The sequence below is a fragment of the Bacillus sp. FJAT-47783 genome (genome assembly GCF_022808615.1).
In the GTDB taxonomy this organism is placed as follows: Bacteria; Bacillota; Bacilli; order Bacillales; family Aeribacillaceae; genus Bacillus_BZ.
In genome coordinates, this window is record NZ_JAKZKS010000012.1 from 1 (window position 1) to 57,671 (window position 57,671).

50 protein-coding genes, 3 pseudogenes and 1 other annotated feature are annotated in these 57,671 nt (G+C 36.6%); of the genes and pseudogenes, 14 read left to right on the forward strand and 39 right to left on the reverse strand.

Features of this window, described 5'->3' with window-relative positions:
* The first annotated feature begins 390 nt into the window (after window positions 1-390).
* The 3 genes from MLD65_RS18395 (at window position 391) to MLD65_RS10205 (ending at window position 2,552) form a co-directional block, all read left to right on the forward strand.
* Window positions 391-768: a YhjD family protein gene (locus MLD65_RS18395; RefSeq protein ID WP_481748515.1), complete on the forward strand. Its 378-nt coding sequence runs from the start codon at window positions 391-393 to the stop codon at window positions 766-768.
* Window positions 769-891: 123 nt separating this feature from the next.
* The gene (locus MLD65_RS18400) at window positions 892-1,179 is read left to right on the forward strand and encodes a DUF3238 domain-containing protein (protein WP_481748516.1); all 288 of its coding nucleotides are present in this window, start codon (window positions 892-894) and stop codon (window positions 1,177-1,179) included.
* 1,148 nt (window positions 1,180-2,327) lie between these two features.
* Window positions 2,328-2,552, forward strand: coding sequence for a hypothetical protein (locus MLD65_RS10205; RefSeq protein WP_243291768.1), 225 nt, complete (start codon window positions 2,328-2,330; stop codon window positions 2,550-2,552).
* A gap of 583 nt (window positions 2,553-3,135) precedes the next feature.
* On the opposite strand, the pseudogene MLD65_RS10210 reads toward MLD65_RS10205, so the two are convergent.
* Window positions 3,136-3,675: pseudogene (locus MLD65_RS10210) on the reverse strand (DUF1572 domain-containing protein).
* A 166-nt stretch (window positions 3,676-3,841) separates the two neighbouring features.
* On the opposite strand from MLD65_RS10210, the gene MLD65_RS10215 reads away from it, so the two are divergent.
* Entirely contained in the window at window positions 3,842-4,006 is a 165-nt protein-coding gene (locus tag MLD65_RS10215) for a hypothetical protein (protein ID WP_243291769.1), read from the forward strand.
* Between the two features lie 902 nt (window positions 4,007-4,908).
* Here MLD65_RS10215 and MLD65_RS10220 read toward each other — a convergent pair.
* Window positions 4,909-6,147 carry an MFS transporter gene (locus MLD65_RS10220; protein WP_243291770.1) on the reverse strand — a complete coding sequence of 413 codons (1,239 nt, stop codon included), beginning with the start codon at window positions 6,145-6,147 and terminating at the stop codon, window positions 4,909-4,911.
* Between the two features lie 99 nt (window positions 6,148-6,246).
* Window positions 6,247-6,499: a binding site (T-box leader), on the reverse strand.
* Between the two features lie 175 nt (window positions 6,500-6,674).
* Between MLD65_RS10220 and MLD65_RS10225 the strand changes: the two genes are divergently transcribed.
* Window positions 6,675-8,147 carry an alkaline phosphatase family protein gene (locus tag MLD65_RS10225; RefSeq protein ID WP_243291771.1) on the forward strand — a complete coding sequence of 491 codons (1,473 nt, stop codon included), beginning with the start codon at window positions 6,675-6,677 and terminating at the stop codon, window positions 8,145-8,147.
* Between the two features lie 450 nt (window positions 8,148-8,597).
* On the opposite strand, the gene MLD65_RS10230 is transcribed toward MLD65_RS10225, so the two are convergent.
* The 11 genes and pseudogenes from MLD65_RS10230 to MLD65_RS10275 all read right to left on the reverse strand — a co-directional run bounded on the left by MLD65_RS10230 (window position 8,598) and on the right by MLD65_RS10275 (window position 15,093).
* Window positions 8,598-9,128, reverse strand: coding sequence for a GNAT family N-acetyltransferase (locus tag MLD65_RS10230; protein WP_243291772.1), 531 nt, complete (start codon window positions 9,126-9,128; stop codon window positions 8,598-8,600).
* Window positions 9,129-9,565: 437 nt separating this feature from the next.
* Window positions 9,566-9,955, reverse strand: coding sequence for a hypothetical protein (locus MLD65_RS10235; protein ID WP_243291773.1), 390 nt, complete (start codon window positions 9,953-9,955; stop codon window positions 9,566-9,568).
* Window positions 9,956-9,994: 39 nt separating this feature from the next.
* Window positions 9,995-10,198, reverse strand: coding sequence for a helix-turn-helix transcriptional regulator (locus tag MLD65_RS10240; RefSeq protein WP_243291774.1), 204 nt, complete (start codon window positions 10,196-10,198; stop codon window positions 9,995-9,997).
* Window positions 10,199-10,494: 296 nt separating this feature from the next.
* On the reverse strand, window positions 10,495-10,779 hold the full coding sequence (locus MLD65_RS10245; protein WP_243291775.1) for a hypothetical protein: 285 nt from the start codon (window positions 10,777-10,779) through the stop codon (window positions 10,495-10,497).
* Window positions 10,780-11,208: 429 nt separating this feature from the next.
* Window positions 11,209-11,535, reverse strand: coding sequence for a GNAT family N-acetyltransferase (locus tag MLD65_RS10250; protein WP_243291776.1), 327 nt, complete (start codon window positions 11,533-11,535; stop codon window positions 11,209-11,211).
* Between the two features lie 36 nt (window positions 11,536-11,571).
* Window positions 11,572-11,847, reverse strand: a complete 276-nt coding sequence (locus MLD65_RS10255) for a chorismate mutase (protein WP_243291777.1) — start codon at window positions 11,845-11,847, stop codon at window positions 11,572-11,574.
* A gap of 298 nt (window positions 11,848-12,145) precedes the next feature.
* On the reverse strand, window positions 12,146-12,526 hold the full coding sequence (locus MLD65_RS10260) for an aspartyl protease family protein (protein ID WP_243291778.1): 381 nt from the start codon (window positions 12,524-12,526) through the stop codon (window positions 12,146-12,148).
* Window positions 12,523-12,771 (reverse strand): hypothetical protein, encoded by a 249-nt coding sequence (locus MLD65_RS10265; protein WP_243291779.1) that lies wholly within the window; start codon window positions 12,769-12,771, stop codon window positions 12,523-12,525. Before MLD65_RS10265 ends, MLD65_RS10260 begins: the two co-directional genes overlap by 4 nt.
* A gap of 154 nt (window positions 12,772-12,925) precedes the next feature.
* Window positions 12,926-13,743 (reverse strand): annotated as a pseudogene (locus MLD65_RS10270) (tyrosine-type recombinase/integrase).
* Window positions 13,744-14,100: 357 nt separating this feature from the next.
* Window positions 14,101-14,184, reverse strand: a pseudogene (locus MLD65_RS18405) (asparagine synthase-related protein); the annotation flags it as partial.
* A 108-nt stretch (window positions 14,185-14,292) separates the two neighbouring features.
* The gene (locus MLD65_RS10275) at window positions 14,293-15,093 is read right to left on the reverse strand and encodes an RDD family protein (RefSeq protein ID WP_243291780.1); all 801 of its coding nucleotides are present in this window, start codon (window positions 15,091-15,093) and stop codon (window positions 14,293-14,295) included.
* A gap of 93 nt (window positions 15,094-15,186) precedes the next feature.
* Between MLD65_RS10275 and MLD65_RS10280 the strand changes: the two genes are divergently transcribed.
* Entirely contained in the window at window positions 15,187-16,164 is a 978-nt protein-coding gene (locus MLD65_RS10280) for a stage II sporulation protein M (protein ID WP_243291781.1), read from the forward strand.
* Here MLD65_RS10280 and MLD65_RS10285 read toward each other — a convergent pair.
* The 8 genes from MLD65_RS10285 to MLD65_RS10320 form a co-directional block, all read right to left on the reverse strand.
* The gene (locus MLD65_RS10285) at window positions 16,142-17,500 is read right to left on the reverse strand and encodes a DUF58 domain-containing protein (protein ID WP_243291782.1); all 1,359 of its coding nucleotides are present in this window, start codon (window positions 17,498-17,500) and stop codon (window positions 16,142-16,144) included. The genes MLD65_RS10280 and MLD65_RS10285 overlap by 23 nt on opposite strands.
* Window positions 17,451-18,380, reverse strand: a complete 930-nt coding sequence (locus tag MLD65_RS10290) for an AAA family ATPase (RefSeq protein ID WP_243291783.1) — start codon at window positions 18,378-18,380, stop codon at window positions 17,451-17,453. The genes MLD65_RS10285 and MLD65_RS10290 overlap by 50 nt, the downstream gene beginning before the upstream one ends.
* Window positions 18,343-19,518 carry a DUF4350 domain-containing protein gene (locus MLD65_RS10295; RefSeq protein ID WP_243291784.1) on the reverse strand — a complete coding sequence of 392 codons (1,176 nt, stop codon included), beginning with the start codon at window positions 19,516-19,518 and terminating at the stop codon, window positions 18,343-18,345. The genes MLD65_RS10290 and MLD65_RS10295 overlap by 38 nt, the downstream gene beginning before the upstream one ends.
* Window positions 19,519-19,523: 5 nt before the next feature.
* On the reverse strand, window positions 19,524-20,177 hold the full coding sequence (locus tag MLD65_RS10300) for a DUF4129 domain-containing protein (RefSeq protein WP_243291785.1): 654 nt from the start codon (window positions 20,175-20,177) through the stop codon (window positions 19,524-19,526).
* Between the two features lie 20 nt (window positions 20,178-20,197).
* Window positions 20,198-21,130, reverse strand: a complete 933-nt coding sequence (locus MLD65_RS10305) for a hypothetical protein (RefSeq protein WP_243291786.1) — start codon at window positions 21,128-21,130, stop codon at window positions 20,198-20,200.
* A 692-nt stretch (window positions 21,131-21,822) separates the two neighbouring features.
* Window positions 21,823-22,134 (reverse strand): hypothetical protein, encoded by a 312-nt coding sequence (locus tag MLD65_RS10310; RefSeq protein WP_243291787.1) that lies wholly within the window; start codon window positions 22,132-22,134, stop codon window positions 21,823-21,825.
* Window positions 22,135-22,269: 135 nt separating this feature from the next.
* Window positions 22,270-23,553 (reverse strand): acetyl-CoA hydrolase/transferase family protein, encoded by a 1,284-nt coding sequence (locus MLD65_RS10315; RefSeq protein ID WP_243291788.1) that lies wholly within the window; start codon window positions 23,551-23,553, stop codon window positions 22,270-22,272.
* Window positions 23,554-23,878: 325 nt separating this feature from the next.
* On the reverse strand, window positions 23,879-25,354 hold the full coding sequence (locus tag MLD65_RS10320; protein WP_243291789.1) for a protein adenylyltransferase SelO: 1,476 nt from the start codon (window positions 25,352-25,354) through the stop codon (window positions 23,879-23,881).
* 710 nt (window positions 25,355-26,064) lie between these two features.
* On the opposite strand from MLD65_RS10320, the gene MLD65_RS10325 reads away from it, so the two are divergent.
* Entirely contained in the window at window positions 26,065-27,612 is a 1,548-nt protein-coding gene (locus MLD65_RS10325; RefSeq protein WP_243291790.1) for a multicopper oxidase family protein, read from the forward strand.
* Window positions 27,613-27,710: 98 nt separating this feature from the next.
* Here MLD65_RS10325 and MLD65_RS10330 read toward each other — a convergent pair whose 3' ends face one another.
* Complete coding sequence (locus MLD65_RS10330; RefSeq protein ID WP_243291791.1) at window positions 27,711-29,213, reverse strand: malate:quinone oxidoreductase; 1,503 nt, start codon at window positions 29,211-29,213, stop codon at window positions 27,711-27,713.
* A 529-nt stretch (window positions 29,214-29,742) separates the two neighbouring features.
* Here MLD65_RS10330 and MLD65_RS10335 point away from each other — a divergent pair.
* Together MLD65_RS10335 and MLD65_RS10340 are read left to right on the forward strand one after the other, a co-directional pair.
* Entirely contained in the window at window positions 29,743-30,522 is a 780-nt protein-coding gene (locus MLD65_RS10335) for an ABC transporter ATP-binding protein (protein ID WP_243291792.1), read from the forward strand.
* 2 nt (window positions 30,523-30,524) lie between these two features.
* A complete protein-coding gene (locus MLD65_RS10340; protein WP_243291793.1) occupies window positions 30,525-32,168 on the forward strand; it encodes a hypothetical protein in 1,644 nt (547 codons plus the stop codon).
* Between the two features lie 191 nt (window positions 32,169-32,359).
* Here MLD65_RS10340 and MLD65_RS10345 read toward each other — a convergent pair whose 3' ends face one another.
* Together MLD65_RS10345 and MLD65_RS10350 are read right to left on the reverse strand one after the other, a co-directional pair.
* Window positions 32,360-32,725 carry a hypothetical protein gene (locus tag MLD65_RS10345; protein ID WP_243291794.1) on the reverse strand — a complete coding sequence of 122 codons (366 nt, stop codon included), beginning with the start codon at window positions 32,723-32,725 and terminating at the stop codon, window positions 32,360-32,362.
* A 219-nt stretch (window positions 32,726-32,944) separates the two neighbouring features.
* The gene (locus tag MLD65_RS10350) at window positions 32,945-34,573 is read right to left on the reverse strand and encodes a putative polysaccharide biosynthesis protein (protein WP_243291795.1); all 1,629 of its coding nucleotides are present in this window, start codon (window positions 34,571-34,573) and stop codon (window positions 32,945-32,947) included.
* 305 nt (window positions 34,574-34,878) lie between these two features.
* On the opposite strand from MLD65_RS10350, the gene MLD65_RS18270 reads away from it, so the two are divergent.
* The 3 genes from MLD65_RS18270 to MLD65_RS18280 all read left to right on the forward strand — a co-directional run bounded on the left by MLD65_RS18270 (window position 34,879) and on the right by MLD65_RS18280 (window position 35,574).
* Window positions 34,879-35,004, forward strand: coding sequence for a hypothetical protein (locus MLD65_RS18270; protein ID WP_347709287.1), 126 nt, complete (start codon window positions 34,879-34,881; stop codon window positions 35,002-35,004).
* Entirely contained in the window at window positions 34,997-35,269 is a 273-nt protein-coding gene (locus MLD65_RS18275) for a class I SAM-dependent methyltransferase (RefSeq protein ID WP_347709290.1), read from the forward strand. Before MLD65_RS18270 ends, MLD65_RS18275 begins: the two co-directional genes overlap by 8 nt.
* A gap of 134 nt (window positions 35,270-35,403) precedes the next feature.
* A complete protein-coding gene (locus tag MLD65_RS18280; protein WP_347709288.1) occupies window positions 35,404-35,574 on the forward strand; it encodes a hypothetical protein in 171 nt (56 codons plus the stop codon).
* Window positions 35,575-35,873: 299 nt separating this feature from the next.
* On the opposite strand, the gene MLD65_RS10360 is transcribed toward MLD65_RS18280, so the two are convergent.
* From MLD65_RS10360 to MLD65_RS10390, 7 genes are all read right to left on the reverse strand, one after another.
* Window positions 35,874-37,331 carry an aldehyde dehydrogenase family protein gene (locus MLD65_RS10360; protein WP_243291796.1) on the reverse strand — a complete coding sequence of 486 codons (1,458 nt, stop codon included), beginning with the start codon at window positions 37,329-37,331 and terminating at the stop codon, window positions 35,874-35,876.
* A gap of 3 nt (window positions 37,332-37,334) precedes the next feature.
* The gene (locus MLD65_RS10365; RefSeq protein WP_243291797.1) at window positions 37,335-38,075 is read right to left on the reverse strand and encodes an SDR family NAD(P)-dependent oxidoreductase; all 741 of its coding nucleotides are present in this window, start codon (window positions 38,073-38,075) and stop codon (window positions 37,335-37,337) included.
* Between the two features lie 3 nt (window positions 38,076-38,078).
* Window positions 38,079-39,167, reverse strand: coding sequence for a tartrate dehydrogenase (locus MLD65_RS10370; protein ID WP_243291798.1), 1,089 nt, complete (start codon window positions 39,165-39,167; stop codon window positions 38,079-38,081).
* On the reverse strand, window positions 39,164-40,540 hold the full coding sequence (locus MLD65_RS10375; protein WP_243291799.1) for an FAD-binding oxidoreductase: 1,377 nt from the start codon (window positions 40,538-40,540) through the stop codon (window positions 39,164-39,166). Before MLD65_RS10375 ends, MLD65_RS10370 begins: the two co-directional genes overlap by 4 nt.
* Window positions 40,541-40,551: 11 nt before the next feature.
* Window positions 40,552-41,820 (reverse strand): TRAP transporter large permease, encoded by a 1,269-nt coding sequence (locus MLD65_RS10380; RefSeq protein WP_243291800.1) that lies wholly within the window; start codon window positions 41,818-41,820, stop codon window positions 40,552-40,554.
* A complete protein-coding gene (locus MLD65_RS10385; protein WP_243291801.1) occupies window positions 41,820-42,296 on the reverse strand; it encodes a TRAP transporter small permease in 477 nt (158 codons plus the stop codon). Before MLD65_RS10385 ends, MLD65_RS10380 begins: the two co-directional genes overlap by 1 nt.
* Before the next feature lie 78 nt (window positions 42,297-42,374).
* On the reverse strand, window positions 42,375-43,403 hold the full coding sequence (locus MLD65_RS10390; RefSeq protein ID WP_243291802.1) for a TRAP transporter substrate-binding protein: 1,029 nt from the start codon (window positions 43,401-43,403) through the stop codon (window positions 42,375-42,377).
* A gap of 268 nt (window positions 43,404-43,671) precedes the next feature.
* Between MLD65_RS10390 and MLD65_RS10395 the strand changes: the two genes are divergently transcribed.
* Entirely contained in the window at window positions 43,672-44,238 is a 567-nt protein-coding gene (locus MLD65_RS10395; protein ID WP_243291803.1) for a thioredoxin family protein, read from the forward strand.
* Between the two features lie 42 nt (window positions 44,239-44,280).
* On the opposite strand, the gene MLD65_RS10400 is transcribed toward MLD65_RS10395, so the two are convergent.
* From MLD65_RS10400 to MLD65_RS10430, 7 genes are all read right to left on the reverse strand, one after another.
* Window positions 44,281-45,696: a glycoside hydrolase family 18 protein gene (locus MLD65_RS10400; RefSeq protein ID WP_243291847.1), complete on the reverse strand. Its 1,416-nt coding sequence runs from the start codon at window positions 45,694-45,696 to the stop codon at window positions 44,281-44,283.
* A 68-nt stretch (window positions 45,697-45,764) separates the two neighbouring features.
* A complete protein-coding gene (locus tag MLD65_RS10405) occupies window positions 45,765-47,180 on the reverse strand; it encodes a glycoside hydrolase family 18 protein (protein WP_243291804.1) in 1,416 nt (471 codons plus the stop codon).
* 660 nt (window positions 47,181-47,840) lie between these two features.
* On the reverse strand, window positions 47,841-48,503 hold the full coding sequence (locus tag MLD65_RS10410; protein WP_243291848.1) for a lysozyme family protein: 663 nt from the start codon (window positions 48,501-48,503) through the stop codon (window positions 47,841-47,843).
* A gap of 368 nt (window positions 48,504-48,871) precedes the next feature.
* The gene (locus tag MLD65_RS10415; RefSeq protein ID WP_243291805.1) at window positions 48,872-50,290 is read right to left on the reverse strand and encodes an alanine/glycine:cation symporter family protein; all 1,419 of its coding nucleotides are present in this window, start codon (window positions 50,288-50,290) and stop codon (window positions 48,872-48,874) included.
* Window positions 50,291-50,479: 189 nt separating this feature from the next.
* Window positions 50,480-52,912, reverse strand: a complete 2,433-nt coding sequence (parC, locus tag MLD65_RS10420; protein ID WP_243291806.1) for a DNA topoisomerase IV subunit A — start codon at window positions 52,910-52,912, stop codon at window positions 50,480-50,482.
* Between the two features lie 3 nt (window positions 52,913-52,915).
* Window positions 52,916-54,883 (reverse strand): DNA topoisomerase IV subunit B, encoded by a 1,968-nt coding sequence (parE, locus tag MLD65_RS10425; protein ID WP_243291807.1) that lies wholly within the window; start codon window positions 54,881-54,883, stop codon window positions 52,916-52,918.
* A gap of 313 nt (window positions 54,884-55,196) precedes the next feature.
* On the reverse strand, window positions 55,197-55,613 hold the full coding sequence (locus tag MLD65_RS10430) for a CoA-binding protein (protein ID WP_243291849.1): 417 nt from the start codon (window positions 55,611-55,613) through the stop codon (window positions 55,197-55,199).
* 184 nt (window positions 55,614-55,797) lie between these two features.
* Between MLD65_RS10430 and plsY the strand changes: the two genes are divergently transcribed.
* Window positions 55,798-56,385 (forward strand): glycerol-3-phosphate 1-O-acyltransferase PlsY, encoded by a 588-nt coding sequence (gene plsY / locus MLD65_RS10435; protein WP_243291808.1) that lies wholly within the window; start codon window positions 55,798-55,800, stop codon window positions 56,383-56,385.
* A gap of 103 nt (window positions 56,386-56,488) precedes the next feature.
* On the opposite strand, the gene MLD65_RS10440 is transcribed toward plsY, so the two are convergent.
* A complete protein-coding gene (locus tag MLD65_RS10440; RefSeq protein WP_243291809.1) occupies window positions 56,489-57,643 on the reverse strand; it encodes a thiolase family protein in 1,155 nt (384 codons plus the stop codon).
* Between the last annotated feature and the right edge of the window lie 28 nt (window positions 57,644-57,671).

A 57,671-nucleotide genomic window follows, 5' to 3' on the forward strand; every position in this document is an offset into this window, starting at 1 on the left:
CTTTCCCCTGAATCCAGTCCTCCTAACTAACAGAGCCCTCTTGTGGCTTTGGACACTCCCTTCCTTTGCAGGGTTATCCGACTCTGCCAGCCAACACGGTTAGATTGTCGCCTGTTCCAGGTTTTGCCTTCAGGTCCTCCGCACACTTCCTCACGGCAATGCACTACCTGTCGGCTATACACTTCCGCCACTACGGTGTGTTCGGGACTTTCACCCGTTAGTCCGATGCGCTGCCAAGCGCACAAAAGCACAGGAAGACTTACACTCCCTGTGCCAACAGCTATCAAATCGAATTTATTCATTACAAGAACAAAAAGGGAAACTGATCCATGCAAGAAGGAGTCTTGAGATTACCTTGTATTCCTCCCTTTCATTTTTTTAAGGTTAGTATTGATCCCTCCTATTACAACGGAAGATAAAGACATAGCCGCAGACTACATTATCCTTCACTTGTTGAAAAAAACCTTAGAAAAGGACATCGAGGCAATCGAGGCGTCGACGATACGCCTCCAAAAACCTTTGATTGGACTTTATAGAACAATAATTCATCAACTAAATCTTGATATTAAGGAAACACACCGTTCCATGCAAACAAAAGGCATTAAAGTGTTCGAACGAGAAGTGATCAATGAGGACATATGGCGTTATACGTACGTTGTGCGTGGATACGAAGGTGAATTTCGATTCTGGACAGCGGCATTGAGGCGCCATATGCAAAAACGCTTCACGAACTATTTAGACGTACATAAAGAAGATGACTTTTCGTAGTCCAAAGCCCGCCAATCTACCGGATATGGGAATGCTGTTTTAAACCCACAAATTGTCTTAACAACGGGATATGATAAGAATTATAAACTTATAGACGATAGAGCACTTTATAGTGATATTCATATTCAAAATGGAGAATACGTAAGTGACTATATTTATCATCGCATGGGACTAGCTTCTAGCAATCCATTAACTACAGCGCCAGATATTGATGTTTTTTATTATGCAAAGGTATTTAAGGATGGACGTGGAGAATTCTATGGTGTACATGATAAGGCACCTTCACATGAGTTTTACATTTCAGTATATCCTGGGGATTTTTATGCACCAATTCATCAGCATACTCATAGTGGTTTTGATTATTTATGGCCATGGACTTCAAAGGAAGTATTTGAAATTAATTTTTATTAAAATAAAAATGGGGCTGTCCGAAAAGTAGTATTTACGCCCCGAAATCTAAAAAGTTTGACCCAAAGAATGTTGATTTCACAGCAATATTTGGTTCTTAATATTGGAGTACTTTATCCTAATATAGACTTTTTAGACAGCCCCTCCCTATGTTTAAATTAAAAGTAATATGATTACGACTATTTCCTCTATATTTTTAATCACCTCCCTACTTTTTATAAACGAAAAAAATAGACAAATTGTTCCGATACTATTAAAAAAATTAATAAATAATACCTATTTATCCACTATATTCTAGTAGATTATCAATAAATTATTGAATATTATATACAAATCTAGTTAACATAAGGCCAATGATGGGAAGTACTAAAAACCGCCTATCCCTTAATCCACAAGGAATCGGTGGTTTTTGGTTTTCACCCGTTTTTGCTGGATTTTATACATCGTTGATAGATTAAGGATTTTCCTCTTTTCTGAAGCGTTGAATCTTGCATAAAAAAGGGGGATTCTATGCAGTCACTTAGTTGAAAAATTTTTTCCACCATGCTTTTTTCTTGTTTTGTTGCCGCAATCTCAAATTGTTTTTCTTCTAAAGAATTTTGAAGCTCTTTAACTAAAAGTCTATCTCTTGTCTCAATAAGATTCTCTAATTTATACTCAATTGTGCAGATCGATTAACTAATGATGGTTACCAAAAACCACTGTTTTTGTAACTACTTTGTCCATCCATTAACAGTTGAATGATTGCCATTGGATTTTAATAATACCAAAAGATATGTCCAAAAGTATCACCAAATACTTTTACCACAACTTTAGAGTGCTCTTGACTACTTTACTTTGCGGTCTACAGCAAGAACCCTGTCATCAAGCCTTGTTAGAAAGAAAGATGACAATCGAGGACGAATGTATCAGTGTTACGATTATAGTTGCTGTTATTACCGTATTTTTCATTTAATATGCCTATGGATTTTAGATGTGATATATCAATTCTACTGTTTATTTATAAAGTGTCATTTTATTCGATTCCAATGCCAATAAAACATAAATTTTAAAATTCTCTTTCAAACATTTACATATCATTTAATAAATTTGGTATAATTTAACTCAAAAAGGTCACTTCAATTATTAATAGAAACCAAAAGGAGGACATTATGGTTGGATTAGTCGCCGTTGTGATGATTTTTTCGATTCCAATTATCGCAATCGTAACGGATCATTTTCAAACACAAGCAAAACTTAAACAAAAAATGATTAAAGAAGAATTGGAACTTGAAAAGCTTAAACACGAAAACTATATGCTAGAAACAGAAAAAATGAGACTTGAACTCGAACACATGATGAAAGAAGACAAAAAAGACACGACTAATTTATTGTAATATTCTAGTAATACCATTTTCACAATTAAATTCTTTTATAGATAAAGATTCTGCTAAACATCCACCTTAACATTAATCACATGCGCATTATCTTCTATTTAGCCTTTTCTACCTTTCTATAGACGAGACGAAAATCGTTCCAACCGAAAGGGGTTGTACATATTTTAACTGTGAAAGGTAGGTGATCAAAATGCGAAAAAGGAAATATCGTTCATTTGCAGCAGATAGCGGCTCCTGCACTAACTTTTGCGTCAATGTGTGTACAGCTGTATTTAGAACAGGTGTTCAGCAATGCATCAATGATTGTTTAGCTTGTGGTGGAGAAAGCGGTCCATTTATTTTTTTATCTGATTCAGATTTCTTCGACGACGATGATGACGAATGCTAGAAAAGCTTGCAAGTCTATGCGGAAAAACTTATTTTAACTTTTAGATAAATAGATTCATTTTGATAATGAATAAACTAAAAGCTAGGGATTTTTTAAAGCAACTCTCCCGTTTTGTACTTTGCAATATTGGGGAGTTGTTTTTAAACTGAGAAATATTTCTCGTTTAATTAATACTTGCTGATATGAGTAACCTTTTTATTTAAAATGCTGTTTTTTTAGCATTTGTTGTAAGAATTCTTCCGATTTTCCTTTCGGGATACTAAGACTTTCCCAATCATTATTTTTAATTTGTTTACCGATATAAACGATCTGTCCTACGTGATAAGCGTAATGAGCTACTTGCCTCTCGATTGCTTCTATCACTGAATGACGTTCGCCTCGAATATAAACATTTTTCAATAAATCTTGTTCTTTTAAACAAGTTAGTGTATTAAATAAACAATTCCATCCTTTTTCCTACATAACTAGTAATTCTTCCTTTGATTGTAAATGATCTTCAAATTCTTGGTCACGATTTCTATCAGGTTTCTCTCCATCAGAAGATAAGAAGTCAGTCCATCTAGATACCATATTTCCACTTAAATGTTTAACAATTACATAAACACTATTTGACTCCTCATTCAAACGCCAATGAATATCAGCTTCTGATAGCTGAGCAATTGTTCGTTCGCCAAGGACTTTCATACTTTTAAACCGATCCGTAACAACGTTTAAATACACATTTCCAATGCTCAACGTTTTCCCTCCTGCTTTTATTCTTTCTATTTTTTTGATCCTATACATCTGTAAACACCATTATGGTGAGTTATAATTTCTTTAAAATTAATTCTTTTTAAACTTCCTTCCATTTCTTGACAATAATAATAGTTCTGATTCTATGTGGGATGGAGTATATACAAACATGCAAATCATTGATTTTTTATGGGGAGAGGCTTTCGCTAAACTTAACTTGATAAAGCATTTGAAAGATACCAATAAACCAGTGTTTATTGGCATAGGGAAATACGACATTTTGGTTGCTCCGACTACGTTATGGTATTCAGTTGGTGGCAATTACCCCATGTAAAAAAAGTGATATTTGAATATAGTGGCCATAATCCTATGTTCGAGGACTCAAAATCATTAAATTCCATCATGGTCGATTGGATATAAAGATTAAATAAATGATTGAAACTTGAAGATAGTTTGATTTGCTAGTTAAATCAGTCTGTCTTTCTCTCCACCATTTATTCCAATACATTTTTATTCATTAAATCTTCAACTTAACAAGCTTCCAAAAAAAATTACAAATGACAAGAATATTGATAAACCTAAAGTGATCACAATAGTTATTATACTTCTAATCATCGATTTCCAATCATGAACACCTGAGAAACCAATCATTCCAAAAACAAACGTAATGGTAGTAATAATTAAGACAATTCCCAAGCGGTGAACACCTATTACGTTTGTCACAATGGTACCCGGTGAAATAATTAAATATAAAACTAGACAAATGAATGAGAAAATAAATGACCAAACGTTAATCGTTTTCTTCATGTAAAATCACTTCCCTTACTACAATTCTACAAGTTCCTCATATTTTATTGACTCAAAATTAATTTTATTATCATCAACTACTTTATCATTCTTGACTGCAGACTAACCAGTTTTCCCAAATTTCGAAAAATTCACCCGAGCTTTGAAAATAAATCCTAACTCATGTATAGTAAATACACAATAATTTCTGGCTAAACTTACAATTTCTTTTTCTTCTCTAATATCTCGGTAAAATAATCCCAATATCCAATCGCTAAATACCCAACAATCCCAAATACTGTAACAAGAACCATAACGGATAATGTTATTTTTACTCCCCCTTCTTCTTAAAATAATTCTACATCACCCTAAATATTCCTTTCCCTTCCATAAATCAACTATAAAAGCACACTCCTTATTAAAAGGCTGTGCTTTTTAAGAAATAAAATTTTAAACACTTTTACCACCCTGTGATGGAACCGTACGATAATATCCCCTCTTTGACGGATGAACATTAAATAACAATAACGTTACAGTGATTAATAACATGACAATAGCTCCACCAATAACAACCAAGCGAATGGAGAGGAATTGAGCTAAAAGGCCAATGCAGACGGCAGTCATGATGACTAGAACTGCTTCCACTAGTTCATATACACTGCCAATTCTCCCCATCATTTCAACAGGAATATGAGCTTGATAAAAGGTATGAAATCCTGTATTAGCAAAAGCTAGAGAAAAAGAAAGGACAAAGAAACCAATCGCTGCCATGAGATACCCTTCTGAAAAAGCATATAGAAGATACCCTACCGAAACAAAACATGAACCCAATCCAATTAACGAAGAAGTCGTTACTCTTTCTGAAAATATTGTATTTATGAAAGCACCGATTGCAAACCCTATGCCCGCAATACTTACGAGAATCGCATAATCATGACCAGATAATAATAAGACTTCTTTTGCAAAAGTAGCTTCCAGTGAATCAACTGCTGCTGTCATCACGATCATCCCATTAAACAAAAAATAAATGATCATCACATAAACACTGTTTCGACTAAAATTTAAGACCGCCTTCCAGTCCTCTTTTATTAAATGCATTGAGAGCTTTTGAACATGTGTAGTATTAAAAGAATCCTTTTCAACATTAGGCATCAAGAAAGTGATAACTCCCGATATAAAAAGTGAGAATGCATTGAAATATATGGCGAATGTTGGCGTACCTATCACAAAAAGCATCCCTGCAATGGCAGGCCCTAAAATAAATCCTCCTGAATCCACTAAACTGCGTAGGGAATTAAACCTTTTTCGATTTTCAGGTGGAATGAACTTCGTCATATAAGTCATCGCAGCAGGACGAAAGATAGAGCTTCCCATATTTATTAGAAAGACAATTAAATACATTAATTCTATTGAAGTAAATAAAGAAATAGATGCAATCAATATTGCACGGAATAAATCAAGAAAAATCATTAATCGTCGCTTATTTAATCTGTCAATCAAGCTTCCTGCCCAGCTATTTGTAAATATGGCAGCTAGAGGCTTCAAAATATAAAGAATCGCAACGGCAAGTGGTGATCCTGTATGATTTAGAACGATTAAATTTAGTGCAATGAGATAAATCCAATCTCCTATATTCGAGATTCCGATCGCGAATAACATCATGATTGGATACTTCCTAGCTTTCTTCATTTACCTTCCCCCATCCTTTCTTTAAGATTGACTTTTTATTACTTGAACGGAATATGAATTTTTAACCAATAAAAAAAAATCCCACCCCCAAGACTTAGTCTTAGGGACGAGATTTTCTCGTGGTGCCACCCCAGTTCGTTCACATGTCACCATATGAACCTTTTCAGGTACGACATTTCAAAAATGCTTATACCCTAGCTCGATAACGGGAGCTCCCGTCACACCATCGCTTATGAACCGTTCCGATGTGCCGCTCAGAGACTTGCTTCAATAAAAATTTCTTACTCCTTTTCAGCATCCGGAGCTCTCTGTGAAGAAAATTTTTATCTACTCTTCTCTTCATCGCATTTAATTTTTCTAAATATTAACACTTTATAAACACCATGTAAATATTTGAACAGCTATTTATTAGGCAAATTACGATACCGTTTATACATCCTTATTTTCTATTGAAATTTTGTCAATATTAATGAGAAATATAACGAAAACTAATGATAGAACTGTTTTGGTGAAAGGAAGCGTTTTTGATGACAGTAGATCCACCCGAGAAGAAAAAGGTAATTATGCTGTTCATTGATACATTAATGGATTGTACGTTACAGGAAGCGATCAAGAGCGGAAAAGCTCCTGTCTTTCAATTTTTTATTAAAAATGGGTATAAGGTTCCTAATATGGTCAGCCCCTTTCCTACCATGTCTGTTAATGTTGACAGCACATTAATTACTGGTGTTTACAGTGATCAACATAAAATTCCAGGTTTAGTCTGGTTTAATAAGAAAGAAAATCGGATTGTTAATTACGGAAGTCATGTACGAGAACTGATAAAATTAGGCTTAAAACAGTCAATGGAAGATATTTTTTACCATTTAAACCATAGCCATTTAAGTAAAAAACAAAAAACCATTCATGAACTATTGATGGAAAAAGAGATTGAAACAGCATCTATCAACACTTTACTGTATAGAGGAAGTCAACCTACACAAATAACATTTCCTTTTCTCATGTCTTTGTTTACAGGGATAAAAAGAAATAAAGTAGCGAATGCGCCTTATGTCCTTTCCTACGGGGCTATGGCAAGGTTGAATCCGACAAAAAGATACTCTTTATTTTGGCAAAAATATGGATTTAATGACAAGTTTACAGCGAAGGAATTGAAATATCTTATCGAACGAGAAATGCTTCCAGCCCTTACAATTGCTTACTTTCCTGATTTAGATCAACACATACATAAAAAAGGGCGAATGAATACAAATGGGATAAAAAAAGTAGACAAAGAGCTGCAAAAGATCCTCAATACTTATCACTCATGGGAAGAAGCATTAACGAATCATATCTGGATTATTCTAGGCGATAATGGCCAAGCATGGATTGATCAAAATCGACATGCTGCATTGATCGATCTTCGAAAACTGTTACACATGTATCAAATTCCAAAATTAAAGGATGGAATACGTCCATCAGATCAAGTCGTTCTTGGTGTGAATGAAAGAATGGCTTTCATTTATACACTGGATTCAAAAATAGTACCTTTAGAAGATTTGGCAAACGTCTTGAAAAAAGATGAGAGAATTGATGTCATTGCGTGGAAAAAAGGAAATGCCATTATTGTAATTTCCGGTATTCAAGATGGACAGCTTACTTTTCATCCCGATGGAGAGTTTAAGGATGAGTATGGACAATCTTGGAATATAGAAGGTGATATAGAACTATTGGATCTCTCCATGAATGAAAAAACAATTCGTTATAAGGATTATCCAGATGCACTAGCAAGGCTTCACACGGCGTTTTTCTCACACGAAGGTGATTATGTTGTTGTTAGTGCAAAACCAGGTCATGAGTTTATAGGTGAAGGGTCTCCAACTCATGTTGGGGGTGCTAGCCACGGTGGATTGCATGCACAAGATTCACTTGTTCCAATGATCGTAACTGGAACAAATACAAAACCAAAGAACCTGCGCATGATAGATGTTAAAGATTGGATTCTATCATTAATTTTGTAAGAAATCCGTAATTTATTAATCGATAGATATTGTTGATAATAACGGTAAATGGTCAGAATCCTTTGCTGTTTCTTAGATAACTTCTGCTTTTACAACCTTTAGTTCGGGACTAACGAAAATATAATCCAATCTAGCCCTTGGACGATTTGATGGACAGGTGTTGAATATAATGGCTTCAATTTAGCATCAATTCTTATTAAACAAACCTGCCTTAAATTGAACAATATATAGCTCAATAAGACTGGAATAATAGCCCAATGGAATAACTGAATTTCTTTTATCAGTCAGTGTAGACGAATTTTTTTATTCATTGTAACTGCTGTCAAATTGTTTCTCAAACTAATATAAAACAGTTACTTCAAAAGGACGTAAAATATGTCTTATTTTTTTGATAGGAGCCCACTACGCTCCACATGAGTAAACTTTCCACATCAAAGCTATAATTCTTACCTATTTAACCAACTTATACATCAAGACGTCGTCTACATATTCATCTTCGTTAATCTTAAACTCTTTTACTTTTCGCCCTTCCTCGACAAACCCGAGCTTATTATATAACTCTATGGCTCTTGTGTTCGAGGAGAACGTGCCTAACGAAACTTTTTCGATTACTGGATGCTGCGCTGCCCATGAAAGGATCTCTTCGATCAAAAGCTTGCCAATTCCCCTATTTCGATAGTCTTTCTGTAGCATGATAGCGATAGATCCTGTGTGGTGCATCCTTTTTCTCTCTTGTGACCGGAACACGATCCAACCTACTACTTTTCCATTCATTTCTGCAACATACATTGTTTCTCTATCATGCTCGATAATTTTTTTTATCCATTCTTGTTGCTCTTTCACGGTTTTATTAAACTCTTCTGAAACTGCTATAAAATAGTCCTTTTCTTTAATGACCTCACGTTGAATATCAAGTACTGCTTCAGCATCTTCTATTCGAACCGTCCGAATCATCGCTTTATAGTCTTGTATTGCTAACATGCTTTACCTCCTCTGTCATGTAGACTTCATATTATTCTATAGATTTCGCTGATTACTTAGATCCCACCGCAGCCTACTGCATTTTCTAAAAGTAATTCTCAAAAGCTTGTTTAAATAACAAGTCATCATCCAAAAGGAATCTAATCGGCTTCCTCATTCTCCTCAACAACAAAAAGCTCGCACATTTTTCACAGTTAGTAAAAATATCCTTTAGTTCATATCCAACATACCCATGGGTACATTCCCGATGTGATCAATTTTTAAGTTGTCAAATACACGCGCCAAGGTTTTACCCTTTTATTAGATCTTTTTAGTTATAAGCCCTTTTATTGGACACACAAATTATCCAGAAATTCCAAAAAAACTATCATACAAGGGTTTGTTCAATAAAGAAGGCTATCCCATATTAAAACACCTCACCTGCAAACACAATACTCTTAGTAACGTTTTGACAATACAACAAACGAAGAAAATACAGTTATTATTGTTAATGTTGCTAACAAACAAACCGTCTGATATCCATTTAAGTCAAGGATTTCAAATTGAAAAAGTAGCATAAGAATAATCATATACCCTAAAATAAAGAAATAACTAAAAAACATTCCTCTTTCTCGTATTCGTTTTGAACGTTCATCATTTTCTTTAAATTGCGGATATAGGTATGATAGACAAAAGGACATAACTGTCGTACCTAAAAAAACAAGTTCATGTCCGACAAAGAAAGCCCCTGTTGTAACGCTGGCAAAACCTATTAGCAGACTATAAAACAAAAATACAAAGCCACTTATTAAGAAAAACCTTCTCCCTACTTTACTGCTCATTTGCATAAAAATCCTCTCCTAATCTAAAAATATTATCTTGTTATACTATTCTTCTTCATCTTCTAAAAGGAAAACTTTTTCTACAATTGTGTTAAAACAACGTGCAATTTGAATAGCGAGAGGCAACGAAGGATTGTAACGTCCCTTTTCAATTGAAATAATTGTCTGTCGAGACACACTCAACATTTCTGCCATTTGTTCCTGAGAAATCCCATTCTCCTGCCTCAATTGTTTCATTCGATTTTTCATATAAGTAAACATCCCTCTCTATACATCATTATAATGTAAAGGACACTTTACTGTGAAGGTTACTTTACATTATAATAGCACATCTTTAAATAGTAGATGTGCCATCTGCAAACTATTATTGACTTTTTTAACTGGGCCTAAAGAGCTCAATGAAAGTTTTGTACACTAAGCTAACTTTAACCTATAATAAAGTGATCATTCCTCTCTATGTTGTTAAGAAATCGCACCCTTATTATTGAATAAAATATTTTTGCTGTTGTTATGAAAGAAAAAATGTAACTACAACACTAAGTTAATTAAGCAGCAATATTTTTAAGCCAAATCAATATACGTATCACTTGGAATGGTTCAAACCAAGCGATTAAAAACAGAACGATAAAAAAAGAAGCAAGTGATATAAGTTTTATCCTACTTTTTTCTCCTTTAGCGATAGCGATAAAACTAGATAAAGCCCCTAACAATATAACAAAAGAACCTATAAGTACGATAAATTCAAAATAACCTTCTATTATCCAATTAAATCCAAATAAAAGCAGCCCTAAAACTGTCAATGCCAATGACCATATACTGAATGGCTTCATAATCCTCCTCCTCTAAAATTGATTTTGCAAATTATAAAGCAATGATCATTATTTCTTATTTCACTAAACTGCCCTTTTCAAGCGTAACTTACAAATTTTAGATGAACTAATTTCCTTTCTCCCTCCAGAATATATTGACCAATCATAAAGAAAGACACTCTTCTTGTTAAAGAAAAGAGCCCGATTGAGAAAGATCGATGTTTGATAGTAATTTCTAAAATTAAGAAGAGCATTTAATAACACAGTGAAAACGAAGACCAATGAACACAATATGAAAGATAACTTCTTCATTTGTAGCTCCTTTTTCATTTTAAAGATTACATTATTGTTTATTATATTCACTACTTGTCTTAATTTTCCCTTCTTTCACTAATCTGTCATTAACAACAATATTAAATTCTATAGTAAGCCTAAATTCATTAAAATCTCCTAAACAAACCCTTTCATTCTAATCGCTTTTCCATTAAGGTCAAGTCCAACTTCTTGCATCCCGTTCTTCAAATAAAATTTTATATTTTGCGGGGATACTCGAAGGTGATATTCTGAAACATTTTGTTTCTGAAAAAAATTCATAGCATAATTATGTAATTCATTTCCTATTTGTTTGCCACGTTTTTCTGGGATTAGATAGTATAGGTGAACATAACCAATATTTGTATCATTATACTCACGAATGGATAATTCTAGCTGCCCAATATTCAAAAATACGAAAGAGCTGTAAAAATGGCTTTTACTAACGCGTCCAAGAAGAAACACCAAAAACTGTCATAAACGCCAGTTTCTTTACTTTAATTATTTATTTTTTGAATGTTGAACCATTTCATGTTGTATGAAACATGAAATCATTGTTCGATATATTTCTTCAATAATATTAGGATTTACATTATTTTCATTAGCTAATTTACGAACTTTTTCAATAACAGCTTCTACCCTTTTCGGAGCTTTAACATCTTCAGCATCCTTTTTGAATTTAGCAGCTTGTTCAACAAACCGGCTTCTTTCACTAATTAACTTTACGATTTGGTTATCAAGACTATCAATACCTTCTCTACTTTTACAATCTCTCATCTAACTATCTCCTCTCTGCTCAACTTTTTGAAAGTTCAATTTAATTTAAACTGTTTGTCTTACTGGCATCAATAAATAATTCAATTTTTGCATCTCATAAATTGCACCATAAGATCTTTACTAAAAGATATTCTATCCGTGTTAAACTAAAATCCAAATCAATGAGCCTTATGCCTTTAAATGGCCCGATTCACGAAAAGGCATATTCCTCAATAATCGCCCACCCTAAACTAAAATAAGCGTATCCTTGTTGAAAGATACGCTCTATAGCTAAATTGATAGGAAATGCATATTTCGATTAATAATTTTGAACTAATTCTAATTTCTCTAAGTCAATTATAAATTTACCATTCATTAAGATATCAAGTCCTATGAGACCATTGATACCCCAATCATCTAAGTTTCCAAAATCCAGCTTCATTTCTGTTATTTCATGCGCACCGAGCTTAATAAAATCAACTAGCTTTCGGAATGAATATTCCTCACCGCCAACCCCATACGCACTGACTAAAGGATCTCCATTCTCAAAATAAATACCGATGTCCTCAACTATGTCAGATGAAATAAGTGTATGAGCTGCACCAGTATCAATAACAAGCTTATCTATTATTTTCGTTTTTCCTTTATATGAAATCGTCATTTCCACTTCCAGTAATCGATTCACAAGCTCTAACTTCATAATCTCATACCTCTTAAGCCTGTTGGGGTTCTAAGTTCAATAACAATTTTATCGGAACCTGTATGATAAACAATGGTATTCCCTTTTGATTTAATCAACTCTTTTGTAGCCAATTTAGAATCTTCAATGACATTAATTAATGCTACATCTGTTACAATTTTTCTATCATCTTCTAAGTAATAATCAAGGATATTAAGTTTTACATATTGATCTGGGTATAATTTACGAACCTCTTCCCATTTCATAGTTTATCACTCCTTGTTTTGCTTCCTATCATTACCATAACATATTCCTATGACAACTTAAATAAATACCTCTGTTAGTGAATCAGAAATCCTGTATTTAGCAGATATAACTTTAATATGTGAATTACCCCTTTTGATTTTAATTAAAACCATTTCAAAAATACTTACTATAAAAATCGTGTCTCAACTTTCCACTAAACTGACCATATATTTTAGTGGTCTCACTCATTTCATGACCTAGTAAGCTCTGAATTACCTCAAGTGGTGCACCGTTATTCATCATATGTGTAGCATAGCTGTGTCGTAATTGATGAGGATGTATACTCTTTTTTATTCCAGCGCGATTCGATATTCTTTTGATTACATATCTTAAGTTATCGATACTCATACGCCTTTTCGGCCTTCTTTCCGTAATGAATAAACAAGGATCTTCATCATCTCGTTCATCAAAATATCTTTTTAACCAAATGGAGCAACGTGTATTAAAATATACTTCCCTTTCCTTATCACCAATAACCGAATTCATCTAAAAATTAATATCATCTCGATTTAATTTTTTCAACCTCCCCAATACGACATCCGGTCGAATACATAAACTCAAATAACGCATTCTCCATCGTTGTATGGCAAACTTCCCTAATATGTTCAATTTCTAATTCAGAAAGGAATTTTGGAATTCTTTTACCTAATTTCGGCTCTTTTAATTTAGCAGCTGGATTCTTCGAAATATAGCCTTCCTCATGCGTCCATAACGCACCGAACCCTGTGTCCTAAACTAGATGGCTTTAAGTGATCTCCTGCCTTTACTAGATACTCTTTTAGTTTCTCGGTTGTCAATTCACTCATATCAATATCACCGAAAAATCGTAATAGGATATTATATTGAAAACAATATGTTTTTAATGTAAGTAGTGAATATCCCTCAATTTTTTTATCTTGTTGATACTTTTCCCATACTTCGGATAGTAACATGATTATTTCACTCTCCTAATGTAAAAATCCATTAATCTAAATTCGATTATGTTCAAAGAGAGTCTTTTTCAAACCCTAGTTATTCAACAATCGCAAACTATGAGAAACAATGACACATAAGAAAATGGCACTTTCTTTACTCCTGGAAAGCGCCATTTAACAGAAGACTCGATTTAGATAATCTTAAAAGACCATTATAGATCTTCAACAATTGCACCCGTTACTTTAAAAGCGTGATCAAAAAGCCCTAAATTTCTAGAAAAATAAAAATACACCACCGTAAAAAATTGGTAAAACTAAAGTAACCCAACTCAAAAAATACCAATATGCGAGGTGCATTTTTGTTTTTTAAGCGAATTAGACACTTTTTGAATACGCTCTATGACTTCTATAGCCCAAAAATAATTGGTCCGCACATTCATCTGATAAAATAACTTTGACATTGTGCTTGGCTTCGAATTAACAGAAATGTGTATATTGTACTCATAGAAAAGCAAGGTTCCGACGTTGGGTAGATTCTAAATCATATAATTCTTGCAGGTCAACCTTCTACATCCAATCCCACTCCTCCCTTAATTTCAAGTAAAGTATGAGAAGGATGTTTTCTAATTCCGTTTGGCTTTTTCGATTTGATTCTACGCCAATTTTCGGTAATAGGATGTCGGCAATTTGTTTTGTGAACAGATTTCTTTGATGAATAGGCATCTGCAAAAAGCGTTGGCTGTATGTGTTAATAAGCTCCCACTCTTTTTGTCCGAGCTGCTTTAATTCCCATTCTCCAATCTGAAGTTTCTCATGAGAAAGTCCTCTTCTCTCTATTTCCTTTTCAAGAGGTGAGCGCTTTTTGCCTTTTTTTCTTCTTTCATGAACAACGATCGTTCCTGCTACTAAGTCACCAATTCTTTTATGCTTCGAATGAAAGAAAAGCATAATCATTCCAAGAAAATAATAAAAAGGTAAATAGTCAATAACTCGTAAAAAATTGCGAATAAAGCTGGAAAGCAATGTAATACTTTGTCCGTTGTCTTGAATGACGCGAATCCCCATCATTTTTTTCCCCGGTGTTCTCCCACCGTTAAAATATTCAAAGGCAAAAAAATAACCCCAGTTAATTAAAAATAAAACAAGAATGAATGTAGCAAACAATAAAGACGACATTTTTTCTATAAGCAAATAGAAAGGATTGTCACTATCGAATATGAAAATAAGAGCAACGAAAAGCAAAACATTACCAATCAATAAAATGATTTGATCGATAATATTGGCTGCTGCTCTACTTCCTAATCCAGCAGGACGAAATTGAAGTGATACGAATTCCGGTGTTTTAATATCTACATATTCCTGATTCATAATAATCTCCTACCTTTAAATGATACCTGTTATATGTTTCTATTTTTTGATAAACTTACTATAATGAAGTCTAGTATTAAAGTAGGTGTAACAGTGAACATCAAACAATTTGTTAAACAGCATCGAGATCATTGGGATCAATTAGAGCAAATGGTCACTATGCTACATAAAAGATCGAATAAAATGACAGGGCCCGAAATTGATCAGTTCCATCGACTCTATCAAAAAGCAGCCCAAAATCTTGCCTATAGTCAAACGTACTTTCCGAAAGAAGACATAACGCTTTACTTAAATGAACTCGTGGCTAAATCTCATAATCTTTTATATCGTGACCAATCTTCTAGCCTAAAGCAAATTCGTCACTTTTTTCGTGTAACGTTTATCGGCTTGCTTTTAGAGCAGTGGAAGTTTATTATCGCTGCCATGTTGTTATTTACTATCGGAGGAATCGGCGGCTACCTTTCCGTGTTGCATGACCCCCTCCACTTTTATTCCGTTCTTCCCGAGAGTATTACAAATGGGGTCGATCCTGAACAATTAGGAATGAGCGACGGAATGATTGACTCCCCGCTTATGTCGGCTAGTATTATGACGAATAATATCCAAGTTGCCATATTAGCCTTTGCTGGAGGGGTCACCTTTGGGATTTTAACGACCTATTTATTACTTTATAATGGAATGATTATTGGCGCTCTAGCGGCACTTTTCTGGCATTATGGAAAAACGTATGAATTTTGGGCTTATATTGTTCCGCATGGAATGATTGAGTTAACTGCTATTTTTATCGCGGGTGGTGCAGGGTTACTAATGGGTTTTAAACTCATCGTTCCAGGAAATGTTTCAAGAGGCTACCAATTAAAACAACAAGCAAAACGCTCTGTTCAGTTGCTTCTTGGTACCCTCCCTCTTTTTGTTATTGCTGGAGTTATTGAAGGCTATATTACCCCTGCAGCCATCTCGCTTGAAGCGAAATATATGGTTGCATTTTTAACAGTCATTGGACTCATCGTATATATGGTGATCGGAAAGCTATTCCTTGATCGAAACTTTAAACCAACCCACGATTCATAGTGTCTATATAATACGTAACGGCTGTTGCCGCTAATTTTTCCTCACGCGCCTCCAACATTTGGAGGCCTTGCTTTTCCCATTTAAGTTTCTCCCGCTTTTTCATTAGCCATTGCTGCTGAGCCATACTTTTAACCATCGCTGTTTGCACATTTACAGGTTCATCTTTGATTCTTTTTAATAAAACTTCATCTTCTATTCCAATCACGAAAAATTTATGGCGCTTTTGTAGCCGTTTCAAATAAGTAAGGGCCGCTTCTTCGTGAAGAAAGGTATGAACATCACTGAATAACAAAAGCATGCTTCGCTTCTTTTGAACCGTTTGAACGTAATGAAATACGGCTCCATAATTGGACTCGCTTGCATCCACTTGAATATGATAAATCGATTGAAGAATCGTTTTTAAATGATTCATCCCTTTTGCAGGTGGGACGAATACGTTAACATCTCTTGAAAAAGCTAAAACGGATACATAATCTCCATTCCGTAATGCTGCAGCTGCAACCGTTATGGCCGCTTCAATGGACTTCTCTAACCGATTACAGTGAGTTAATTCTGCTCCCATCACCCGCCCGCAATCGATCAAAATGGTCACATACTTCCCGTGCTCAGGCTCATGCTCATTCACCATCACGTCGCGAAGTTTGGCTGTTTGCCGCCAATTAATTTTGCGCGGATCATCTCCTACAGCATAACGGCGAATTTTCGCAAACTCTCCAACGCCACTTTTTTGCTTTCGAATCTTTTGCCCCTCAAAAAGCAAATATTGTTGTGGACTTTCCAATAACTGTTTCGTCTCGCTTAAGTCTGGAATAACCTTAATGATACCTGGTAAATGAACGATTCGTTGCTTTTCCCAAAAGCCAAGCAAACTTTTATAGCGAATGTAAAGTTTATTCACCTCATATTCACCACGGACAGAAGCCTTCGTTTCATAAGTTACAACGGTTTTGGATTCTTTTTGCATCTCTCCAGATAACGGAAAGGGTCTAGCAAATGATTGTGGAATCCCATCTATCACTTGAAAACGAAGGGGATAGTTAGAAAGATTCGTGATTTCGATATCAATTTGATAAGGTCTCGCTCTTTCCATCTCTTCTGGAAATGTCCGTTTAAATGTTAACTCACTTCTTTTCGCTGAAATTGTCAAATCAAGTAAGCTCACAAAAATAATTAGTAGATTGACCGTTATTACGAATTTCCATGATACTCCCCAAATGGTTCCAATCAGAAGGAGAAGCGAAAGGAAGACAAAGACGAGTAAGAATCGAGATGTTGGGATAATCCCATTACCTCGGAACAGAAACTGACCCAACCAGCTCATCAATCGTTTGATCAACGGTCGTTCCCTCCAATTCTATGTGTGGAGATAGTTGAATACGGTGTCGTAATGCTGGCTTTGCAACCATTTTAATATCGTCAGGCGTCACATAATCTCTCCCTGATAGAAAAGCCCAAGCTTGAGAAGCTTTCCCAATCGCAATCCCCGCTCTTGTACTAGCACCATAAAGAATCGAGTCAGATTCTCTCGTCTTTCTAACAATTTGCATCATATAATCAAGAACGTCTTCACTTATGGTTACCTTCTGTATCGCTCTTCTCGTTTGCAAAAAAGTCTCCATATCAAGTATAGGCTGCAAATCATCCTCTTCATAACGCCCTTCAAAAACTTGTCTTAACACCATTTTCTCTTCTTCAAATGATGGGAAGTCAATATGCAGTTTAAATAAGAATCGATCTTGCTGAGCTTCTGGTAGTGGATAGGTTCCTTCAAATTCAATCGGATTTTGTGTTGCCACAACAAAAAAGACATCTGGTAATCGGTATGTCTCTCCTTGAATAGTAACTTGTTTTTCCTCCATCGCTTCTAATAAGGCCGCTTGTGTTTTGGCCGGAGTACGGTTAATCTCATCAGCAAGTAAAATATTCGTAAAAACAGGACCTTTGACCGTCTCAAATGTGCTTTCATTCATATTGTAAATGGTGCTTCCTGTAATATCACTCGGCAATAAGTCTGGGGTAAATTGGATTCGCTGAAAAGTACCACCGAGAAGACTCGCAAGCGTTCGAACCATTTGCGTCTTCCCTGTTCCAGGAACACCTTCAAGCAACACATGTCCACCTGCTAAAATAGCAGAGAAAAGAAGCTTTAAGTTTTTAGTTTGCCCTAAAATTCGTTCCTCATATTTTTCGAGTACGGTTGTTAACTCTTGATTCATTTCTTTCAACCTCTTTTCTGAATCGATCTAATTTCTTTGACCATAACAAATATTCTTGCTTACTAATATGTTTTTTCGCTAACACATCGGTTAAGCCTACTAAAAATTGCTCAATCTCTCGCCTTGTCATCGAGTGACATTTACTCTCAAGCTCATCTAATTTCTCTCTCCATTCTTTTTTAGATGGAATTCCCCATTTTTCTTGCATCAATAGATTCATATAATCAGCTTGGATCGATAACGAGTCTTGATATCGTCGGCATCTTTGATACCATGCGGCTAATGCTCTAATTTTTTCATCACTGAAGCGAACACTTTCTTCCCTCGGCACGAAAATAGGGCCAAATCTTTTCCCTTTTCGCATAAGCCACAATACAACAAGTATTGCTCCCTGTAACAGGATGAGTAAATACCATTTTGGAAATAAGGTTAGAAAATTTGAAGCATGTTCTTCTCCATGTATGTAATCATCAAATAAAATAGTGTCAGGGCGTTCCTTATTAATGAAAGAGATAACAAGGGAAAGATGATCTTCCTCTAATATCATTTCATTTGTCAGCCATTGTGGAGAATTAACGACGATCAAACGTCCTTTTCCGTAAGGTTTTTCATAAGCAATGACTCCAACATCATCATAAAGTAGTACTTGATCCTGCTTATTCACCTGAAAGCGTTCCGGAGTGTTGACGTATCCTCTATGTTTAACCCCAGTTTGATCATAAACGATCGAAACATCATTCGAATCTTCTTTTGTATATTCGAATTCACTCTTCGCATCGAACATTCCATTAGGATTTTCTGTAAATAAGAATATCGTATTTCCTGCTTCCATAAAGTTTTGATAAGCATCCAATTCTTCTTGCTCTGGAATAAAAGAAGGTTCTACCATGATAAGCAGTTGATTATCATTCTGATTTGGTAGAAACTGTGGCTGATGCGTCCATATTTTCACAGAATCTGTTTCATTTTCTAACAATGTATAGAAAGCTTTTACACCTGTTGGAGAAGGAGAGTGAGCTAAATAAGCAGGGTAATCTTTCGGCTCTGGTGACACTAGAAAATAGTTAATAGTGATAAAGATAAGAATAGTTATCATGAGCCAAATACTCGTTCGTCTACTAGAAGTTTGTTTTCGCAAATTCCTCACCCTCCCTCTATTCGGCTAGAATTTTGCTCTTGTTCGGGCATTAACCATTTCATGACACGTTTTCGATACTCTACATATTCTCCTTTATCAATGCTTTTTTCTCCATACGTTACTTCATCAAAAATGAGAGCAAGATCGAAAAAATGATCCGCTCCCGTTTGATCCACTCTCCTTAACTCATCGTAGTAATCCCAGTTTGTTTTCCAAATTTTCGCTTCCAACCATTCTTTCTCGTGAAAGTGCAGAAGAAGTGCTAAAAACATATGGCGAATCGACAAAGAATAGTTTTCTAATTGCTCTTGCCTATGCGCTTCTGTTAAATGCTGTTTGGATGACCATTGGATTTCATTCAACGATTGCAAAGGCTTATTCATACTGTGTTGAAAACTATGACGCATGCGACGAGCTACGAAAAATAAGATGACAAGAAAGATTACGATGATAGTCATTAATAAGCCGATCGTAACTATACTTGCCGTACTACTTGTTGGTGACAAATCAGGAAGCCACTTTTCTAATTGATCGAAGACCCAATCGTTGAAATCATTCCACCAACTATCAATCATACTGTCGTTTCGATCGTAAACGGTATATTCCTTTTTATGAAGGATATGTTCTAGTTCACCTCTCGCTTTATCAGCATCGATCATTCACAATCACCAACCTCTAACTAATTCCCGTTTAAGGAATGAACCTCGGAATACTCTTCAACCATCTCTTTTAAATCGTCTGCATCATTTCTCGTTTTTAAATCAAAAAACATAACGGCAAACCCAACTGTATAAATCATCGTCGTGAGCATTGTTACTAGATTCGAAATCAAGGTATACAATACGCTGTTTCCTAAAAGGAACACAAGCGTAACTTCAATTACGATACTAATACAAGTAATAATGAGTAATAAAACAACATACAACCCCATTAATATCCAACCACGACCTTTTGTTAAAATCCAACTTCTTCCGATTCCAGGAGCTTTATTATCAATGACAACAGAGCCAAAATAAAAACTCCACCGCGTTAATAAATAACCGATTCCAATGGCAAACCCAAGAAATAAGATAATCGCGGACAAAACCCCAAAGAGTGGATCAATTATTAAGCCAAGGACGGCTATTAATATAATCATGATCACAGGTACTAACATCAATACAATTGCCATAAACCCGTACAACACACTGCTGACAAAAGTCTGCCAAAATCGAGAAAAGGCTTGTTTAATAACCGACCCAACCGTAAACGTTTCATTTTTACGAATACGGTCTATTGCAAAAAATATCGCAGCCCCTACAATTGGATAAAAAATTAGACTAATAAATCCCAATAATACAAATCCTATGTCAGCTACTAGATTACTTGAATAATCTGTTACATTCGTATCATCAAAACTTGTGAAAACTTGTTCAAGCCACATATCTCCTTCACCTACTTCCCGGAAAAAGCTCGTTCCAGAAAGCATATCAAAAATGGCTTGAAGAAAATAAATAGGACCGAAAAAAATCAAAAAGATGAAAAAGAATGGAACAAAATACGTTTTACTTAAACGAAACGTATGATCCAAAATTTCTCCAAAAGTTTTCGGCTTACTAAACTTTACATCCATCTTATATCCTCCCACATCAAAAAGCTTCACGAAAAGTGTCAACACATTGCTTATTTTATCATTATTTAGCAAAGAATCGAATATTTTCCTTTCTAATTCCTTAAGTTATAAGCTGAAAAACGCATTAAAAAGAAAGAGGTAACGAGAATAACTAATAAGAGAATTGTCTATATTTAATCATTTATAGTCTCCTCCAAAGAAAAAACCACTACCCGTTTAAAAAGTTTTAAATTGAGGTGTGGTTTGTAAAGATTCCTACTGCGTGACCAAGGTAATGATAAAGTCGGAAAAAAACATATTTTGGTGTTAATCGTTTATTGACCTAATATCTCCAAATAATTGTTGATTCGTCAAACATAGAGTACGAACTTCATCTTAATAGATATTACTTTGATGTTCATAAACGTTTTCTAACTCATTTCTACCAATTTGTCCTTCCGCTATTCTAATTGATTTACACACGAACTATTTGGGTATCGTAAGCAAAGTCTACATTCATATCAGAACCTTTTAATTTCACTTCTAATTCTTTCAGTTCGCTAAAACTTAATCCATTAAGCTCTATATTCTCATTGGCACCCAGACCATGTAATGGGTAGGAGAATTATCGAACAAACTTGGAGATATTGAGTAGTGCAAAAACACAGACCTCTATTTGAGGTCTGTGCAGTGTATTAATTCGAAACTACAAGTTAGTTTTTAGTCTTAAACAGAAATAAAACCCACCATACTAATAAGAACAAATAACCAATAATTGAGATAATAGACCAAATAGCCCCCTGTTGTAATTGACTCACTAAATGTTCAAGTTCATGCATTCCTTCTGGTCTTCCGATGCTATTTATCAGGCTAATTATTGGAATGGTTACAGTGAATGCAATGGCTACTATGGACAAAATATTCCGTTTCTTCTTTATAAAACTAAATATGGCAGTTCCTAATGTTGTAAACAAAAACAAGTAATATATTGCCCAAAACCAATTAGGTAGAGTTTCCCAATACATTTTTCCGCTCCTGAATGTTTAAAATTCCCATTCTCAACAACTATAAACATAGAAAGATTTCTTTTTTTTTACAAAATAACCTCTCATTAATTTCTATCAACCTATAAATCATGTGGATTGATCATTTTTAAGGATTTAGAGAAGATATCCCATCTCTTTCGCTTTAAATTTAAGCTCTTCTCTAAATTTTGGATGAGCAATACGGATAAGCTCTTTTGTACGTTCGCGGATCGCTTTTCCACGAAGTTTTGCAACACCGTACTCTGTAACAACATAGTCGATATCGTTCTTTGATGTCGAGACGGGTGTTCCAGCTGCTAAAGTTGGGACAATTTTAGAAATTTCATCATTTTTCGCGGTAGAATGTAAACAAATAATGCTTCTTCCCTCTTTGGCAAGGCGCGCACCTATCCCAAAATCTGATTGCCCACCTGTTGAGGACCAATATAGGTTACCGACTTTTTCTGAATTGCATTGACCAAGAAAATCGACTTCTACCGTTGCGTTAATGGCAACGATTTTCTCGTCATGTGCAATTTCTGTAATATGGTTACTTTTATGGACAGGAAGCATGTAAATGTCTTTATTTTCATGTAAGTAATCATAAAGACGTTTTGTACCAAACGCAAAAGTACCTGTCGTCTTCCCTTGATATTTTTTTCTCGAAAGATTGCTAATCGCACCGCTTTCAATCAGATCAACAATTTTATTTGGAATCATTTCCGTAGCAATACTTAAGTTTCGATGGTTTTTCAAAAAATCCATTACCGCATTTGGAATCGCACCAAAACCAATTTGAATGATGTCACCGTTATTAATTAATTGTGCAATATAGCTTCCGATCTTTTCATCCTTTTCTGTAATAACAGGATCAGCGATTTCAGGAAGAGGCTGATTATTTTCAACAATCGCTGTTATGTCATCAATGTGGATTTGGTTCTCCCCATATGTACGCGGCATCTGCTCATTTACTTCTAGTAATATCGTCTTGGCCGTCTCCAACATCGGAGCGGTGTAATCACAGTTCGTGCCAAGTGAAAAATACCCTTGATCATCCATCGGTGACACCGTTGCAAGAATTGCCGGTTCATTCGTAATTTCACTTAAAATTATTGGAACATCCGAAAAGTGGTTTGGCAGCAAATCGATTTGCCCAGCTTGAAACGCTCTTCTTTCATCTTTTCCTAGAAACATTGAGATGATTTTCAACCGATTTTCTTCAATTTCCATGACAGGTTTAGATGATAACATTTGAAACAAACGATTATTACGAAGACCTTCATGATGAGGAAGGGCTTCCATTAATGCTGGAGGTTCTCCTGTAATAATAGGGGTAATAATATCTTGACCTGGTTTAATCATTTCTACAGCTTGTGCAGCTTTCATCAATTTTTGTTCATATTTTCTTTGTAACGTCATCTTACTCCACTCCCTTGTTTGCTTATCTTAGAAAATTTGCTGTTTCAATCCCCCCATATGCTTGATTCAGCACTTACATCTCATTTTCCTGCTTTTCCTCTATATAAATGATTTTCAATATCCGATATCAAATAGATGTACCCTTTCATCCCTGTTCTTTTTTTGAGTAAAAGCCAAGCATATCTCTAAACGAATTGATATTCCATACAATAAAAAAGCATTCAACCTTCGAGAAGTTGAATGCCAGAAATGATTCACAGTATTTTGTCGATAAAACATAGATAGCTGTATTTTCTTTTTTAAAAGTTTTAGATGAGTCACTTAATCATGTCCCACAATACGTTCGGTATGGACGAGATGATGGCGGAGCTGGTGTACAGTAATCAGCTTGTTCTGGTGAGTGCGCGAATGGTCTCGAAAGAACATCAAGAAGGCGCTCCATCACAATGTAGTCCCCTTGGTTCACTGCGGCTTCTAATGCTTCTTCTACCCGATGGTTTCGGGGAATTACTGCTGGATTGCTGTTTAGCATTAACTGATGCGAGTCGTCTTTCGATTCCTGCTGTCTTTCGAGTCTCGCCTGCCACCGCTCATTCCACTCTGCGAATTCTCGGGTTTTAAACAGATCCGTATCCTCTTTAAGATCAAAAGTTAATGCACGGAATGTATTCGTAAAGTCCGCACGATAATTCTTCATCATACTGAGAAGGGCTTCAATAAGGGCTTCATCTTGTTTCTCTTCATTAAATATTCCCAGTTTCGCTCTCATTCCTGCGAGCCAATGAGCATGGTATAACTTAGGATATTGTGAAATCGCATCCTGGGCTAGTTTGACTGCCTCATCCTGATCGTCATGCAATAACGGCAATAAAGTTTCGGCAAATCGTGCAAGGTTCCACCCGCCAATACTCGGTTGATTACCGTATGCATACCTACCTTGAATGTCAATGGAACTAAAAACTGTTGCCGGGTCATAAGTATCCATGAAAGCGCAAGGACCATAATCAATGGTTTCCCCACTAATCGTCATGTTGTCAGTGTTCATGACCCCATGGATAAAGCCAACGAGTTGCCACTTAGCAATTAACCTGGCTTGACGTTCGATTACTTTTTCAAGAAGCGAAAGATATCGACTTTCATCTGTTTCAATGTCTGGATAATGACGCTTTATTGTATAGTCAGCCAAAGCTTGGAGCTCTTCGGGATTGCACCAATTTGCAACATATTGAAAAGTACCAACACGTAGATGGCTAGCAGCGACACGGGTGAGAATGGCACCAGGCAGTTCGGTTTCGCGAATGATGGACTCACCCGTTGTCACTACTGCTAAGCTGCGAGTTGTAGGAATACCGAGCGCATGCATCGCTTCACTAATGATGTATTCTCGTAGCATCGGTCCAAGTGCTGCTCGTCCATCACCTCCGCGCGAGTATGGCGTTCTACCAGAACCTTTTAGTTGAATATCAACCCGCTCACCAGAGGGGGTAATTTGCTCGCCAAGAAGCAGAGCCCGTCCGTCTCCTAACATGTTAAAATGACCAAACTGATGCCCCGCGTAAGCTTGGGCAAGAGGAAAAGCTCCTTCGGGAATCCCGTTTCCAGCAAGCACCGCTACCCCTTCTTCACTTTTAAGCTCCTGAATATTTAGCCCAAGAGATGTTGCCAACGAATCATTCAAAATGATTAACTTCGGTGAACGTACAGGAGTTGGAGTAAGACTTGAAAAAAATGATTTCGGCAGGCGGGCATAACTGTTATCAAAGTTCCATCCTGTCTCTATTAACTCTTTTTTGTTTGCCATCGTATCTCCTTTCTTTTCTTGCCTTCTTTCTATGCTAACAAAAATATGTATTTATTCTCCATTTCAAGATATCGTATTCGTTATAGTTTCTACTTGATATCGACATTTTAGTCTTTTGTTTCTTTAAAAAACATTCCGTGAAGAAAAGATATACCTAAAGATAAACCTAGAGGAGTACCCAAATCATAAACATCCATTTCCGAAGATCGAAATATAGCGTTTAAAAAATATGTCGTTGCACTGAAGAAAATAAACATCGTTATAAACTGCAATATTATTTTTTTCATTTCCGTTGCATTTAATTTTCTAAAACGCTGAATAGTTAGAAAAATTAAATATAACGAAAATAAATCACATAACCCTTAACAAATAGATAAGAGAAATCATGATCAATATTGTTATACACAATAAACAACATAACGACCGTTGTTACTATAAATATCGTAAAGAGAATTAAGTTTAAGAGAATATTTTTCTTCATATTTTTCACCATTTTAAAATATTATGTTTTTGATTAATCTAGAATACAACAAATTTATTAATTGGTAAATAGTGTATTGACATTGAAATTTCCATTTTTATCTCTTTTTTGTCCAATTAAATGATTTTACAACTTGAACATATTGTTTCATTCATTATAATTATAAAAAATCAATCGTGTACATTGATGCACACTTATAAGGGGAAATATGGATGAATGGGGGCATAAAATGAAAAGAGGGGTCATGCTCGAAAAATTTGTAGATCGATTGCCGTACTTACAAACAGCTCTTCCTAAAACACGGGTTAATGGTGAGCCGTATTATGAGGTAATCATGAGAGAAAATAGGCAAAAGCTACATCGTGATTTACCACCAACAAAAATTTGGGGATATAATGGTCACTTTCCAGGGCCGACTTTTAAAGTGTGGTGTCATCAGCCCATTCGTGTTCTATGGAAAAATGAATTACCACTTCGGCACTTTCTTCCAATTGATACAACCGTTCACGGTGCTGAAAAAGATAAGCCGGAGGTACGAACGGTCGTTCATCTTCATGGTGGGGTAACCCCAGATATAAGCGATGGCTATCCTGAAGCATGGTTTACGAATGGATTTAACAAAGTAGGCCCCTACTTTACAAATCAACTTTACATTTATCCAAATCAACAAAGTGCCTCAACGCTTTGGTATCATGACCATGCAGTGGGAATTACTCGCTTAAACATTTATGCTGGGCTGGCTGGTTTTTATATTATTCATGATGAACATGAACAATCTCTCGGCCTACCAAGTGGACAATACGATATACCATTGCTCATCCAAGATCGTACTTTCCATTCAGATGGATCTCTTTTCTATCCTTCACAACCAGATCCACCAGTTTCAGGCGTTGATCCTTCCGTTCTTCCTGATTTTTTCGGCGAAGCTATACTTGTCAACGGCAAGGTTTGGCCGTTTTTAGAAGTAGAGCCAAGACGCTATCGCTTTCGGATACTAAATGGTTCTAATGCCCGTTTTTACCGACTTTCTTTAACTAATGGATTACCTTTTATACAAATTGGTTCAGACCAAGGGCTTTTACAAACTCCTATTAAGGTTCCTAAGTTATTACTCGCCCCTGCTGAACGAGCAGATGTCATTCTTGATTTTTCGTCCTTATTTGATGAAGAAATTATTATTAAAAATGATGCTGTCTCTCCTTTCCCACAAGGTGAGAGCCCAAATCCAAGTACGACAGGTAATGTCATGAAAATTCTTATTAATCAAAAGCCGAAAAGTCAAGATCAAAGCAAAATACCGGTCATTTTATCACATGTGCCAAAGCTTAAAGAAAGACATAACTATAGCAATAGAAAGCTGTTACTGAATATGAGACCAGATGAGTTTAAGCGTTCTATTCACTTATTAGATAATCGCTTATGGTCCGATCCGATTACTGAAATGCCTCGCTTGTGGAGTGTAGAAATTTGGAGTTTTATCAATGTGTCAAATGCTACTCATCCGATTCATTTACATTTAGTTCGATTTCAAATTCTTGACAGACAGCCTTTTGATGCCAAGTTGTACGAAAAAGAGGGTAAAATTGTTCCTACTGGTCTACGGAAAGCTCCGGAACTTAATGAACAAGGATGGAAGGACACTGTACGTGCAAATCCGAAAGAAATCACACGTATTATCGTTCCGTTCGGCCCTTATACTGGCTTATATGTCTGGCATTGTCACATTTTAGAACATGAAGATTATGAAATGATGCGACCTTATATGGTCATTCGATAAAAAAGGTACACTTACTCAAGAAGTGCACCCGATCGTTCAAATGTATTATGAAGAAACCTCTTGTTGCTCAAACTTTCCATATAATTTCTACGAAAAAATTAACTATAAGCCAGTTCTTTTTCGCTTAGGCAAAGCGTCTGTGCTGTTGATGTGTGAATTTCCTTGAAAAGCTCTGGGTTTTCCACTAATGAAACTCCATAAGAAGGAATCATTTCTTTTATTTTCGGTTCCCACTCTTTCATATGTTGTGGGAAGCATTTTTCTAATACTTCAAGCATCACGTGTACGGCAGTAGAAGCCCCTGGAGAAGCACCGAGCAATGCCGCTATCGAGCCATCAGCAGCACTAACAACTTCTGTTCCAAATTGAAGTGTTCCTTTGCCGCCAGTCTCTGTATCTTTTATAACTTGTACACGTTGGCCCGCTACCACGATATCCCAATCCTCACTTTTAGCATTCGGAATAAACTCGCATAATTCTTCTATGCGTTTTTCATTCGATAACATAACTTGCTGAATCAAATATTTTGTTAATGCCATCTCTTTTACGCCTGCCGCCAACATCGTAAGGACATTATTCGGTTTTACAGATCGAATTAAATCTAAATTTGAACCAGTTTTTAAGAACTTTGGTGAGAACCCTGCAAACGGTCCAAACAGCAACGATTTTTTGTTGTTAATATATCTTGTATCAAGATGCGGTACAGACATTGGAGGAGCACCAACTTTAGCTTTACCATATACTTTTGCATGATGCTGCTCTACCACTTCCGGATTGTTACATACCATAAAGAGTCCGCTTACCGGGAACCCTCCAATATGTTTTGACTCTGGGATACCGGTTTTTTGTAGTAAAGGTAAACTCCCTCCTCCAGCGCCAATAAAGACGAAGTTTGCAACATGACGCTCGACTTGACCACTATCGACATTTTTCACTTTCAACTCCCACGAGCCATCGTTAGTACGTTTAATATCCTCGACACTATGCTTGTAGTTAATCTCGACATTTTGACTCTTTAAATGGTCAAACAGCGTACGTGTTAAAGCACCAAAGTTTACATCCGTTCCTGAGTCGATTTTTGTTGCTGCTATCGGTTCATTCGATGTACGCCCTTCCATGATAAGCGGAATCCACTCCTTCAGCTTTTCAGGGTCATCGGAAAATTCCATCCCTTGAAACAGCGGATTTTTTGACAGCGCTTCAAAACGTTTTTTCAAATACGTTACATTTTTTTCCCCTTGTACAAAACTCATATGAGGTATTGGCATAATAAATTCCTGCGGATTACGAATCAGATTGCTGTTTACAAGATAAGACCAAAACTGTCTAGAAATCTGGAACTGTTCATTAATTTTAATTGCTTTACTAATCTCTATTGTTCCATCAGACTTTTCAGGTGTGTAGTTAAGCTCACACAATGCAGCATGACCCGTACCCGCGTTGTTCCATTCGTTAGAGCTTTCTTCCCCTGCGTTTGCTAGTTTTTCAAACACTTTAATTTCCCATTCGGGTACTAACTCTTTCAGTAATGATCCCAAAGTCGCACTCATAACACCAGCACCAATTAAAATAACGTCTGTTTTTTTCTGTATGTTGCTCATATTACCCTTCCTCATCCCCTATATTTGCAAAAAAGAGAGGCGCTCCTGCTTAGGAACACATCTTTTCTGTCTCAATTATAATCCTATCATATTTTATTATAATTATTTATAGTTTAAAATATCTACTATTTTCTGATTATTTCAGGCTGGTAATAAGATGAAAGGTTCTACCCTTAGCGGTAGATTCTCTATTGGGATATTTCATCCATACTACACTCATCGTATCATCAAACCCCATTCTTTTCCATTGTTTTCAAGGTGAATATCACGAGCTTATCTACAGGGAACTTTTGTTTTTGTTGTTTGATTTCATTGTTCTAAAAGGACGCATAACCAAGGCGATAAATTCAAAATACTCGTTCAAAATTTCGGGATGCCAAATATGCGACCCTTTCCCACAGGTATACAAAAAGAGAAAAAATAAAAGTGATTCACGGAATTTTTTTATTCCTTATTTAGTAAACAAAGGAGCTAATGTTACACTTGAAAAGGATTAAATGGAAATAATCTAGAAATGGGGATTAAGAAGATGGAAGAAGTTATATTAGAAATTAATGATTTGAAAAAGAATTATGGTTCCAAGTCTGTTTTGAATGGTGTATCTCTTCAAGTGAAAAGAGGAGAGATCATTGGTTATATTGGTCCAAACGGAGCAGGAAAAAGTACCACTGTGAAAATTATGCTTGGCATTGAAGATGACTATTCAGGTGAGGTCAAAATCTTCGATCATGATATTTCTGATGGGAATATAGAGTATAAAAGAAAGATCGGTTATGTGCCGGAAGTCGCCGAAATTTACGATAATTTAACTGGCCATGAATATTTAACGTTTATTGGCGAATTATATGGTCTCGATTTTAACCTCGCCGACTACAAAGCAAAAAGCCTAATGGAACTTTTCGGTATAGGTGAAGTCTATCATTCACGAATTTCCTCTTATTCTAAAGGAATGCGTCAAAAACTATTAATTATCTCGAGTTTATTGCATAATCCGGAACTTTTGTTTTTTGACGAACCAATCAATGGTTTGGATGCGAACAGTGTAATGATTTTTAAAGAAATTATGGCTCAACTTGCCGAACAAGGAAAAACGATTTTCTACTCGTCTCATATTATGGACGTGGTTGAAAAAATAAGCAGCCGCATCATTCTCCTGCATGACGGCAAAATTGCTGCAGACGGTACATTTGAAGAGTTAAAGCTGCAAAATACGAAAGGCTCACTTGAGCAGATTTTTAACCGACTTACGGGGTTTACTGAACATAAAGAACTTAGTGCAAGATTTGTTTCGATTGTAAAGGAGATGTAAGGATGCAGGATTATCGCACGCTCAAACTATTGGATCGTTTTGCGAAAATTTTTACAAGCTTTGGCGTAGATTACAAGATTATGAGAAGAATTTTACAAGTAAAGTTAACGATGGATGGACGGCGTGTGCCAACCATTTTCTCACAAAACGTTAATAAAAAAGGCAAGGAAAATAGCAATCAATACATAAAATCTTTATGGATTTACGTATTATTTGGTCTGTTTATGATTCCGATTTTACTTATGGGTGAAAATTATCTTTTCCAAATGAGTCTCTTCTATGGAATTTTCACCTTTTTTGTCATGTCTTCCATGATTTCCGATTTTTCCTCTGTTTTACTAGACATTCGGGATCGAAACATCATGTTTCCAAAACCCGTTGATCGAAAAACAATTAGCACTGCTAAAATGGTGCATGTTGTCATTTATTTATCTTTTCTTACGATAGCGCTTGTCGGAGTCCCTTTGATTGTTGGGCTTGTCAAAAATGGTCTCTTGTTTCTCCTTGTTTCAGTTGTAAACATCATCTTAATTGACCTATTGATCGTTGGGTTAACCACGCTTATCTATTTGTTTATTTTACGATTCTTTGATGGAGAAAAATTAAAAGATATCATTAACTTTGTCCAAATCGGGTTGTCACTTATGATCATGGTTGGGTATCAATTACTTATTCGCTCCTTTGAGTTAATTGACTTAACTATTTCGCTTGAACCACGTTGGTGGCAAGTATTTATCTTTCCGATGTGGTATGGAGCAAATATGGAAATGATAATGAAAGGTGCCTTTCAGCCGTTTTACGTTTTATTTTCAGCTTTAGGAATTCTAGTTCCTTTCCTATCCATTTGGATTTTTATGAAATTAAATTCTACTTTCGAGCAAAACCTGCAAAAACTTGCTTATCATGGGAAAGAAAAAGAACCGAAGCGTAGTAAATTTGGTCAATCTCTCCTTAGAATCATTTGTCGTTCACATGAGGAAAGAGCTTTTTTTCGATTTGCCAGTTCAATGATGAAAAATGAACGAGATTTTAAATTGAAGGTGTATCCATTTTTAGGTTTTTCAGTTGTTCTTCCGTTTATTTTTATTATCAATGTTTTGAATACCGACCTTGATCATCTATCCACTAGCAAAACGTATTTAACGATTTACTTTAGCTTAATCATAATCCCGACCATCATGATTCTCTTAAAGTATTCAGGAACATATAAGGGGGCGTGGATTTACAGAGTTGCCCCGATAAAACAACTAAAATGGGTGTTTAGCGGTACAATAAAGGCGTTTATTTTTAAATTATATTTACCAGTTTACTTGTTTTTAAGTGTACTATTTATTGTACTTTTTGGGGTGAAAATCCTTCCAGATCTTGTCGTTGTATTTTTTAATGCGTGTACATATGCTGTCATTTGCTTTATGATTCTAAAAAAATCCATCCCCTTTTCGGAGTCTTTTGACCAGTACAATCAAAACAGCAACGGTTCTATTGTATTCGGTTTAATGCTGCTTGTTGCATTATTTGCTGGCATACATTATTTCAGCACTTTGTATTCTTATGGAATCTATCTGTATTTAGTAATCACCATCATTTTTCTAGCTACTATTTGGAAACTAGCTTTCAATATTACTTGGGAAAAGATTCTTAAATAATTCAGTGAGAACAGATGCGATTTAAGTCCACCAATTAGTATTAAGACTCAAAACGCTGTTGAAGTAAAAATCAACAGCGTTTTCTATTGTCAATCTCTTGTGACAAAAGCCGCACATGTTTGCTTCCTCAGTATGATGGAAGTCTAGTAGGAAAATTCACGGCTAGCCCTTTTCTGGAATAGAAGGCATTATTAGAAATCAATCTGTTCTTTAATATAATCAGCATCATCTTTATTGATTTTAAAGTAGTCTACCTGGTTCCAACTCTCCCCAGAACGAATTCCAATTATGGCACCTTCATCCTCAAACCATAACCTAGAATCAATTAACCCTGTCGACTGTTTCGGACTATTTATTGAAATATGAACATCTGGTTTTCCTAACTCTTTATTTGCATCAAATATTTTTTCTTTATTTAGATAAATCATCATAAAATTATCAACTATTCCTTGGCTTTCCGTATCCGTAATTACTTTTTTTATATCAATTTGCCCAACGTTCTCATTGTCATCATATCCTATCCATATTTCTCTGGAAGCCTCATTAGAGTTTATCATGCCCGTTACGTAACCAGCCCCAAAAATGATTAGGCTTAGTGCAATAACACTTATTACTTTTAATTTGATGATAACACATCCCCTTTATATAGAAGATCTCCCCTTTATTTTTCATCTCCTATAATTGCTGAATGACATCTTCTTCAATTGTGTCGATTATGTTCCTTAAGAATTTTGTCAGCTTACCATAAAGGAATCATCCAGTCAAAAAATAAGATCCTACTTTTCATTCCTCTGATAATCCATCTTTTTTCTCCTATTTAGGACATCCTTCATTATTTGCGTTTTCATACCGATTCCTAAGTAAACGAACAGACCCGTTGTGATACACACTAACGATGTTAGTACAGCTGAATAATATTCACTTATTCTTCCTGATATGCTTGTGTCCATAAAAAAATTCATAAACAAAACTGAAAATGCCATTACTAATCCTAGTCCAACGCTTTGTAATAATGATTTAATCAAAGGGAAAAATTCATACTGAATCGTCTTCTTAATCAAAACCATATTAAATATGACTGAAACAGAAAATCCTCCATATGTTGCTAAAACAGGAGCAACTTCTTTAAAACTAGAAACAAGCACAACGTTTAAAATCATTTTTACGATTACACCTAAAGCAACTCCTATTATCACCTTCTTTTGCTCATTTATTCCTTGTAGTATTGCAGCTGTAACGGTAAATAAAGCAAACACAATAGTTGCAAGCGCATACCATTGTAAAATGGTACCACCTACTTCATCGTTATTTTTCAGTCCAAAAATCATGGTGTAGATGGGTTTCCCCAAAAGGGATAATCCAATTCCAGCCGGTAAGGTAAAAAACACTAATATTTGAATCGTTTTCGTTATTTTCCGATGAACTTCTCGTATGTTACCAGTAACAAAGGATGTTGTAATTCCAGGAATTAAAGACATGCCAAATGCTGTTGCTAATGAAACAGGAACCATGACCAATATTTGAGCAAGTCCAATCACTGAATTAATGACCTCAGCTTCATCTAGCTGATAACCAATAGATTGAAACAGTTTATTTATGGTGAATGTATCAATGTTTTGATAAATCGGGATTGTAAGGCCAACAATAACGAAGGGTATGGCATAACTTATTAACTCCTTTAACATGGGAATAACATGAATTTTTTCTTTTATTGGACTTTCATTCATTTGTTTCCGTATCAATTCTCTTCTCTTGACGTACACACTTAACAAAACGACTAAACCTGCTGCACCGCCAATAAAAGCACCAAATGTAGCAATCCCTACTGCTTTTGTAATCGTGCTATGAAAAATATGTATCGCTATAAATCCACCTAGTAAGATAAAAATGATGCGAACAATCTGTTCGATAACGGTACTTAGAGCCGATGGGCCCATCGATTGACTTCCTTGAAAATAGCCTCTTAGAAGGCTCATTGGCGGAACAATTAATAGAGCAAAACTAACCATGCGGATGACAAACGTCACATCTTGTTGCGAATTTCCAGTTACATCATGAGGATCTATTAAAATTTTTGATAAAAATGGCGCTAACGAATACAATGCTCCAAACGATAGAAACCCCGTGACCACCATTAAAATGAATCCTACCTTTAATAAGTCGAGTCCTACTCTATAATTACCTAAACCATTGTATTTCGAAACAAATTTTGAAACAGCTAAAGGAAGTCCTATTGTCGAAAGGCTAAGGATGATCGTATATGGACCATACGCATACTTGTAAAGAGCATACCCAGAAGTCCCTACTAAGGCAGTGAAAGGAATTATATAAATAAAACCTAGTATTTTTGAAATAAAGGATGCAGCAGTGAGAAAAAATGTTCCTCTAATCAAACTATTTTCCAATTATAAACATCTCCAATTTCCTTCATTGTCCATTATATTATCATAGCGATAGTCATTGTTTTTGTATAGTGTTAGAAATAATCAACATTTCATAGGAATTGGAAATAGGAGAAAGATAGTTAAAAGGCCAGTTATAGTTATACAAATTGGGGAGGTACTCCTTTTTTCCTGTCTTAGAAAGCTTGATAAATAAAACTACGTATAATGAAATTTATTTAGCTTTGAATTTTCACACTTTATTTAATATTCATTATAATCTCTATCATTTATAATTGATTTACACCGTTATATGGGGGAGATTTTATATGAATCATATACAGAGTGTGCAGGATAATTGGGATGCGAATTTATATGATAACAACCATTCATTTGTTTCAAGATTTGGACATGATATATTCGCCTTATTAGAAGAGAGGCGAAACGATCCTTGACCTTGGTTGTGGAACAGGAGATTTAGCCAATAAATTACATAACCTTGGCACCCATGTTATAGGTATTGATAAATCCGAAAATATGATACATCAAGCAAGGAGAAAGTATCCACATATAAACTTTATGATTTATGATGTTTTAGACATAGAATTTACAGACGAATTTGACGCAGTTTTCTCAAATGCAACACTTCACTGGGTTAAATCTCCCAAACAAGCACTAAATCGAATTTTTACTTTTTTAAAACCAAAGGGAGATTTGTAGCAGAATTCGGAGGTAAAGGGAACGTTCAAACAATAACGGATGAAATTATTACTCAATTCAAACAAGAAGGATATAAGTATGATTCGGATCAATTTCCGTTTTATTTTCCAACCATTGGGGAGTATTCGACACTGATGGAAGAAATAGGTTTTAACGTGACATTTGCACACCATTTTGATAGACCAACACCTTTAAGCGGCGATAACGGTTTAAAAAATTGGATTGAAATGTTCACAAGTAGTATGTTTGAAGGTATACCCGAAACTAGAAAAGAGCAAATCATAGCAAATGTAGAAAATAACTAGAAAGAAAAGTTATATAAAAATGGGTGTTGGATGGCTGATTATAAGAGAATTCGTGTAATGGAACAAAATTAACCAAAAGAGCCTATTCTCTAATATGTAAAAGGGGTGTCTCTATGCCGAATATTCGACTTGTGAGACAGCCCAATCTTATAGTGTCTTTTCTCTAAAAGCTGTAGAGAGTTAATTGTCGCCTCATTTATTCGATGAACTGACCAAACATCAATATTTATCATTTTATTCTCGTAGTACTTTTAAAAAGCTTTAACATAATAAGATTATCTATTGCAAAAATAGTCTCATCAATATTTTAAAGCAACGTTTTTCACTTGCGTATAATTCTGTATTGCCTCGAGTCCTTTTTCTCTGCCAAATCCACTCTTTTTATAGCCTCCGAATGGCTGTGTAATGCCCCCACCCGCGCCGTAATGGTTGATGAAAACTTGGCCACACTGAAGTTGGCTAGCGACTCTGTGAGCGCGGCCAGCGTTTTCGGTCCATACACCTGCAACAAGTCCGTACGGGGTACCATTTGCTATTTGAATCGCTTCTTCCTCCGATTCAAATATACTTACAGTTAAAACTGGACCAAAAATTTCTTCTTGGGCAAGATGATGAGTTGGCGGAACATTATCGAAGATCGTTGGTAGCAAGTAGTAGCCTTGTTCACAGCCCTCAACACACACACGCTCTCCACCAGTGGCAATTTGGATACCATCCTGCTTTGCAAGGTCTATAAAACCTTGGATTCTTTCAAATTGTTTCCTTGATAATACTGGACCTAGATCATGATTATCGATTCCCGGTCCAATCGAAAGCTTCTCCATTGCCTCAGCCAGTTTCTTGACGAATTCATCCTTTATCGATTGTTCAATGACGAGTCGTGATCCTGCAGAACAAGTCTGACCGGCATTTTGAATGATAGAACGCATCACCCAGTTCAATGCATTTTCCTCATTACAATCTGTAAACACGATATTAGGGGACTTGCCCCCAAGCTCAAGTGTCACAGGAACAATATTTTTTGCGGCTGCTTGCATTACGGTCTTCCCTGTCTCTACTGAACCGGTAAACGTAATGTGATTAATACCTGCATGGGCAGAGAGTGCCGCTCCTGCTTCATAGCCATAACCTGTAACAACATTTAGGATCCCCTTCGGTAATGATAATGCCTCTAATAATTCAACAAGCTTTAACGTCGATAATGGGGTGTCTTCAGCAGGTTTTAAAACGGCTGCATTACCAGTCGCAATCGACACGGATATACTCCGAGCCGCTATTTGCAACGGGTAATTCCATGGGATAATATGACCGACAATTCCAATTGGCTCCCGGACTGTGTAATCAATAATTCCATTTTCAACCGGAATCGTTTCGCCCATAATCTTATCAGCAATACCTGCGTAAAATTCAAAATATCGCGCTGCAATTTCTACATCTGTCTCAGCTTGAATGAGAGGTTTCCCAACATCCAATGTCTCTAATCTTGCCAACTCTTCCTTATTCTCTCGAATGATTTCCGCTGCTTTAAAAAGAAGTTTCCCCCGATGATACGGCTCTAGTTCCAGCCATTCTCGAGAGTGAAATGCTTTCTTCGCAGCTTTAACCGCTAAATCAATTTCTTCCTTTCCCCCTCGAGGGACAAACGCAATCACAGAACCGTCTGCTGGATTCTTTACTTCAATTAATTTCTCTTGATCTGGAACTATCCATTCACCGTCAATATAAAGGCCTTGAATCTTTACTTCGATTGCTTTCACTCTTTAAATCCCCCTTCCGCCATCAACATTTAATACGGAACCTGTTACTATGGCAGCCTCTTTTGAGCATAAATATACAAGTGAGTTGGCGATATCCATCGGTTTAATCAGCCTTCCTAGTGGAACACTCTTCTTAAAAATAGTCTCCTTGGTTGTTTTGATATCTCCATCTTTGGAAGTAAATTGACCGAGCATATTCGTATCTGCGGGACCTGGGTTTACAACATTTACGCGAATTCCGTATTCAGCAAGTTCAATAGCTAGAGCTTGTGAGAAGGAAACAGCCGCTCCTTTTGATGCGATATAGGCATTTAACCCTGGGCGAGGTCTTACCATAGAGATTGATGCAACATTCACAATAACTCCCTCACCTTGTTTTTTCATATATGAAGCTGCTTCACGACAAGTGAGAAAAAGAGAGGTTGCGTTAACACTCATAATCTTCTCCCAATCTGCCAAACTCACTTCTTCTATCGGTGTTGCCGGTTGAGCAATACCTGCAATATTCACAAGCCCATCGATGTGGCCAAATTTACAATTTGCTTCTGAAAAAACTTTTGCTACATCGTATTCCTTTGTTAAGTCCGCTGCAATCGGGTAAAACCTTTCATTGCTCTCCAATCCTTCAATATTCAAATCAACCGCTGCTACATAAGCACCTTCCTCTAAAAAACGTTTTACTGTTTCTTTCCCCATTCCACCTTTAGCTCCCGTAACAACAAACACTTTATCCCGTAATCTCATTTATTATAAACCTTCCTTCCCTATCATTATGTCTTGTACAGCTTCACAAATGGCAAAACCCATTTCGCTTGTTGTTGAAGTTCCACCGAGGTCCGGTGTCCGTACTTCGTTTTTCGTCAAGACTTGTTCAATAGATTCCACTACAACTTTCGCTAAATCTTCTCTTCCTAAGTGTTCTAGCATAAGCGCTGCTGACCAAATTTGAGCAACCGGGTTAGCAATACCTTTACCTGCAATATCAGGCGCCGATCCATGAACAGGTTCAAACATAGACGGGAATTCCCCTTCAGGATTTAAATTGGCCGATGGAGATAACCCAAGCCCTCCTACAACAGCAGAACCTAAATCACTTAAAATATCACCAAAAAGATTAGATGCCACAACCACCTCAAAATCTTTCGGCTTTGATACAAAAAAGGCCGCAAGTGCATCAATATAATAGCTTTCAAGCTTGATAGCAGGGAAATCCTCACTAACTTCTTGTACAACCTCATCCCAAAGTTTCATTGAATGGATAATAGCATTAGACTTTGTAGCACTTGTAACGGTTTCTTTTCCGTGCTTTTTTGCATAATTGAATGCGAAATTTGCTACTTTCTCCGTGCCGCTTCTTGTCATAATCGTATTTTGAACCGCTATTTCCCCTTCTAAGCCAGGATATAACCTCCCGCCACTATTGGAATATTCTCCTTCTGCGTTTTCACGAATAATAACAAAATCAATTGGTTCATCATACGCTAAAGGAGATGGTACCCCACGTAGTAATTTCACTGGACGAAAATTGATATATTGCTGAAACTGTTTTCGGATAGGCATAATAAGTTCCCAAATCGTTACCTCGTCAGGAACCCTATTATCTCCAATAGCGCCAAATAAAATGGCATCAAATTGCTTTAGCGTTTCCAATCCATTTTCAGGCATAATTTCTCCATGTTTCAAATAATACTCGCTACTCCAATCAAATGTCTCAAACTCCATTTCCAAAGAAGGATCCATTGTTTTTAGAAGCTCTAATACTTTGACTGCTTCATGAACGACCTCTTTACCAATTCCATCTCCAGGTAACACGGCTATACGATGACTTTTCGTCATTTATAAACACCTTCCATTTCCACGATTTTTCCAGGATTCAAAATATTATCAGGATCAAGCGATTTTTTAATCATTTTCATGATTGGCAGTGCTGTGCTTCGCTCTTCTTTTAAAAATTTCATTTTTCCAATCCCAATTCCATGTTCTCCTGTACATGTTCCTCTATGTTCGAGAGCAAATTTTACGACCTTTTCATTTAAGGCGTGAAATCGACTCATTTCATCTTCATCCTCCGTATCTAAACCAAAAACCGCATGAAAGTTTCCATCACCAACATGTCCTAAAAGAGCCCCATCAAGCTTGTATTCTTCTAATAATTTTCTTGTATACGCAATCGAAATCGCTAACTGTGAAATCGGTACACAAACATCTGTTGAAACTAGCTTTCGGTTCGGTTTTCTTTCTACAATTGCTAATGCAGCATGGTGACGCGCTTCCCAAAGCTGTGCACGTTTAATAGAGTCTTCTTCAAACTCAAATCGTTTCACACCGGCATCTTCTATTAATTCTTTAATTAATGAAATTCCTTGCTTTGTTGACTCCACGGTTCCGTTGTATTCCAAAAATAGAGTAGGAACCTCTTCAAATTCAGTACTTTTCGATTCATTTACAGCCCGAATCGTTGCTGAATCCACAAGCTCTATTTTTCCAATACCAACCCCTGACTGCAGGACGAGCTCTGCTGCCTTTCCTGCCTCTTCAACTGTTTCAAAGACGGCTTTTGCAACGACTGTTGCTTCTGGAATACCCGCAAGCTTAAGCGTTATTTCGGTAAAAACACCAAGTGTCCCTTCTGAACCAATCATTAGCTCTGTCAAATTATAACCAGCTGCAGACTTAATCGTTTCACCTCCAGTTGTGATGAGCGTACCATCCGCCATGACAACCTGAAGACCTAGTACATTATTCTTCATCGTTCCATATTTTACTGCATTCGTCCCACTCGCATTTGTCGCAGTCATGCCACCGATTGTCGCATCTGCCCCTGGATCTATAGGAAAAAACAACCCGTACTTTTTTAAATATTTATTTAACTGTGTTCTCGTCACACCTGGCTGAACTTTCACCACAAAATCTTCTGGGTAAACCGCAAGCACCTTATTCATTAATGTAAAATCAATGCTAATCCCACCTTTTAAAGGTACAAGGTGACCTTCAATACTGCTTCCTGCCCCAAAAGGTACGATAGGGACATGATTTTTCGCCGCATATTTGACGATTTCAACGACCTCTTTATCGTTTTTTGGAAACACGACGATATCTGGACTCTTCTTTGTGTGATAATCCATCCCTCCACTATGGTGTTTAAGCACCGTTTCATTTACACTCACACGTTCTGAATCCTTTAAGATGTTTAATAAATCTTGATACATGTTATTCACCTCTATTTATCTAATAAATACAAGCTAATGGATGGCATGAAAGTCAAAATAAGTACATCGATAATCAACATAATGAGAAACGGCGTTATCGCACGAACGATGTGCTCCAATCTAATGTTGGCAATATTCGATGCCACAAACAAATTAATACCAACTGGCGGTGTGATCATCCCAATGGCCAAACTGACTACCATAATGACACCAAAATGAACGAGATCCATTCCTGCTGCCGAAGCAATCGGAACTAAAATCGGTGCCATTATTACGATAGCCGCTGAAGTTTCCAAAAACGTCCCGACAATTAACAAAATCACATTAATTATAATGAGAAGAAGTAGCGGATTTGACGTAATGCTTAGCATGGCATTCGAGATTTGACCTGGAATTTGCTCCCTTGTCAATAAAAAGCCAAATATGGATGCACATGAAATAATAAATAAAATGACAGAAGAAGTGATAGCGGATGAAATGAATATTCCTGGAATATCCTTCCACTTAATCTCCTTATAAATTAACAAGCCCACAATTAACCCATAGACAACCGCAACGACAGAGCCTTCTGTCGGTGTAAATATTCCCCCATATATTCCCCCAAGAATAATAACGGGCATTAATAATGCTAATATAGCGTTTTTAAAAGCAATGAAAACTTCTTTATATGAGCTCTTTTCTTCCTTGCCATACCCTCTTTTACGTGATATAAAATACGCAACTAAAATAAGAGACACCCCAACAAAGATTCCCGGTACTATACCCGCGATAAATAAATCCCCGATCGATGCTCCTGCAATAACCCCGAATAAAATCAGTGGAACACTTGGCGGAATCATAACCCCTATCGTTCCGCCCGCTGCTTGTATTGCAGTTGAAAAACTTTTATCATAGCCACGTTTTACCATAGCAGGAATTAGGATGCTCCCAACTGCTGCAGTTGTCGCTGCAGCTGACCCAGAAATCGCGGCAAAAAACATACAAGTTACAATCGATACCATCGCCAGGCCTCCATGAAGGCTTCCTACTAGCGTACTTGAAAAATGGATTAATCGTTTAGAGATTCCCCCTGATTCCATCAGTTTTCCGGCTAATATAAAAAATGGAACAGCCATCAACGTAAAGGAATCGGTAGATGTAAACATTTTTTGGACAATAACCATTAATGGCACACTATCCTGGATCATCAAAACAATCATTGAGGCAAGTCCAAGTGCAACTGCTACTGGAATATTAATAAGAAAAAGAACAATTAGTAATCCGTATAATAGCCAGGCCATTATTCACTCGCCTCCTTTCTCCACTCGGATATCGTTATGTATAACACATTGATCACAAACAAAATACTTGAAATGGGAATAACCGTATAAACGTATCCCATCGGCAATTGCAAGGAAGGTGATGTTTGCATCATGCTTCGTTCAATAAATTCAAAGCTATTTGTGACAATATGCCAAAAGAAGAAAATAATTAGTGCAGATGAAACAACAATCATAATCCGTTTCACTAACTTGTTTCCTCTTTCAAATACTATTTCAATGCTCGGATGGGCTTTCACACTCATCGCATAACCTGCTCCTAAAAAGGTGATCCAAACAAGTAAATATCGGGATAATTCCTCTGTCCAAGCCAACGGTTGATCAAGGACGAAACGGAAAAGAACTTGTAGGAAAACAGCAATGACCATAATAAAAAAAAGAATAATTAATACCCACTTGATTAAATTATTTAATGAATCTACTACTTTTTTAACCACGATTCACTTCCCCTTATGACTAAAAAACTTGGTCTGTGCCGAATACAATTTCGACACTCGCCAAGTTTTCCAGATTTTTTATTTTTCATTTAAAATGGCGTCGAGTTGTTCTTTACCAAATTCAGATTCATATTTTTTATAAACAGACTGAATGGCTTCTCTGAAAGGCGTAACATCTACCTCTTCAACAACTTCTACACCTTTCTCTTTGAGAACCTGTAAAGATTTCTCATCAGACTTCTTTATAAGCTCTCGTACTTGATCTCCGGCGTTTTTCGCTTCTTCTCTTAAAATTTCTTGATAATCTGCAGGTAGTGTATCCCATACAGATTTACTGAACATAATAACAGCAGGAGAATACAAGTGACCTGTTAACGTCATATGAGTTTGGTTAGATTCATATAGCTTGTACGTATCAGCAACAATAATTGGGTTTTCCTGCGCATCAACGACTCCTTGTTGGAGAGCTGTCAATGCTTCCGTCCAAGCCATTGGAGTTGGTTTTGCTCCTAATGCCGTAAATGCATCGAGATGAATTGGATTTTCTTGTGTACGTATCTTAAGTCCTTCTAAATCTCCTGGCTTCGTGATAGGACGCTTAGCATTTGTAATATGACGGAAACCATTTTCCCCCCATGCAAGACCAACAAGTCCAACATCCTCCATCCCTTTCAAAAGCCCTTGTCCAATTTCACCATCAAGCACTTTATAGGCATGTTCCCTTGATTCAAATAAAAACGGCATATCTACAATCCCAATTTCAGGATAGAAATTGGCAATTGGTGCTGTTGAAGAAATCGACATATCTGCCGTTCCTAGCGTTAGAGCTTCCGTTAACTCCCTTTCAGCTCCAAGCTGACTAAGCGGAAACACTTCAATTTTAACCTTTCCATTTGTACGTTCCTCAACATTTTTAGCCATTTCAACCAAGCCAACGTGGTACGGATGTTCCTCTGTTAAAGAATGGCCTGCCTTAAAACTAAATGTCTGACCACTGTTTTTTTCCCCTGATTCATTCTTGCTTGTTGACTCCGAAGAGCTGCAGCCAGCAATGATTAAACTTAAAATCATTAAAGGAAAAAACCATAAAACCTTCTTTCTAAACATAATAAACTCCCCTTTTTATTTATCTGAATTACTTAAATATACCGACAATTATAACACTATTTTCGAGTTTATGCGCTAAATTTTTCGAACTTTATTAATTATCTTACTAGAAAACCTTTACCCTCACCTTTGGGTATGTGGGTTAAATAATTAGCTAGCATCAACTTGTCAAAAAAAAATTAACTAAGGTTAAAAAACAAAATATTAGCCATACAACGTGAAAATTTTTATAGTAGAAATATAAATACAAAAGTGGAGGGTCAAGTCGATGAAAAATCTTAATCAATGGTTTGAAAAAGGGATTAGTAAATACCAATACATTCATGAAATGAAAACACATAAAGAAAACCTTTTAACGATTTACAACAAATTTCGCTTAGATGATGAAGATCGATCTTTTTTGCAGACAGTACAAGAGAAAAAACTACGTGCGATTGTCTTATCAGAAGATTGGTGTGGAGATGCAATGGTAAACCTTCCAATTTTCCTGCGGATTGCAGAAGAGTCATTAATGGAAACACGTCTGTTGTATCGTGATATGAATCTTGAGTTGATGGACCAATATTTAACGAATGGTAAATCAAGATCAATTCCAATCATAATTATAATCGATGAAGCTGGTGAGGAAGTTGCAAAATGGGGGCCAAGAGCACCAAAAGTACAGGAGCTAGTTGAAAAAATGAAGTCTTCTCTTCCAGATAAGGATTCATCCGAATATGAGCAAGCATTTAAGTCCTTTATTTCAGAAGTGACAGAGCAATTTTTGACGAATGAATCGATTTGGGAAGAAGTAAAAAAAGACCTTATTCAAACGATTAGAAGGATTTCTAAATAATAAATGGAGCGGACATCAGCTATCGTCCGCTCTTTTTTGTTTTTAAAATTTTTTTATATGAAAATTATCCTTAAGCAATACCCAGTTTTGCGGAAAAGGAAATCCTAGCACCCAATAACTTACACCAAGTAAGCGATAGCTTTTGATCGTATCGAACTTTGCTTGTGTGCTTCTACCGTCTTCAAACCACACTTCATGGCCTCTTCCATGTTCATCTGTATATCGATAAAACGGAGATGCTGAAACGGGGTCATATTGAATGGTTGCTCCGTATTTTACTGCTCTGGTAATGGCTTCTTGCGGGCTAAATGTTTCCGCTTCTTGTCCTTGTACATGAGGAATGATCCAATCTCTCGCATATAACTGAAATCCCATAAGGATTTTTTGGGACGGTATGACGGATACTGCATAATCTAAAACTCGTTTAATTTCGTTTAACGGTGAAATTGCTTGAGGTGGACCCTTACGATAACCCCATTCATACGTCATAAGAACAACAAAATCAGCGATTCTGCCGTGTGCAGGATAATCGTGTGCTTCATATAACAATCCTTTTTGTTCTCCGCTTATCTTTGGTGCTAACGATGTTGAAACAAAATATCCGTCTTGATGAAGCGCATCAACAGCAAGCTGAAGAAATTCATTATATAGCTTGCGATCTTCCGGTAATACATTTTCAAAATCAATGTTTAATCCTTGATATCCTTTGTTTTTCATAGTGCTGATAATGTTTGCTAGTAATCTTTCACGGTTTTCTTTACTTGCTAATACAGCATGTGCAATATTTTCTCCAGCTTCGGTTACTGTAAAATTGGTAATGGACATCATCGGGACTGCCCCATCAGCCAACCCTGTTTGTATAGCATCCGTATCATCTTCCATATAAAGCACTAAAGATCCGTCTGGTTGAATGACATAAGCAAATGTAGCAAGATACGTTAAATCTTTTGCAACATCTCCAACAATTTTCTCTGCTTCAGCCCCTGAATGATACGTAAAAGCATTCGTTACAATCTCCAGCTTTCGTTTTGGTATGATTAGGGTTGTACCTGGGTATAAAAGATTAGGATTTTGAATTTGATTAACTTTAATAATCGATTGCACGGTTGTACCATATAGCCTAGCGATTTGCCACAGTGTTTCACCACGTTGAACTACATGCTTATAAGCAGGAATTTTTAAAACAGTGCCAGGATAAATAAGAGATGGATTCGTTATTTGATTTGCCGTAACAATATCTTCAACGGTCGTGCCATATCGGTTTGCAATCATCCATAATGCCTCTCCAGGTTTTACGGTATGATAAACATTGTATGTCGGAATGATTAAAGACTGTCCGACTACTAATTGATTAGGGTTTTCCAGTTCATTTAGTTCAACAATTTGTGAAATACTGACACGGTAACGATTAGCAATTTGCCATAGCGTATCTCCTCTTTGCACAACATAAATGATCACCATACCCTCCCCCAAATACATAGCTAAAACTCATTCAAATGACAAGATTACGATACATTCATATTCAATTAAAATTTTTGAATTCGAAAATGATCGCTAAGGACAAGCCAGTTTTGCGGGAACGGATTCCCTAATACCCAATAACTTACACCACGCAACTTTAGTTCATTGACCAAGTCATACTTCGCTTGCACACTTCGAGCGTCTTCAAACCATACGACGTGTTTTTTCCCTTGCTCATCTATATAGTTATAGAATGACGATTGTGCTTTCTCATCAAATTGAATGGAAACCCCATATTGAGCTGCACGCTCTACAGCGGCTAAAGGACTTAACGTTTTAGCCCATGGCCCACCTTCTACATAAGGCAATGTCCAGTCATACCCATATAAAGGCATACCCATCATTATTTTATGGTTTGGCATTTCAGTTAAAGCATATTGAATAACTTTCCGCACTTCACGAATCGGTGCAACGGCCATTGGAGGTCCACCAGACCAGCCCCATTCGTAAGTCATGATGACAACAAAGTCAACAATTTCTCCATGTGCCGCATAATCATGCGCTTCATATAACAGCCCTTTTTGTTCACGGGAATATTTAGGTGCTACTGCTGTGGACACGGAATAACCTAACGGATGAAGCCTGCTCACTACCCGGCGTAAAAACTCGTTATAATTCTCTTTATCTTGTTGGTATAAATACTCAAAATCAATATTTAATCCGACATATCCTTTCTCTTTCATAACTTTTATAATATTTCCTATTAACTTTTCTTGAACATCACTGTTTAAAAAAATTTCATGGGCTAAGTCTGAACTAAATTCACCTTCTCTGAAGTTCGTCAACACCATCAATGGAGACACACTTTTCGTTTTAGCAACATTCAGTAGTTCAGAATCAAAAAGATTCCTTACAGTGCCATCAGCTCTTACTTCATAGCTAAAAGGACTCATGTAAGTTAAATACTCCCCAATTTCCTTTACGATTTGCTGCCCACTTTGATCGAATCTTGTGATATAGGCATTCACTTCAATTAGTGGTTTCACTTTTTCTGGAATGATTAGCCTTTGACCTGGGTAAATTTGTGATGGATTGATAATTCGATTCACACGGACAATGTCTTGTACCGGTACTCCATATTGAATGGAAATCGCCCAAAGAGTGTCGCCAGCTTTGACGACATGAAAGTCTGTAGGAATTTTTAACCGTTGACCTGGATAGATTAAAGCTGGATTTTCAATTTTATTTTCATAAACAATGGATTCAATTGTAACTCCGTACATTTGAGCAATGCTCCATAATGCTTCTCCTGGTTGGACGATGTGATAGCGAGCTACTTCTGGTATGACTAAAGACTGTCCGACTACTAACTGATTAGGATTTGCAATTTGATTCGCTGCGATAATTTGATTCAAATTCACTCTATACGTTTGAGAAAGGCCCCATAACGTATCACCTGATCGGACGACATGGATGATCAACTTTAGCCCCCCCTCCCTTAAATACAAAGAGAAAACGTAGCTGTAATTTCATTACTTAATAACATTATGCGGGTGAAAAGCGGCTTATGAACATGTAATATGTACTGTACATAAAACAGCGCTTCGGCATGAACGAAAGCGCTGTTTATATGAGACGATCCCCCATTACCTTGTTAAAAAGGTAGCTTTTTTCTGGGGAAATATTTTTTCGCATTTTACTAATATTGAAGCATTATTTCAAATCCGTATAAAATTGAAGTTATATATACCTATAACGGGATAAAAACCGAAAAAAATCTTTTTCTAACGTGTGCTAATATTTTACGATCGCAAACGTACTCGCCTTCAACGTTGCGCATAAATCCGTTTGTACTTCAATTAATCTTCCTTCTAATAACTCTCTTCTTATCGTCGATTTTGGGATAAAAGAGATTCCTAATCCTTCTTCAATGAACCTCTTTGTAATATGAAATTGAGAAACTTTTATCGTTTTGATTGCTGGATAGAAATGAAGATTCTCCCAATACCCTAGGTGGTTAGATGTAAGGACATAATATTAGTGAAATAGCTCTTCTTCTGTAATCGGAGGAGTAAATTCAGAGTCCATTCCATCATGTGGTGCTACTAAAATAACCATATCCTCATATATGATTTCATTTGTTAATTGCGGGTTAAAGCTTTATTCAACTCATCATCTAATAAAACAACTTCCCCTTGCTTCTCGAGAAGGTTCACAACGAGTGAAAGGTTGTCCTTTACTTTAGTCGTGTACGTAAAATCTCCATAGCAAAAAGGATACCTGAAGTTATTTTTGTCTCCGCCACAATTATAGAGGTCAGGGTTTTGTTCAACTTTCAATTCCGAATATTGCTTTGCTAATTCTTCCGAGTGTTTTTTTCCATTGTTCGCAACGAAATCTATATACCCCGGTCCCATGTTATAACTTTGAATAATGGTATCTGTGTCAACACCTACTTGTTTCCCGTACTCGTACATTTTTGCGAAATGCAAAACACCTTGATGAATGCTTTTTTCAGGTGTCTTTATTTCATTTCGTTTTAAACCAGCTGATTCTGATGATTGCATAATATCGTTTCCCATTACATTACTTTCTTGAATCATAATGGCTAGTAAAAGAGGCTTCAGCTTGACAAGATTATGTTCCTCGAGCTCCTTATGGACAGCCTTTTCATAGTTTAATAGTCTCTCTTCTAAATAATTTGTTTCATTTACGGTTGTTTGTGAAGTATTAAGATTCATTGCCCAGATCAAACCAACTCCAATTAATACCGCTCCTATCATGAAAATGAATATAAACTGCATACAACCTCTTTTACGTTTCACGTTAACACCTTCCAATGCTCTCCCAAAATATAACTCTTTACATATAGTAAGACTGAATAAAATGAGATTTAGTTTCATAAAAATGGAGAATTACAAACATTTACATAAATTAACGACTAAAATTAACTTAGAAATCATTTAACAAAAGTGTTTTTATTCATTGGGGTTGTTAATATGGGGATCGTTTTGTAAATAGATAAAAGTGGGGACGTACTCCCACTTCATACAGCAACCTTTTTTCAAGCTTTCATCCCTGAATGCTTTATCAAAAAAAGATAAATTTTGATTAAAAAAAGAACGAAATCGTTCATGATTCCGTCCGCTAAAATGGATTGTTATCGTAATTTTTAAAATGATTGTTGATCTTTTTGACCTTCCCACGCTTCTGCATTCGTTAAACCTGAAATATTAGATGCTTTAAATAGTGGATCTTTTCCTTCTTTACGCTGTTTCACATAATCTTTTAGTACCTTTACGGCAATATTCGATAATAATGTAATGACTATTAAGTTTATAACTGCCATTAAGCCCATAAATAGATCTGCTAAATCCCAAACGATCTGGAACCCTGAAACACATCCGAAAATCACCATTGCTACAACAGCAACTCGGTAAAGGAAAAGCCACGTTTTGTTATCGCGAATAAATTCGATGTTCGTTTCACCGTAATAATAGTTTCCGATAATGGAACTAAAGGCAAAAAGGAAAATGGCAACGGCAATAAATATAGATGCCCAGTTACCCATATGAGATGATAAGGCTGCTTGTGTTAATTGAATGCCATTTAAGTCCTTATCAGGCGAAACATCGAATAATAAAATAATAAAAGCTGTTGCTGAACAAATGATGATCGTATCGAAAAAGACACCTAACGATTGAATAAACCCTTGCTTTGCTGGGTGAGATACATTTGCTGCAGCAGCTGCATTTGGCGCACTACCCATCCCAGCTTCATTTGAGAATAATCCGCGTTTTATACCTTGCATAAGGGTAGCACCGATTCCTCCGCCTACAATCTCTTCTAATCCGAACGCATTTTTAATAATTAACGCAATGATACTAGGAATTTCAGTCATATTCATGAGAACGACAATTAAGGCGACAAGAATATAAATTCCCGCCATAACCGGTACAATAATTTGCGTAACTTTCGCGATGCGATGAATACCACCGAAAATAATAATGGCTGTAATAACGGCTAAAATCATGGCCATCATCGTTTTATTAACAGAAAAGGCTTGTTCGAATGCCGCAGCAATCGTATTCGCTTGTACCGCATTAAAAATTAAACCGAAGCAAAGTGTAATCAAAATGGCAAAAATAATTCCTAACCAACGAGCATTTAACGCTTTTTCCATGTAATAAGCTGGCCCGCCGCGGAAATCATTTCCATCTTTCACTTTGTAAACTTGGGCAAGCGTACTTTCAACAAAGGCAGACGCCATGCCGATCATTGCGATAAGCCACATCCAAAAAACCGCTCCTGGCCCACCAAGAGCAATGGCAATGGCTACGCCTGCCAAATTCCCTGTACCAACACGAGAAGCAGCGCTTACAAAGAACGCTTGAGCAGAAGTTACCCCTTTCCCCTTTTTAGCGACACGATCTTTTTCTACTATGATACGGAACATTTCCCCGAAGTGGCGAAATTGAACAAACTTTGTTTGAATCGTAAATAAAATTCCAAGCCCAATGAGCATATAAATTAGAACATAACTCCATATAATCTTATTCCCTTGTGATACAATCCAATTTAAAAATTCCATACTATTCTCCTTTCATTCTGAGCTGCAATGAATATGTGAGGTTTTTTTACATGAACACGTTATATTATATCACAAAATAAAAATAAAATTCTAGATATTTTTCTAAGAGCTTTTTACAAAGTCCGGTTCTCATCGAACGTAATAAAAACCCCTTCTGTCCACTTTCTAAAGGACAAAGGGGTTTTTGGATTAATTGTCGACCAATTCTAACCAACAATCGATTACATTTCCTACTTCTTGTTCATCTACAAAGAAAGACCCGTTGCTATAACGTTCATTTACGCGGAGATTCTGAACGAGAATCGTTTCTACATACCCTTTTTCTGATAACAAGGATAACGACTCATTCCCTTTACACATAAACGAGCGAACGATTTTGTGTGGGTTTGTTTTTAATTCCCTCAACATGACTAAACCGCGCTTTGCCCGTGAAGAACACTCGAACTCTTTTAACGTCATTTTTTTAACTGCTCCGCGATGTGTCACAATAATCAACTCTTGAGAAGGGGTCTCCTCTCGCTTAAATACGTGGCCACTGACAACATAATCATCATCTTTTAAGTTAATCCCTTTTACTCCAGCGGCTCGTGTACCTACAATGTTTACTTCCTCTTCTAAAAACCTCAATCCATAACCATTGCGAGTTGTGATAAAGACATCTGACATGCCATCTGTCACCACAACACCCACAACTTCATCATTACCCTTTACGTTTATAGCAACGAGTGGCTTTGAATATCGCTGCGCTTTATATTGGATTAACTCTGTCTTTTTCACCATTCCACTTTTCGTGAAAAATAACAGATATTCTTTCTTCTCAAAGTCTTGAACAGGTATTGCATTGACTATAAATTCATCTTTATCAATCGAAATTAAACTAGCGACATGTTGACCTAAATCCTTCCAGCGAATATCCGGCAACTGATGGACAGGGAAATACAAGTAATTCCCTTTATTAGTAAACAGCAACAGCACATCTGTCGTATTCATTTCGATTTGACGAAGAAGTCGGTCTGTATCTTTCATACCGAAATCTTGTCCATTGGAAGCGTTATAGGATCTAACACTTGTTCGTTTTACATACCCGTCCTTCGTTACAGTTACAATGACATCCTCACTTGCAACCATTACTTCTACATTAATTTTGATTTCTTCAATTTCTTCCTCAATGACGGTACGACGCTTATCTGCGTAGGATTTTTTTATTTTTCTTAAATCCGTTTTAATCACTTGTAAAAGCTTCTTTTCATTTTCTAAAATCGAAGTCAATTCTTGAATCTTTTCTTCGAGTTCAGAAGCTTCCGCTTGTAAAGCCGTCACATCGGTATTCGTTAATCGATAGAGCTGTAAGGAAACGATCGCTTCGGCTTGTGGTTCTGTAAAGGCATATTTTGCGATTAAATTATTTTTTGCATCCCGCTTATCTTTTGATGCGCGAATCACTTGAATCACTTCATCTAAAATCGATAATGCTTTAATTAGTCCTTCCACAACATGTTGTCTTTCTTGTGCTTTTCTTAGTTCATACTTGGATCGATTTGTGACTACGTCTTTTTGATGATCAATGTATGCATCTAATATTTGCAATAAGCCCATTAGCTGTGGTCTTCGGTTGTGGATAGCAACCATATTAAAGTTGTACGGAATTTGTAAATCCGTGTTTTTGTATAAATAATTTAGAACACCTTCTGCGTCAGCATCTTTTTTTAATTCGATGACAATACGCAAACCTGTGCGATCGGTTTCATCTCGAATTTCAGAAATTCCCTCTACTTTTCGATCTAGACGTAATTCATCCATCTTTTTGACTAAATTCGCTTTATTGACTTCATACGGGATTTCGGTAATGACGATTTGCTGCCTGCCACCACGGATGGATTCAATTTCAGCTTTCCCGCGAATAATGATTTTCCCTTTTCCCGTTTCATACGCCTTTTTAATACCATCGATCCCTTGAATAATTCCACCTGTAGGGAAGTCAGGTCCTTTCAAAACCTCCATAATTTCATCTACTGTTGATGTTGGCTTATCAATTCGTTTCATGACAGCATCAATGACTTCACCTAAATGGTGTGGTGGAATATCTGTTGCATATCCAGCTGAAATTCCGGTTGAACCATTTACAAGTAAATTTGGAAACATCGCAGGTAATACAACCGGCTCATTGCTCGTATCGTCAAAGTTTGGAACAAAATCTACCGTTTCTTTCTCAATATCACGAAGCAACTCTTTTGCGATGGCTGACAGTCTTGCTTCTGTATAACGCATCGCTGCTGGCGGATCGCCGTCAATACTCCCGTTATTTCCGTGCATTTCTATTAATAAATTCCGCACTTTCCAATCTTGGCTCATCCGAACCATCGCATCATAAACGGACGAATCACCGTGCGGGTGGTAGTTCCCGATCACATTACCAACCGTTTTCGCTGATTTTCTAAATGGTTTTTCGTGTGTGTTTCCGTCTACATACATGGCATATAAAATTCTTCGTTGTACAGGCTTTAACCCATCTCGAGCATCAGGCAGTGCACGATCTTGAATAATATATTTACTATAGCGACCAAATCGGTCACCGAGCACTTCTTCTAAAGGTAATTCATGAAAACGCTCTAGTTGCGACATGTATTAGCCCTCCTCTCCGACAGATAAATTTTCGTTCTCGAGTATATTCGTTTCTTCATCTAAGCCGAATGCAACGTTTTTCTCGATCCATTTCCGGCGTGGCTCCACTTTGTCACCCATCAACGTTGTAATACGACGCTCAGCACGTGCTGCATCATCAATACGAACGCGGATTAACGTACGTGTTTCCGGATTCATTGTCGTCTCCCATAATTGGTCTGCATTCATTTCACCGAGACCTTTATATCGCTGAATCGTATAGCCTTTCCCAACTTTTTTAGTCACATCTTTTAACTCTTCATCGCTCCATGCATATTCTATCACTTCTTTTTTCCCACTACCTTTTGATACTTTATATAGCGGTGGAAGAGCGATAAATACTTTTCCGGCTTCAATCAATGGTTTCATATAACGGTAAAAGAACGTTAATAACAACACTTGAATATGAGCTCCATCCGTATCCGCATCGGTCATAATGATTATTTTATCGTAATTGACATCATCAACTGAAAAATCAGGGCCGACACCAGCACCAATTGCATGAATGATTGTATTAATTTCTTCGTTTTTAAAAATATCTTGAAGCTTCGCTTTTTCTGTATTAATAACTTTACCACGTAACGGTAATACAGCTTGAAATTTTCGATCACGTCCTTGCTTGGCAGATCCACCTGCAGAATCTCCCTCTACTAAATAAAGCTCGTTATTTTTCGGGTTACGTGATTGTGCAGGTGTCAGTTTTCCGCTTAAGGATGTATCTTTTCGCTTACGCTTTTTACCTGAACGGGCTTCTTCACGGGCTTTTCGGGCCGCTTCTCGTGCTTGAGCCGCTTTAATCGCTTTTTTAATTAATAAAGAACTCACATCTGGATTTTCTTCCAAAAAGTACGAAAGTTGCTCTGAGACAACAGAATCAACAGCAGAACGCGCTTCACTCGTTCCAAGCTTTCCTTTCGTTTGTCCTTCAAACTGCAATAGTTCCTCAGGAATACGGACAGATACAATCGCAGCTAACCCTTCACGAATATCCGAACCTTCTAAGTTTTTATCTTTTTCTTTTAAAAGGCCTACTTTGCGTGCATATTCATTAAACACTCTTGTCATCGCTGATTTCGCCCCAGCTTCATGTGTACCGCCGTCCTTTGTACGGACGTTATTTACAAATGACAAGATGTTTTCACTAAATCCGTCATTAAATTGGAAAGCAAAATCTACTTCAATTCCATTTTGCTCCCCTTCAAATGAGACGACAGGATGTAAGGAATCCTTTTCTTCATTCAAATATGTAACAAATGCTTCAATTCCATTTTCATAAAGATATGTTTCTTTTACATCATTCCGATTGTCGATGATTTCAATTTTTAATCCTTTTAATAAAAAGGCAGACTCCCTTAATCGTTCGCTCAACGTTTCGAAATTATAGGTGATCGTACTAAACATGCTTGGATCGGGCTTAAAATGAATCGTCGTTCCTGTTTCTTTCGTCTTGCCTACTTTTTCAAGCGTCGTAACGGGCTTTCCCCCGTTCTCAAAACGTTGTTCATAAATAAAACCATCGCGTTTAATCGTGACGACAAGCCATTCAGATAGGGCGTTTACGACAGAAGCACCTACTCCATGTAAACCCCCACTCGTTTTATAGCCACCTTGTCCAAACTTACCACCAGCATGGAGGACCGTTAAAATGACTTCAGGTGTAGGCTTACCCATTTTATGCATACCGGTAGGCATTCCACGACCTTTATCTTGAACAGAAACACTATTATCTTTATGTATCGTGACTTTAATATAATCTCCGTAGCCTGCGAGCACTTCGTCTACAGAGTTATCGACAATTTCATAAACAAGATGATGGAGGCCACGTGCATCTGTGCTTCCGATATACATGCCCGGACGCTTTCTAACAGCTTCTAAGCCTTCTAGTACTTGAATCGCATCATCATTGTATTCAATCTTCCTTGTATTTACCAAACGATTTTAACCCCTTTCAAAACAGTAAGAACGTATGTTCAGTATTGTACCTATAACAATTACTCTCGTCAACTATCTCATAAATACTCATGCTTTATTGTATATCTGTTTCATAAACAATTTCAAACCTTTCTGTAAAATAGAAAAACGGACAAATCCTACAACAAGCACACGTCAAGCCTGCCAAAAGGTACTTTTTACCTTTTAGATGAATTTGCTTTTCGTCTTCTCGAGCTGGACAATGAGGACTCTCATAACCTTTGAAATCTTTGTTATTATTATAAACGTAAAAATCGTAAACCCCGTGTAGGGCTTACGATTTCGTTAAAGAATGCGCTACTTTTATACATAAATCCATAATGACTGTTTTGTTTTTTTCTTTTAACAGTTCATATGCTTCTTCATTGAAAACACCTTGCTGGGCCCAAAAAACATCAGCATCAATTTCCAAAAACTCTTTTGCGACATCAACGAGGTGCTCTGACCTTCTAAATACATTTACAATATCAACATGGCCGTCAATTTCTTTTAAAGACGAGACAGCTTTAACACCGAGTACTTCATCAACCGTTGGATTAACTGGAATAATTTCATACCCGGCATCTTGCATCGCTTTTGTCACCATGTAAGACGTACGCTCAGGCTTATTAGATAAGCCAACAACAGCTATGCGTTTTGATTTTTGTAAAATTTCTTTAATCTCGCTTTGACTTGGATTTTCAAATGCCATCATTTTCTCCCTCCTTCATTTATTTCCATTATACAGTGAAATGTAATTCGACTCCAACTAATGAATACCCGTAATCCCTTTTCATGAAGAATAAAATTTAGTAATATTATAAAGCATTATACATAGAGGTTTTTTTAGAAGTTGTGTACAATAAAAAAAGAATCTGATTTAAAGGGGAAAAAACATGATTTACGCACTTATCGTATTTTTAGCTTATGTAATTGGATCCATTCCATCTGGCTTAATCGTCGGGAAAATTGGCTATGGCATTGATATTCGCGAACATGGAAGTGGAAACTTAGGTGGTACGAATACGTTTCGAACACTCGGTGTAAAGGCCGGTCTTATCGTAACGATTGCTGATATTTTAAAAGGGACATTAGCTACTGCTTTGCCTTATATTTTCGGGATCGATGCAAGTTTCCATCCTTTACTTGCCGGAATGATTGCAGCAGTTGGCCATATGTATCCAGTATTTGCAAATTTCCGTGGCGGAAAAGCAGTGGCGACCTCAGGCGGTGTACTGTTATGTTATAATCCAATTCTTTTTATTTCGTTGCTTGCTGTGTTTTTTATCATTTTATACTTTTCAAAATATGTATCATTGTCATCTATGTTAACAGGCACTTATACGATTATTTATAGTTTATTTACAAAAGATATTCCACTTATTATCGTCGTTAGCTTATTAACTATTTTTGTCATATACCGCCATCGCCCTAACATTAGGCGGATCATCAATAAGACAGAGCCGAAAATCAAATGGCTGTAAACGAAACGAGGGAAATTACTCCCTCGTTTTATCTTTAAACGGCTCCTATTATGACTTCTATTTTGAATTTCCTCAATCGAATGGATTTGTAATAATTTCTGATTTACGAATCCAACCGTTCAATGATCGTAGCATTAGCCATGCCATGGCCTTCACAAATTGCCACTAATCCGTATCGTTCTCCCGTTCGCTCTAATTCATGGGCTAACGAAACGAAAATTCTAGCACCTGTAGCGCCTAACGGATGTCCTAATGCAATGGCTCCTCCATTTCGATTTAACTTTTTCGGATCGGCACCCGTTTCCTGAATCCATGCTAATGGAACAGGAGCAAATGCTTCATTTACTTCGTAACAATCCATATCATCAATCGTTAATCCAGCTTTTTGTAATACTTTTTCTGTCGCGGCAATTGGACCTGTCAGCATTAATGTTGGATCAGATCCTACTACAGATCTTGCAACAATACGAAAACGCGGTTTTACACCAAGCTCTTCCGCTTTTTCTCTTGACATGATGAGAAGTGCAGCTGCCCCATCGCTCATTTGACTTGCATTTCCTGCATGGATGACTCCATTTTCAATAAATGAAGGTTTTAATGCGCTTAATTTCTCCAGCGACGTATCCCTTCTTGGACCTTCGTCTTCTTTGACAACGATTTTTGTTCCATCTTCTTTCGTTACTTCGATTGGATAAATCTCTTTTTCAAATTTTCCTGCTTCTTGCGCTTTAATCGCTTTTTGGTGACTTTCATAGGCGAATTCATCCAATTGAGTTCGACTAAATCCCCATTTTTCCGCAATTCTTTCAGCAGATAATCCTTGATGGATTAATTCATATTTGCTCGTTAGTTTTTCACTAAAAGGAATCTCTTGTCGATTAGAAAACATTGGAACGCGGCTCATACTTTCCACACCACCAGCGACAACGACATCCATATCTCCACTTAAAATCGCTTGTGCGGCAAAATGTACCGCTTGTTGACTTGAGCCGCATTGTCGATCGATCGTTGTTCCCGGTACTTCAATTGGATATCCTGCAGCTAAAGCCGCCAGCCTCGCAATATTTACGGACTGTTCACCGACTTGAGAAACACATCCTAAAATGACGTCTTCAATTAGAGTTGCTGAAATGTTTGCCCGATTCACAAGCTCTTGTAAAACTTCAGATGCTAAATCATCTGCACGAACATTAGCAAAAACACCTTTTCGTCTTCCAACAGGTGTCCGTACAGCTTCAACAATGACTACTTCACGCATATTATATCCTCCTCGAAACTTTTCTCTT

What these genes read in the sequence shown, in the direction of transcription:
- MLD65_RS10205 (WP_243291768.1), top strand. Translation starts at nt 2,328, where the DNA reads ATGGTTGGATTAGTCGCCGTTGTGATGATTTTTTCGATTCCAATTATC.
- MLD65_RS10215 (WP_243291769.1), top strand. Translation starts at nt 3,842, where the DNA reads ATGCAAATCATTGATTTTTTATGGGGAGAGGCTTTCGCTAAACTTAAC.
- MLD65_RS10220 (WP_243291770.1), bottom strand. Translation starts at nt 6,147, where the DNA reads ATGAAGAAAGCTAGGAAGTATCCAATCATGATGTTATTCGCGATCGGA.
- MLD65_RS10225 (WP_243291771.1), top strand. Translation starts at nt 6,675, where the DNA reads ATGACAGTAGATCCACCCGAGAAGAAAAAGGTAATTATGCTGTTCATT.
- MLD65_RS10230 (WP_243291772.1), bottom strand. Translation starts at nt 9,128, where the DNA reads ATGTTAGCAATACAAGACTATAAAGCGATGATTCGGACGGTTCGAATA.
- MLD65_RS10235 (WP_243291773.1), bottom strand. Translation starts at nt 9,955, where the DNA reads ATGCAAATGAGCAGTAAAGTAGGGAGAAGGTTTTTCTTAATAAGTGGC.
- MLD65_RS10240 (WP_243291774.1), bottom strand. Translation starts at nt 10,198, where the DNA reads ATGAAAAATCGAATGAAACAATTGAGGCAGGAGAATGGGATTTCTCAG.
- MLD65_RS10245 (WP_243291775.1), bottom strand. Translation starts at nt 10,779, where the DNA reads ATGAAGCCATTCAGTATATGGTCATTGGCATTGACAGTTTTAGGGCTG.
- MLD65_RS10255 (WP_243291777.1), bottom strand. Translation starts at nt 11,847, where the DNA reads ATGAGAGATTGTAAAAGTAGAGAAGGTATTGATAGTCTTGATAACCAA.
- MLD65_RS10260 (WP_243291778.1), bottom strand. Translation starts at nt 12,526, where the DNA reads ATGAAGTTAGAGCTTGTGAATCGATTACTGGAAGTGGAAATGACGATT.
- MLD65_RS10265 (WP_243291779.1), bottom strand. Translation starts at nt 12,771, where the DNA reads ATGAAATGGGAAGAGGTTCGTAAATTATACCCAGATCAATATGTAAAA.
- MLD65_RS10275 (WP_243291780.1), bottom strand. Translation starts at nt 15,093, where the DNA reads ATGAATCAGGAATATGTAGATATTAAAACACCGGAATTCGTATCACTT.
- MLD65_RS10290 (WP_243291783.1), bottom strand. Translation starts at nt 18,380, where the DNA reads ATGAATCAAGAGTTAACAACCGTACTCGAAAAATATGAGGAACGAATT.
- MLD65_RS10300 (WP_243291785.1), bottom strand. Translation starts at nt 20,177, where the DNA reads ATGATCGATGCTGATAAAGCGAGAGGTGAACTAGAACATATCCTTCAT.
- MLD65_RS10305 (WP_243291786.1), bottom strand. Translation starts at nt 21,130, where the DNA reads ATGGATGTAAAGTTTAGTAAGCCGAAAACTTTTGGAGAAATTTTGGAT.
- MLD65_RS10310 (WP_243291787.1), bottom strand. Translation starts at nt 22,134, where the DNA reads ATGTATTGGGAAACTCTACCTAATTGGTTTTGGGCAATATATTACTTG.
- MLD65_RS10315 (WP_243291788.1), bottom strand. Translation starts at nt 23,553, where the DNA reads ATGACGTTACAAAGAAAATATGAACAAAAATTGATGAAAGCTGCACAA.
- MLD65_RS10320 (WP_243291789.1), bottom strand. Translation starts at nt 25,354, where the DNA reads ATGGCAAACAAAAAAGAGTTAATAGAGACAGGATGGAACTTTGATAAC.
- MLD65_RS10325 (WP_243291790.1), top strand. Translation starts at nt 26,065, where the DNA reads ATGAAAAGAGGGGTCATGCTCGAAAAATTTGTAGATCGATTGCCGTAC.
- MLD65_RS10330 (WP_243291791.1), bottom strand. Translation starts at nt 29,213, where the DNA reads ATGAGCAACATACAGAAAAAAACAGACGTTATTTTAATTGGTGCTGGT.
- MLD65_RS10335 (WP_243291792.1), top strand. Translation starts at nt 29,743, where the DNA reads ATGGAAGAAGTTATATTAGAAATTAATGATTTGAAAAAGAATTATGGT.
- MLD65_RS10340 (WP_243291793.1), top strand. Translation starts at nt 30,525, where the DNA reads ATGCAGGATTATCGCACGCTCAAACTATTGGATCGTTTTGCGAAAATT.
- MLD65_RS10345 (WP_243291794.1), bottom strand. Translation starts at nt 32,725, where the DNA reads ATGATAAACTCTAATGAGGCTTCCAGAGAAATATGGATAGGATATGAT.
- MLD65_RS18270 (WP_347709287.1), top strand. Translation starts at nt 34,879, where the DNA reads ATGAATCATATACAGAGTGTGCAGGATAATTGGGATGCGAATTTATAT.
- MLD65_RS18280 (WP_347709288.1), top strand. Translation starts at nt 35,404, where the DNA reads ATGGAAGAAATAGGTTTTAACGTGACATTTGCACACCATTTTGATAGA.
- MLD65_RS10365 (WP_243291797.1), bottom strand. Translation starts at nt 38,075, where the DNA reads ATGAGATTACGGGATAAAGTGTTTGTTGTTACGGGAGCTAAAGGTGGA.
- MLD65_RS10370 (WP_243291798.1), bottom strand. Translation starts at nt 39,167, where the DNA reads ATGACGAAAAGTCATCGTATAGCCGTGTTACCTGGAGATGGAATTGGT.
- MLD65_RS10375 (WP_243291799.1), bottom strand. Translation starts at nt 40,540, where the DNA reads ATGTATCAAGATTTATTAAACATCTTAAAGGATTCAGAACGTGTGAGT.
- MLD65_RS10380 (WP_243291800.1), bottom strand. Translation starts at nt 41,820, where the DNA reads ATGGCCTGGCTATTATACGGATTACTAATTGTTCTTTTTCTTATTAAT.
- MLD65_RS10390 (WP_243291802.1), bottom strand. Translation starts at nt 43,403, where the DNA reads ATGTTTAGAAAGAAGGTTTTATGGTTTTTTCCTTTAATGATTTTAAGT.
- MLD65_RS10395 (WP_243291803.1), top strand. Translation starts at nt 43,672, where the DNA reads ATGAAAAATCTTAATCAATGGTTTGAAAAAGGGATTAGTAAATACCAA.
- MLD65_RS10410 (WP_243291848.1), bottom strand. Translation starts at nt 48,503, where the DNA reads ATGCAGTTTATATTCATTTTCATGATAGGAGCGGTATTAATTGGAGTT.
- MLD65_RS10415 (WP_243291805.1), bottom strand. Translation starts at nt 50,290, where the DNA reads ATGGAATTTTTAAATTGGATTGTATCACAAGGGAATAAGATTATATGG.
- parC (WP_243291806.1), bottom strand. Translation starts at nt 52,912, where the DNA reads ATGTCGCAACTAGAGCGTTTTCATGAATTACCTTTAGAAGAAGTGCTC.
- MLD65_RS10430 (WP_243291849.1), bottom strand. Translation starts at nt 55,613, where the DNA reads ATGGCATTTGAAAATCCAAGTCAAAGCGAGATTAAAGAAATTTTACAA.
- plsY (WP_243291808.1), top strand. Translation starts at nt 55,798, where the DNA reads ATGATTTACGCACTTATCGTATTTTTAGCTTATGTAATTGGATCCATT.
- MLD65_RS10440 (WP_243291809.1), bottom strand. Translation starts at nt 57,643, where the DNA reads ATGCGTGAAGTAGTCATTGTTGAAGCTGTACGGACACCTGTTGGAAGA.